38 protein-coding genes and 4 pseudogenes (1 of these 42 running past the window's edge) are annotated in these 57671 nt (G+C 67.9%); 20 read left to right on the top strand and 22 right to left on the bottom strand.

Annotation, left to right across the window (positions count from 1 at the left end):
• On the top strand, positions 1 to 145 hold the final stretch of the coding sequence (locus ORI94_RS21790; RefSeq protein ID WP_266078271.1) for a helix-turn-helix domain-containing protein. The gene continues 716 nt to the left of window position 1, outside the view; only the last 145 of its 861 coding nucleotides appear in the window; its start codon lies off the left edge, out of view; it ends in the stop codon at positions 143 to 145.
• Positions 142 to 357, top strand: a complete 216-nt coding sequence (locus tag ORI94_RS21785) for a DUF397 domain-containing protein (RefSeq protein WP_266078269.1) — start codon at positions 142 to 144, stop codon at positions 355 to 357. The genes ORI94_RS21790 and ORI94_RS21785 overlap by 4 nt, the downstream gene beginning before the upstream one ends.
• A gap of 60 nt (positions 358 to 417) precedes the next feature.
• Here ORI94_RS21785 and pglZ read toward each other — a convergent pair.
• The 7 genes and pseudogenes from pglZ to ORI94_RS21750 all read right to left on the bottom strand — a co-directional run.
• Positions 418 to 1866: pseudogene (gene pglZ / locus ORI94_RS21780) on the bottom strand (BREX-2 system phosphatase PglZ); the annotation flags it as partial.
• A 253-nt stretch (positions 1867 to 2119) separates the two neighbouring features.
• The gene (locus ORI94_RS21775; protein WP_266078267.1) at positions 2120 to 3193 is read right to left on the bottom strand and encodes a hypothetical protein; all 1074 of its coding nucleotides are present in this window, start codon (positions 3191 to 3193) and stop codon (positions 2120 to 2122) included.
• Positions 3194 to 3319: 126 nt separating this feature from the next.
• A pseudogene (locus ORI94_RS21770) lies at positions 3320 to 3684 on the bottom strand (transposase); the annotation flags it as partial.
• 60 nt (positions 3685 to 3744) lie between these two features.
• The gene (locus tag ORI94_RS21765) at positions 3745 to 4107 is read right to left on the bottom strand and encodes a hypothetical protein (protein WP_266078265.1); all 363 of its coding nucleotides are present in this window, start codon (positions 4105 to 4107) and stop codon (positions 3745 to 3747) included.
• A gap of 73 nt (positions 4108 to 4180) precedes the next feature.
• Positions 4181 to 4708: a transposase gene (locus tag ORI94_RS21760; protein ID WP_266078475.1), complete on the bottom strand. Its 528-nt coding sequence runs from the start codon at positions 4706 to 4708 to the stop codon at positions 4181 to 4183.
• On the bottom strand, positions 4705 to 5244 hold the full coding sequence (locus tag ORI94_RS21755) for a winged helix-turn-helix domain-containing protein (protein WP_266078263.1): 540 nt from the start codon (positions 5242 to 5244) through the stop codon (positions 4705 to 4707). The genes ORI94_RS21760 and ORI94_RS21755 overlap by 4 nt, the downstream gene beginning before the upstream one ends.
• 68 nt (positions 5245 to 5312) lie before the next feature.
• Positions 5313 to 5570 (bottom strand): annotated as a pseudogene (locus ORI94_RS21750) (transposase); the annotation flags it as partial.
• Positions 5571 to 6120: 550 nt separating this feature from the next.
• Between ORI94_RS21750 and ORI94_RS21745 the strand changes: the two are divergent.
• Positions 6121 to 6249, top strand: coding sequence for a DUF6408 family protein (locus ORI94_RS21745; protein ID WP_240503108.1), 129 nt, complete (start codon positions 6121 to 6123; stop codon positions 6247 to 6249).
• Between the two features lie 60 nt (positions 6250 to 6309).
• Here the strand turns inward: ORI94_RS21745 and ORI94_RS35355 are convergent, their stop codons facing one another.
• The 4 genes and pseudogenes from ORI94_RS35355 to ORI94_RS21730 form a co-directional block, all read right to left on the bottom strand.
• The gene (locus ORI94_RS35355) at positions 6310 to 7014 is read right to left on the bottom strand and encodes a DNA/RNA helicase domain-containing protein (protein WP_323056076.1); all 705 of its coding nucleotides are present in this window, start codon (positions 7012 to 7014) and stop codon (positions 6310 to 6312) included.
• A 36-nt stretch (positions 7015 to 7050) separates the two neighbouring features.
• A pseudogene (locus ORI94_RS35350) lies at positions 7051 to 7517 on the bottom strand (DNA/RNA helicase domain-containing protein); the annotation flags it as partial.
• Positions 7518 to 8416: 899 nt separating this feature from the next.
• Positions 8417 to 10306 (bottom strand): DUF2075 domain-containing protein, encoded by a 1890-nt coding sequence (locus ORI94_RS21735; protein WP_266078257.1) that lies wholly within the window; start codon positions 10304 to 10306, stop codon positions 8417 to 8419.
• 361 nt (positions 10307 to 10667) lie between these two features.
• A complete protein-coding gene (locus tag ORI94_RS21730; protein WP_266078255.1) occupies positions 10668 to 11741 on the bottom strand; it encodes a Kelch repeat-containing protein in 1074 nt (357 codons plus the stop codon).
• A gap of 555 nt (positions 11742 to 12296) precedes the next feature.
• Here ORI94_RS21730 and ORI94_RS21725 point away from each other — a divergent pair.
• The 4 genes from ORI94_RS21725 (at position 12297) to ORI94_RS21710 (ending at position 17637) form a co-directional block, all read left to right on the top strand.
• The gene (locus ORI94_RS21725) at positions 12297 to 13721 is read left to right on the top strand and encodes an MFS transporter (protein WP_266078253.1); all 1425 of its coding nucleotides are present in this window, start codon (positions 12297 to 12299) and stop codon (positions 13719 to 13721) included.
• Between the two features lie 385 nt (positions 13722 to 14106).
• Positions 14107 to 14883 (top strand): hypothetical protein, encoded by a 777-nt coding sequence (locus tag ORI94_RS21720; protein ID WP_266078251.1) that lies wholly within the window; start codon positions 14107 to 14109, stop codon positions 14881 to 14883.
• A gap of 566 nt (positions 14884 to 15449) precedes the next feature.
• The gene (locus tag ORI94_RS21715; RefSeq protein ID WP_266078249.1) at positions 15450 to 16214 is read left to right on the top strand and encodes a hypothetical protein; all 765 of its coding nucleotides are present in this window, start codon (positions 15450 to 15452) and stop codon (positions 16212 to 16214) included.
• A gap of 844 nt (positions 16215 to 17058) precedes the next feature.
• Complete coding sequence (locus ORI94_RS21710) at positions 17059 to 17637, top strand: hypothetical protein (RefSeq protein WP_266078247.1); 579 nt, start codon at positions 17059 to 17061, stop codon at positions 17635 to 17637.
• Here ORI94_RS21710 and ORI94_RS21705 read toward each other — a convergent pair.
• Complete coding sequence (locus ORI94_RS21705) at positions 17630 to 17983, bottom strand: hypothetical protein (RefSeq protein WP_266078245.1); 354 nt, start codon at positions 17981 to 17983, stop codon at positions 17630 to 17632. The genes ORI94_RS21710 and ORI94_RS21705 overlap by 8 nt on opposite strands.
• 56 nt (positions 17984 to 18039) lie before the next feature.
• Positions 18040 to 18264, bottom strand: coding sequence for a hypothetical protein (locus tag ORI94_RS21700; RefSeq protein WP_266078243.1), 225 nt, complete (start codon positions 18262 to 18264; stop codon positions 18040 to 18042).
• Between the two features lie 61 nt (positions 18265 to 18325).
• Here ORI94_RS21700 and ORI94_RS21695 point away from each other — a divergent pair, with 61 nt between their 5' ends.
• From ORI94_RS21695 to ORI94_RS21680, 4 genes are all read left to right on the top strand, one after another.
• Entirely contained in the window at positions 18326 to 18946 is a 621-nt protein-coding gene (locus tag ORI94_RS21695) for a DUF6461 domain-containing protein (protein WP_266078241.1), read from the top strand.
• A gap of 320 nt (positions 18947 to 19266) precedes the next feature.
• Complete coding sequence (locus ORI94_RS21690) at positions 19267 to 19542, top strand: hypothetical protein (RefSeq protein ID WP_266078239.1); 276 nt, start codon at positions 19267 to 19269, stop codon at positions 19540 to 19542.
• A gap of 428 nt (positions 19543 to 19970) precedes the next feature.
• Positions 19971 to 20825 (top strand): hypothetical protein, encoded by an 855-nt coding sequence (locus ORI94_RS21685; protein WP_266078237.1) that lies wholly within the window; start codon positions 19971 to 19973, stop codon positions 20823 to 20825.
• On the top strand, positions 20759 to 21133 hold the full coding sequence (locus ORI94_RS21680) for a hypothetical protein (RefSeq protein ID WP_266078235.1): 375 nt from the start codon (positions 20759 to 20761) through the stop codon (positions 21131 to 21133). Before ORI94_RS21685 ends, ORI94_RS21680 begins: the two co-directional genes overlap by 67 nt.
• A 19-nt stretch (positions 21134 to 21152) precedes the next feature.
• Here ORI94_RS21680 and ORI94_RS21675 read toward each other — a convergent pair whose 3' ends face one another.
• A complete protein-coding gene (locus ORI94_RS21675; RefSeq protein WP_266078233.1) occupies positions 21153 to 21584 on the bottom strand; it encodes a hypothetical protein in 432 nt (143 codons plus the stop codon).
• 1462 nt (positions 21585 to 23046) lie between these two features.
• On the opposite strand from ORI94_RS21675, the gene ORI94_RS21670 reads away from it, so the two are divergent.
• From ORI94_RS21670 to ORI94_RS21630, 8 genes are all read left to right on the top strand, one after another.
• Positions 23047 to 24930 (top strand): GTPase, encoded by a 1884-nt coding sequence (locus tag ORI94_RS21670; protein ID WP_266078231.1) that lies wholly within the window; start codon positions 23047 to 23049, stop codon positions 24928 to 24930.
• Positions 24927 to 26654 (top strand): GTPase domain-containing protein, encoded by a 1728-nt coding sequence (locus ORI94_RS21665; protein WP_266078229.1) that lies wholly within the window; start codon positions 24927 to 24929, stop codon positions 26652 to 26654. The genes ORI94_RS21670 and ORI94_RS21665 overlap by 4 nt, the downstream gene beginning before the upstream one ends.
• An 827-nt stretch (positions 26655 to 27481) precedes the next feature.
• Positions 27482 to 28609 (top strand): hypothetical protein, encoded by a 1128-nt coding sequence (locus ORI94_RS21655; RefSeq protein ID WP_266078227.1) that lies wholly within the window; start codon positions 27482 to 27484, stop codon positions 28607 to 28609.
• On the top strand, positions 28606 to 29832 hold the full coding sequence (locus ORI94_RS21650; RefSeq protein WP_266078225.1) for a hypothetical protein: 1227 nt from the start codon (positions 28606 to 28608) through the stop codon (positions 29830 to 29832). The genes ORI94_RS21655 and ORI94_RS21650 overlap by 4 nt, the downstream gene beginning before the upstream one ends.
• Positions 29829 to 31604, top strand: coding sequence for an Hsp70 family protein (locus ORI94_RS21645; protein ID WP_266078222.1), 1776 nt, complete (start codon positions 29829 to 29831; stop codon positions 31602 to 31604). The genes ORI94_RS21650 and ORI94_RS21645 overlap by 4 nt, the downstream gene beginning before the upstream one ends.
• Before the next feature lies 1 nt (position 31605).
• Positions 31606 to 32943, top strand: a complete 1338-nt coding sequence (locus ORI94_RS21640; protein WP_266078220.1) for a hypothetical protein — start codon at positions 31606 to 31608, stop codon at positions 32941 to 32943.
• 490 nt (positions 32944 to 33433) lie between these two features.
• Positions 33434 to 34843, top strand: coding sequence for a hypothetical protein (locus tag ORI94_RS21635; RefSeq protein WP_266078218.1), 1410 nt, complete (start codon positions 33434 to 33436; stop codon positions 34841 to 34843).
• Complete coding sequence (locus ORI94_RS21630; protein WP_266078216.1) at positions 34840 to 37497, top strand: hypothetical protein; 2658 nt, start codon at positions 34840 to 34842, stop codon at positions 37495 to 37497. The genes ORI94_RS21635 and ORI94_RS21630 overlap by 4 nt, the downstream gene beginning before the upstream one ends.
• A gap of 16 nt (positions 37498 to 37513) precedes the next feature.
• On the opposite strand, the gene ORI94_RS21625 is transcribed toward ORI94_RS21630, so the two are convergent.
• The 8 genes from ORI94_RS21625 to ORI94_RS21590 all read right to left on the bottom strand — a co-directional run bounded on the left by ORI94_RS21625 (position 37514) and on the right by ORI94_RS21590 (position 56856).
• Entirely contained in the window at positions 37514 to 38404 is an 891-nt protein-coding gene (locus ORI94_RS21625) for a DUF429 domain-containing protein (RefSeq protein WP_266078214.1), read from the bottom strand.
• Between the two features lie 178 nt (positions 38405 to 38582).
• On the bottom strand, positions 38583 to 39152 hold the full coding sequence (locus ORI94_RS21620; protein WP_266078212.1) for a hypothetical protein: 570 nt from the start codon (positions 39150 to 39152) through the stop codon (positions 38583 to 38585).
• 108 nt (positions 39153 to 39260) lie between these two features.
• On the bottom strand, positions 39261 to 44939 hold the full coding sequence (mads8, locus tag ORI94_RS21615) for a methylation-associated defense system ATP-binding protein MAD8 (protein ID WP_266078210.1): 5679 nt from the start codon (positions 44937 to 44939) through the stop codon (positions 39261 to 39263).
• Positions 44936 to 46603 carry a methylation-associated defense system protein MAD7 gene (gene mads7 / locus ORI94_RS21610; RefSeq protein ID WP_266078208.1) on the bottom strand — a complete coding sequence of 556 codons (1668 nt, stop codon included), beginning with the start codon at positions 46601 to 46603 and terminating at the stop codon, positions 44936 to 44938. The genes mads8 and mads7 overlap by 4 nt, the downstream gene beginning before the upstream one ends.
• Positions 46594 to 50913, bottom strand: coding sequence for a methylation-associated defense system protein kinase MAD6 (gene mads6 / locus ORI94_RS21605; protein WP_266078206.1), 4320 nt, complete (start codon positions 50911 to 50913; stop codon positions 46594 to 46596). The genes mads7 and mads6 overlap by 10 nt, the downstream gene beginning before the upstream one ends.
• Positions 50913 to 52337 carry a methylation-associated defense system restriction endonuclease subunit S MAD5 gene (mads5, locus tag ORI94_RS21600; protein WP_266078204.1) on the bottom strand — a complete coding sequence of 475 codons (1425 nt, stop codon included), beginning with the start codon at positions 52335 to 52337 and terminating at the stop codon, positions 50913 to 50915. The genes mads6 and mads5 overlap by 1 nt, the downstream gene beginning before the upstream one ends.
• A complete protein-coding gene (gene mads2 / locus ORI94_RS21595; protein WP_266078202.1) occupies positions 52334 to 54475 on the bottom strand; it encodes a methylation-associated defense system DNA methyltransferase MAD2 in 2142 nt (713 codons plus the stop codon). Before mads2 ends, mads5 begins: the two co-directional genes overlap by 4 nt.
• Before the next feature lie 260 nt (positions 54476 to 54735).
• On the bottom strand, positions 54736 to 56856 hold the full coding sequence (locus ORI94_RS21590) for an AIPR family protein (protein WP_266078200.1): 2121 nt from the start codon (positions 56854 to 56856) through the stop codon (positions 54736 to 54738).
• A gap of 369 nt (positions 56857 to 57225) precedes the next feature.
• Here ORI94_RS21590 and ORI94_RS35575 point away from each other — a divergent pair, with 369 nt between their 5' ends.
• Positions 57226 to 57576 carry an NUDIX hydrolase gene (locus tag ORI94_RS35575; RefSeq protein WP_416237866.1) on the top strand — a complete coding sequence of 117 codons (351 nt, stop codon included), beginning with the start codon at positions 57226 to 57228 and terminating at the stop codon, positions 57574 to 57576.
• Positions 57577 to 57671 lie beyond the last annotated feature (95 nt).

The following is a 57671-nucleotide window of genomic DNA, read 5'->3' as shown; positions in this document are numbered from 1 at the left end:
GTCGCAGGAAGTGGGGTCCGTGGTGACCGATCCCGTCCAAGTCAGCGTCTTCAGCTTGCGGTATGGCAAGCTGCGCTCGCAGGCACTGAGCCCGGGAGAGTCTGCACGTTTGCTTGGGAGACTGGCAGGAGCGGCCGCAGCATGATCGTTGATCTGAACGCCGGCAACGGTGGAGCCGAACTCAGTTGGCGCAGGAGCAGCTACAGCGGATCAGGTGGCGGTGACTGCGTAGAGATCGCCATCGCGCCCGGCACCGTCCATGTCCGGGATTCGAAGGCGCAGGCGGGAGCCATGCTGGCCTTCCCACGGGAGCAATGGGCCGCGTTCACCTCCTACGCGGGTGAGATCACCGCCTGACGACGGACCACGCTCCGGGGGTCTCCGAGACAAGTTCCGGAGGCGCCCCGAGTCGTGTTCTCAGCCCGCTCCGAGAGCGAACTGCTCGCGCAGCAAAGCCTCATGGAGCCACAGCGTGCGGCCGTCCGGCAGGGTCTCCAAGACCTGTACGCCGTCGTAGTTGAGGAGTTGCCGCAGAACGGCGGCAAAGCCGTCGCCCCGGGTGACGGGCATGCCGGCGCGCTGGGCGAGCGCGGTCACGGGCAGGGTGCCGCCCGCGTCCAGCAGGGCGGCGAGCTCCTTGTGGACCTGCTGCGGCTTGCGAGCCAGGCCGTCGAGCTGCGCCTGGTGCGTTTCCGAGTCGAGCAGTGCCGTCACCAGCGTCTCGGTCCGGGAGACGACGGTCGGGATGAGCAGGGCGTCGTCTCCTCCGGCCGTCAGCGCCACGTCGAAGAGCGCCTCGTGCATCCGGGCGACTTCCGCTTGGTCCTTCTTGGCCTTGCCCGTCGGCTTCTTGGGAGCGGGAGGCGTTCCGGTCACCGGCCGAGCCGCGTGCTCGTCCGGCAGCGGTGCCTTCCTGGTGTCCTCCGGAGCACACCAGACCGGGCGCTGGTCGCCCAGCTCCCGCCATCCCTTGGGCGGCTCCGCGCCGAACGGCAGGAAGGCCAGCACCGGGATGGTGACCTCGGCGAGGGGGGCACCTCCGTGGTAGCCGGCATTGAGAGCGGTGTAGCAGGAGTCGGCGTCCCACAGGGCGGCGATGGACGCGCCGGGTTCGAGCCAGAGCACGCGCGGCCCGGACAGGGCGATCTCCCGTTCGGCGAGTGGGCCGCTGCCGGGCAGACGGTGGCGGGCGGGGTCGCCCTCTTCGTGCCGCGCCGGTCGACGACGTGGCCGTGGTCGCTGGTAAGGATGAGTGCCATGCCCTGGGTGGCCGCCACCCGCAGCAGGTCGCGCAGCCCTGGCACGTCGTCGATCCGCCAGGCGCCGTCGCCGAGCTTCTGCTTCTTGGCGAGCCGGTCGTCGATGGCGTTGAGGACGACGGCGACATGGGTCCTGCCATCTACGAACGTCTCCGTGAGCGCAGGGCCGAAGGTGTCGCCCGCGGTCTCGGTGCGCAGGTCGTCCTTGTGGAACAAGGTGGCCCGGGCCCCGCCCCCACAGCTTCAGCACGGGGAAGAGCCGCTTCTCGCCGGCCTGGGTGTCTTTTATCAGCGTGCCCGCGAAGAGCGAGGTGCGGGAGAGGGCCGTCACCGTGGGCAGGGCGGCGGCCATCGCCCGGCGGTGCGGAGTGCTGCCCTCGGGCAGCGGGTCGAACTCGGCCCAGGGATGGCGCAGTTACTCCCTGAGTCCGTTCGCGATGGCTGCGCTCATGTTGTCGAGCACGAGCAGCAGCACCCGGCGTTCCTCCCCGTGTCGCACGGCCGGGCCGACCACACGGTCGGGGATGGTCTCGACGGTGAGCATGGAGCCGGGCTGGGTGCCTGCCTCGGTCCAGGCGCCCAAGGAGCGGGCGAAGGAGGCATCGATCTACTGGGCGAGGAAGTCGGGCAGGCCGCGCGGATCGGGCTGGTCGGTCCAGTCGGTAGGGCTCCGGTCCGCGTATCGTGGCCCCGGGGCCGTGCTCGCGCCGCCGGCCTCGGACGACTTTCGCTTGCACGTGACGCCGAATCGTGACACGGCAGCCCGGAGCCCTCGTAATACCGGATCAAAGCATCGGTCCCGTTCCGTCCGGGCGGGGGTACGGCCGCTCAGCGGCGGCTGGTCCCGTGCCGCCGCCGCGTCAGCCCGCCGTCCATAGTTCCCGCATCCGGCGGCGTGCGTGCTCCGGGGCCGGGGTCCGGCGGAAGGCTCCCGGAGAGGTCCGGTAGATGCAGTCAACGCCGTACCGGTGGAGCAGGGACAGCTCCCGCTCGTCGAGCGGACCGGGGACGAGGACGGCGAGCCGGTCCGCGGGAAGTGGGCTGTGCGGAGCGTAGTCCAGCAGTTGGGAGAGGGCTTCGCGCACGTACGCGTGCCCAGTGCGACTCTTCGCCTCGATCACCTCGACGCCGTCGGGCCCCTCCAGGTAGATGTCACATAGGCCCGCGGGAGAGCGGAAGCGCCCGGTGGGGATGGTGAGCGTGGCGCAGAACTCAATGACCAGTGGCTGCTCCTCACGCCGATAGAGAGTCGTCGCCGTCGCGCGTTCGAAGCTGACGGTCGTGGTGTGCTGCCGTTCCAGCTCGACTCGTTGGGTCACTGCGGCCGGATCAGGGACGGGCGGTTCCTCGACGCCCAACTGTTCCAGAACCGTCCTGGTGGTGATGCCCAGCCTTTTGACGACGGCCTGGGCCCGGCCGCCCTCCAGCACCAGTTGGCCGGGGAAGCCGTAGGTCCTGGAGTACCCGATCAGCTCGGCCAGGACCTCGTACGGCAGATCGGCTGGGACGAAGTCGCGCAGGCTATACACCGTGCGCCAGCTCTTTCCTCCCGGTGCGGGGGGCCAGAGGGCGTCGGCGAATCCGCTGTTGGCGAAGACGGCGCCGACCTCACCGACCGCCAGTAGCTTCTTCTTGCCGGTGAACAACGCCACATCACCCGTGCGGACTTTCGCCATTGCCTTGTCGTGCGTCGCGGTGGCGCCCCAGAAGCGGGCCGCACCTGCGGGGTGGAGGCGGACGAGTTGCTCGAGCTGCCGGGGCTCCAGACGTCCGGTCAACGTCTCCTCGGTGAAGAGGACTTCCTTCTCAAGGGTGTCGTGCCAGTGCCTGCGCGACTCCTTTCTGCCGTACGCCGGACAGACCAGTACGCGCACTTCCGGTTCGGCATTCGGCACGGACTCCACCGCGCCTTGAGCGAGATCAGGTATGCCCACACGATGATCGTAACCTTTGATCGGCTTATATGCTTTAGCTTTTCAGGCGGGCCCACCGACCCGTCCACCGTTCCTCGTCCAGGAGATCGACCTCGCGCTCTGTAGGACCTCCTCCTTCGAGTGTCCGGCGGTGGCGACGTCGATGCGGAGGATCTCACGGTGGCCGTCGACGTTGAGGCCGACTGCGATCAGCGCGTGCACGTTGATGATGCGGCCGTCTTCGCAGACCTTCTGCGTAGGGCGTCGACCCGGACGAACGAGTACGGGCCGGCGTCCAGGGGCCGGTTGCGGAAGGCTGTGACCTGCTCGTCCAGGTGTTTGGCCATCGCGCTGCCCTGGGACTTCGACAGCTGGGTGAGACCGAGGGACTCGGCGAGCTTCTCCACTCTGCGGGTGGAGCCCTCGAGGAGGTAGGCGGTGGCGACCACCGAGATCAGGGCCTGTTCGGCCTGGCGGCGTCGTTCGAGGAGCCAGTGCGGGAAGTAGCTACTGACCTTGAACTCGTGATGTCGGTGGTGTCGCAGAGATCGCTGAACTCTGGCCGTTCGAGATCAAGAGAGTGTCTGCAGCCAGCGACGCGCGGCAGCCAGGGTCACCTCGACGTCGTCGCTCCAGGAACAGACTTCCAGCCACGACAGGTAGCCGCCTTGCGTGAAGACCAGGACCTCACCGGGGCACTCGCCAGCCTCGGTGACGAGCTGCGCTTCGGCCGCCACGACAGTGCTGGGGCCGGTGGGTGCGGGCTCCGCCTTGCTGGTGTCGAGTTCGAAATAGGCGGTTCCGCATCCGCATGTGCAGCGCCCTCGCACGCTGAGGTGCGGAACCTGCCTTCGGAGCGCGACATGAACCGGATTTTCCGTGGTCAGGACTGCCGCGAGCACGTCGGCTACGTCGGCAGGCAGGCTCTCGGTCATTCGGTCACCGTATCTGACCAGCAACTTTTGACTTGACCGTGCCGGCCAATCGCCGATCGGCCAGCCATTGCGTTCAGGCGTCCAGGGCCAGGCCGGTGCCGGCGAGGCAGCCGCTGATGACGTCCGGTCGGTACTGCACCATCTTGAGCTTGCGCTTGACGGCCCGGGCGATCTGGCCGAGGTCAGCTGCGGCGAGGTTTCCGATGTCGCGCTTGACCAGCGACCAGATGCCCTCCTGCGGGTTCAAGTCCGGCGTGTATCTCAGAAGTTGGAAGACGGTGAGCCAGTCCGCGTGGTCGGCGATGAACTGGCGCATCGGTTCGACCAGGTGCATGCGCAGGTTGTCCCACACGAGCACGATCGGGCCACCGAGCTGGATGTGTGCTCTGACCAGCAGGTCGCGCAGGTCGCGCCAGCCGATGCCCTTCGGCTCGCCCTTGCGGCCCCGGTACTCGCGGACCGAGCAGAACATCCTCGACCGTTTCCCCGGCTTGTAGCAGGCCAGCTCGGCCATGGACACCCGGCCCGAGCCCCGGCCACGGACCCGGACCACAGGCGTTGCGCCCTTGCTTCCCCAGCTTCTCGCGCGCGGCGGCGTCATCGACTGTCCGGCTTCGTCCTCGAAGAGGATCCAGCCGTCACACGCCGCCGCGGTGCTCTTACCCGCGGCCAGGTCTCCTTCTTCCACACCTCGACCGCCGCGTCGTCGCGCTCGATCGCCCGCCGGGCGGGCTGCTGCCAGGGCCAGCCGTGCCGCTTCAGCAACAGCCACGTCCCCTCCACCGTGTAACTCACGCGGAACAGACGGTCGATCAACGTCTTGATCCGGGCAAGCGTCCACCGCTGGTCGGTCCAGCCGTGGACCAGTGGCCCGCGTTCCAGCTCCCGTTCCAGCCTTGCGATCTGCGCGTCGCTGAGTCTCGGCCGCCCCGGCGATCCCTTCGACAGGACCCCCGCTTCACCGCGCTCGCTCCACTGGCGGCGCCACCGCTCCACAGACCGCTCGCTGACCCGCAGCACGGCAGCGATCTCCCTGTTCTTCTGCCCGCTCTCGAAGCGTTCCACGGCCTGCAGCCGCACCCGCTCCCTCGCGGCCCTCCCGGCGTCGGTCAACCCGCCGCCCTGTACGTATCTCACGGTCCAGGGCTACCGGAGCGGACCGGCCGCCGTCAGGTGAACGGCTCCGACATCACCCAATCAAGTTCAGTACCCCGCCTCAGCTTGGGAACGGCGAGCTCGACGGTCCCGGCGCGGGTGTGCCACTCGCGCGGGCGATAGCCGTTGCGGTGGTCGACTCTCTCGTCGCTGGCCTGCCCGTATTCGGCGTTGCAGAGGGCGTCGGCCTCCGCCGACATGAGCGTGTCGGCGAATGTCTTGATCATCGCGCGCAGCAGATCCGGACTCGCCGATGCGAGATTGTCTTCCGTGAGGGCGTGCAGGGGCAGACTATCGGGTGTGGTCATCGTGCTGATCTCCTTCAAAGACTTGGTCGTCTTGAAAGATCAGCCGGTGGCCGTTCTCATATCCTGACACTCGCCCCGACGCCGGTCCAAATGCCCGGATCAGGTGGCAACCCCTACACCACTTCTCAGGACGCAACCCGGATGCACGCTCATGCACTCACCGCTTCCGCTCCACCCACACCCGGTCCACCTCCGCCCGCACTCCCCCGCCGCGACGGTGAAGCGGCAGCTAGGCACACGCAGGGTCCACGGCGAAGGAAACAGTGCGTCGATGCCGCATCAGAGAGCCGCGAGCAGGCGATACATCAACTACCCCAGGACCGGTGACCGCATGGTCGTCGGCAACCAAAAATGAACAGCCACAACTTGGCACTGTACTAATGTTGTTCACCGCTGCGCACCTTCCCGGAGGGTACGTCTGCGGTGTTCGGATGCCGGTTCCCGGCTGTGACTGACGAGTGGTTTCCGCTGCGTGTCGCACGCGGCGTGACTGCGGATGCCCGGAAGGGCGGTCCCGCCATTCCCAGCTCACGCCAAGGAGTGGACATCCATGAACCCCGTTGAGTACAAGCCCGCACGTCGTCACCGGCTTCGCGAGATCCTGGTCGACGTCGCCGCCGGTGTCGCCACCCAGCTCGTGGTGGCGGCCCTGGCCGCGGCAGCGCGCCTGCTCTTCTGACGCAGGCCTGTGGCGGGCCCGGAGAGCCCGCCACTCCTCATGCGAGCAGTCCGCGCCGCGTCAGAACAGAAACAGGTCGGGCGAGTGCGGGCCCGTGCTCTGGCGCTTCCTGCGGGAGGGCCGCCCTCGGCGCGGCCGGGGCAGGTGCGGCACACGTGCTTCCTCCGGCAGGTTCTCCCAGGTGGGGCGCAGCCCGTGCACCTGGAGCCCGCCGGCCCTGTCCTTCAGGTAGCTCCGGGTCTCCCCGTCCGTGGAGTAGAGCACCGTCGCCCGGCTCGCCCGGGTCATCAGCACGTGGTAGGCGTGGCGGACCAGCCGGGCGAACTCCTGCTCGTCGACGCTGCCCGCCCTCACCTTGGGGTCGAACGAGCCGGGTACGGCGACGCGTTTGACGCCGGACTCCGGGTCCTTGCGCTCCTTGCCCCGGCGGAACACCCACCGGCCGTCCCGGCGCACCATGTCCTCACCCAGGATCACACCGCACCAGTCCCACTCGAGACCCTGAGCCGTGTACACACAACCGATCTGATCAAGCCCTTTCTCGTGCACGGACCAGATCTTGGACGGCGGCGCCCCGTTCTCGCAGACCGCGTCGCTGTCCGCGTTCCACGGTCTGTGCCAGTCGCCGATCCGCACGTCGGCCTCCAGCCGCCTCTCCTTGCCGATCGGCTTCGTCCAGGGCCAGCAGTACCCCGCGACGAGACGGGCGGACGCCCCGGCCAGCGCTTCGGTGCGGAGGTGCCGACCTCGTTCGGCCGCACGCACTGGCCCTCGTCGAGGAAGAACACGGTCAGACGGGACGCGTCGAGCAGCTCGTCGACCTGGGGCTTGGTCCCCTGCTGCTCGGGCTTCCAGAAGCGGTTGGTCGAGCGGTCCCGCAGGCGGTGCGCCTCGTCGCAGATCAGCACGTCCAGCGGCGGATCCGGTGGGGTGACGAAGTTGCTGAAGTAGGTGAAGGTCTCCTTGAACTCCCGGTCCCCGTACCCGACGTGCTCCTGGATCGCGCCGTTGAAGGCTCTGCTGCCGCTGGCGTACTTGACCGTGTGGCCGCCTGCCTCCAGCTCCGCCTTGATCTGGAGGCCGATGGCACTCTTCCCGGTACCGGCGCCGCCGGTGACCAGGAAGACCACGCGCCGCTCGTCCGGCACGAGGGCGGGGCGCCGCGGATCCGGGAGGACTTTGGCCGCGGTGTCCAGGATCTGGTCGGCGACCTTCTTCTGCCGGCCGCGCAGGGTGAAGACCGTGTCCTCTCCGCGGGAGCGGATCATGGCGTCGAGCAGGGGTGTGTTGCGTAAGCCCATGCTCTGCAGCAGTAACTCGGCCGCGGACGCGCCGCCTTCCTCGGCGAAGTGCTTACGGAGGTCGGAGATCAACTGATCGCGCCGGTCGTTCGTGTAGACGCGGGCGTAGGCGCCGGTCGGAGCGTCCACGTCGACCAGGGGCCGGACGGAGGCGTCGGTGGCGTTGTGCAGGTAGGCGAACCCGCCGCATTCGAAGTCCAGTCCGTGCAGCGGTCCCCTGCCGCCCGTGAACGCCTCGTAGTACTCGCGCAACTGCAGGGCGGGGTGCTTCTTCCTGCCCATTCCCGGTACGTGGACCAGTTCCGCGGTGGCCCGTTCCACCCGGGTGACCGTCGACCAGCGCTTCAGCTCGACCAACTGGACGGACAGTCCCCTCTCTTCCGGATGATGGCCCACGAGGACGACGTCGATGAGCCTGGGGTCGCCGGGGCGGTCGGCCTCGTCGAGGGTGGCGGCGCACTCGACGATCATCTCCACGTTCCCGCGCCCGGCGGCGACCAGGTCCCGCGCGAGGTGCACGAGGCTCTCGGCCCACGCGGAACGTTCCGACAGCGAGGCGTCGGCGCCTCGGAAGTGCCGCCATCTGGCGGCCAGGTGCGGCACCATACGGCGCCTTGAGTTCAGGGTCAGCAGATCCTGCGCTGCCAGCCTCAACAGGAGCATGGACACGAGGTGGGTCCCCCAGAGCACGAGTGACTCGTGCGGGTGGGGGCATGTCCTCGCGTGAGGAAGCCCGTCGGGCCGCAATCAGTACTCGGGATCTTAGGGAGACCAGCCGCCCCACGGACGGCGGCGACGCGGTGATCGACGCGAAGCGCGGCCATCATGGCCGGATCGCGTGCTCCGTGGCGAGGACCTGCCCCCCGTCACACCGTGGAAGCCCGCCGCTCCAGCCGGCCGCCCGCCAACTCCCGCAGCTTCTCCCGCGTCTCCGGATCCGTCGAGTACACGACCGTGCCGACCATCCCCCGGGTCAGCAGCACCTTGTAGGTGTTGCGGATCAGGCGGTCGACGTCGTCGTCCGGGGTGGACTTCTTGAACACCGGGTCCTTGGAGGCCGTATGGTCCGTGACCCAGCGGTCGCCGCGCCAGAGCAGGTCGGGGCCGATGATGACGCCGGACCAGTCGTACTCGAAGCCCTGGGCGGTGTAGACACAGCCGACCTGGCCGAACCCTGCCGGGTCGGTGGCCCACAGGGCGGACGGAGGCGCACCGGAGACGGAGCGCTCGCCCCGCAGGTTCCAGGGGCGGGACCAGTCACCGATGACGACGTCGGCCGGAAGCGGGTCACCGGGCTTCGGTTCCGGGGACCAGGGCCAGCAGTAGCCCGCGGACATGCGAGCGCCGTAGCCCTCGCTCCGGCGGGCTTCCAGGAAGGCCTCCATCGCCTGAGGGCTCTCGGCGACGAGCAGTCGCATGCGGTCGTCGGGCTCCCAGACGACCGCGCCGCCGGGCTCCAGACCCAGGAGCCGCACCACCCAGCGCAGATAGGCGTCACTGCCACCGCAGCGGAACTGGCTCTCCAGCGGCACCACACGGCACTCCAGGCCCTTGGCCGCCGCGGCCGCCCTTATCTCCCGCACCGTTCCCCTCTCCCCCGGGCGCACCACCTGATGCTCGTCGAGGAGGAAGACGGGGACGCGGGCGACATCGATGAGTTCCTCCATCTGCCGTCTGCCGGTTCGGTTGGCGGCCGGGGTGTAACGGTTGGCGGACGTCTCGCGGATGCGGTGGGCCTCGTCGCAGATCAGGACGTCCAGGGTGTTCTTCCCGGTCGTCATGAAGCTGTTGAAGTACTTGAAGAGCTCCTGCACCTCGCGCTTGCGGGTGCCCGCGACCTTGCGCATCGTCTTGGTGAAGGACTGGGAGCCGGTGGCGTGCAGGGCGGGAACCCCCTGGCGGTACAGCTCGCCGAGCAGGGAGAGCGCGATGACGCTCTTGCCGGTGCCGGGGCCGCCGGTGACGACCACGACTTCCTTGTGATCGGACTGCTTCGCCCTGCGTACGGCGTTGAGCACCATGCGGTACGCGACCTGTTGCTCGTCCAGGAGGACGAACTGCTCGCGCTCACGGACCTCCTGGGCCGCCACCGACATGAGTTGCTTGGACGGCACCGTCCTGCCCGCCTGAAGCTCGTCGGCGGCCCGGGCGCCCGGGTGCCGGCCGCTGAGCCGGGCACGGAGGTGGTCGATGAACTCGCCGCGCTGCTCGCCCGTGAACAACCGCCCGTGTTCGTCGAGTTCGACCGCTCGCAGTCCGCTCACACCGAACTCGGTCGCGTTGTGCAGGAACGCCACGCCGCTGACGCGATCCGGGTGCTCGGCGACCGCTCCGTTGAAGTTGACGAGGTACTCGCAGTAGCGGCGTACCTGCTCGATCGGGTTGAGGACCGGATGCGCGTAGGCGTCGATCCGGCACAGTGCCGGATCGTCCTCGTCCGGCTCCGCCTGGCTCCACTGCTTCAGCTCGACGACGACGTACGACGGCGCGCCCGTGGCCGGATGAACCCCGGCGAGCACGGCGTCGGCGCGCTTGCTGTTCAGCGGGAGCGCGTACTCCAGCATCATCTCCACGTCGCCCAGACCCGCGTCGTTGAGCGCGGCGGCCAGGACGGGGAGGCTGCGTTCCCAGGAACGGGTCTCCGAGGTGCCGGGCCGGTAACCGTGCATGTGGACGAACTGGTCGGTGAGGTGCAGGAACAGCGAACCGTCGAGCGCCATGACGGCGACCGTTTTCGCGGACGCGCGGAACAGCAAGGACTTCCCCCAGGCAGCACGAAAGACTCGTGCGGGTGGGGGCATGTCCTTCGAGACTCCACCGGGGTGGAGCGGAAGCCCGTCGGGCCGCGTTGACGACGCGTCCGAGATTACCTGGCGTCACTGACAATCGTGCAGGTGGCATGGAGCGGGAAGGGCCCCGGAGATGTCCGCGCCCCGGAGGGGTCCGGGGTCGTGACAGCAGTGACCGTGCAGGAGCGGCCGGGGGGCCGCGGGGGGGGGGGCGGGGGGGGGGGGGGGCCCCCGGGCGGGGGGGGGGGGGGGGGGGGGCAGCCCGTGGTGCTCGACGAGAGTGTCGTCGAGCACCGCGGGCGGCTCTCTCCGGGGTGTCGACGAAGGCTCACCGGTGGGCGGGACGGTAGGCGTCGTTGACGTCCACCGGGGCGGCGCCGCCCCGGACACCGCCACCGGGGATGTGGACGGTGCCGCGTACGGCGACGGCGGCCGTGCCGTGGCGCGGTACCGGCATGGGGGCCAGGCGTTGCCAGCGGTCGCGGACGGTGTCGTACGCCTCGGTCTCGTCGAAGACCGTGTTCGGGTCGGTGCCGTCGTGCCGGCCCTCGCCCCCGAAGGTGTGGATCCTCGTCCCCACGGCCGCGGCGGCGATGCCGCCGCGGGCGGTGGGCATCGGCGCCCGCTCGGTCCAGCGGCGGGTGCACAGGTGCAGTGCGTAGACGGTGTCCCGCACGTTCACCTGCCCCCGGTCCCGGCCCCCGAGCACGTAGAAGGTGCCTCCGACGACGGCGCCGCCCACGTGGTCCCGGGCCTGCGGCAGGCTCGGCAGGGTCTCCCAGCGCCGCGTGACCACGTCGTACGCCGACACGGTGTCCACGGTGTCCTGGAGGCCGCCCGCGCCCGGCACGAGGACGCGCATGCCGCCGGCCAGAAGGACCGTCGTCCCGTGCACCCCGATCGCGGCGCTGCCCCGTGCCACATCCGCGGGCAGGGGCGGAAGCCGCCGCCAGCGGTCGGCACGCGGAGAGTAGACGAAGCAGTCGCGGAGGGCCTGCCATTCGGCCCCGCCGGACAGCCCGCCGAGAACGTAGATCCTGCCTCCGACCGCCGCCACGTTGGGGTGGTTCATCGCGACGGGGAGCGGGGCCGCGTCCGACCAGGTGTCGCGCCGGGTGTCGTAGACCTCCACCCGTCCGGTGGTGGTGACGCCGCCTGACGGGCCGTCCCCGGGGAGGATGCCGCCGATGACGTACACGTCGTCGCCGACGGCGGCGACGCTGTGCTCCTGCCGGGGACCGCCGGCGATCGGTGCGCACCGCCGCCATCCCCCGCGGTAGGGCCCTTGCGGTGCCGTGGGCGCCCCTCCGGGGGATGTCGGGTGGCCGGGATGCGCGTGGGCCCGGGCGGCCGGGGCCACCGCCAGGGCGGCACCGAGGAGCAGAGCCGTCCGCCGCTTCATGAGGAACTCCTTGTGACGTCGCCTGATGTCCACCCGGGGCAGGTGGCTTCGCCGTCGAGTGTTCCTGTCCGCGGAAGGGGCAACCAGGGGATGCGATCCCTGGTGTCGCGAGCACCGGGCTCGGCCGACCGGGCCCTCGAGGCGACCGGTCCAGGCCGGGCACAGGGGCTCGTCGAGGGTCGCCCAGCGGGGCAACGCGGCCGCCGAGGCGTTCGGCGACGACGGAGGCGTACGCGGCGAAGTGCCAGGCGAAGTGCTCGGCGGTGTCACGCTCCGGCCGGCCCCCGACGGGACGGGGGACGGGGAACGGGGAACGGAGAGCGACAGCAGCGGCGCGACGACGCACGGCCGGTCTCCCCTCACTGGTCATGGATGCGCGGCCCGGGGACGGGCGGCGCCTGCCCGGTGAGTGCAGGGAGGGAGGGAGGAGGGGGCGGAGCCACGTATTCTCCACGGGCGCCGACGACCAGGATGTCTCACATCCTGAAACGTCATTCCTGATAAGTGAGATGCCTGAGAGCCTTGGGCAACCGTTCTCCGTGGAAAGACCGTGACATGCCCGCACCAGCCACCAGCACAGCCCAGGCACCCGCCAACTCCCGCTCCCGGGTCCTCGTCGCGAGCCTCATCGGCACGACGATCGAGTTCTACGACTTCTACATCTACGCGACCGCCGCGGTCCTGGTCTTCCCCTCGCTCTTCTTCCCGGACAGCGACCCGACCACGGCGCTGCTGTCGTCGTTCGCGGTGTTCGGTGCCGCGATGGTCGCCCGCCCGATCGGCGCGGTCGTCTTCGGGCACCTCGGCGACCGGCTCGGCCGCAAGGGCACGCTGGTGGCCTCGCTCCTCACCATGGGCATCGCCACCTTCCTCATCGGCATACTGCCCACCTACGAGCAGGCCGGCTGGATCGCCACCGCGCTGCTGGTGGTGATGCGGCTCGCCCAGGGCTTCGCGCTCGGCGGCGAGTGGAGCGGCGCCGCCCTGATCGCCACGGAGAACGCCCCGAGGAACAAGCGCGCCCTCTACGGCACCTTCCCGCAACTGGGCGCCCCGCTCGGCTTCATCATCGGCAACGGCCTCTTCCTGGTCATCGGCGCCCTCCTGCCGTCCAGCGCCGGTGCCGACCCCTCGCAGCCCTCCGAGGCCTTCCTGACCTGGGGCTGGCGCATCCCGTTCCTGTTCTCCGCGGTGATGGTCGCGATCGGCCTGTGGGTACGGATGCGCCTGGTCGAGGCGCCGGTCTTCTCCCGGACCCGTGAGGCGGGGCTGGTGCGGAAGCTGCCGCTGGCCACCGTCTTCCGCAGCCACGGGAAGCAGCTGGTCCTCGGTACCTTCTTCATGCTGGCGACGTACGTGCTCTTCTACCTGATGACCACGTTCTCGCTGAGCTACGGCCGTACCGCCGAGGACGCCGCCGTGCCGGGCCTGGGGTACAGCTACACCACCTTCGTCCTGATGATGATCTTCGGGGTGCTGTTCTTCGCCGCGTTCACCCTGGTCTCCGGTCCGCTCGCCGACAAGTACGGCCGCCGCTCCACCCTGATCTGGGTCACCTCCGCGATCCTGGTCTTCGGGCTGGTGTGGGTGCCGCTGATCGGCATGGGCACGCTCGGCGTGGTGCTGTGGCTGGTGCTCGGGTTCACGCTGATGGGCATGACCTTCGGCCCGATGGGCGCGCTCCTGCCGGAGCTGTTCCCGACGAGCGTGCGCTACACCGGCTCGGGCATCTCGTACAACGTCAGCTCGATCCTCGGCGCGGCCGTCGCCCCGTTCATAGCGGTGGCCCTGTGGGAGGCCGGCGACGGCTCGCCGTGGCTGGTCGGCGTCTACCTCTCCGCGATGGCGCTGCTGACCCTGGTCGCGCTGATCGTCGGCAAGGAGACGAAGGACGTCGCCCTCGACGAGGGCGAGACCCCCGCCGGCGCCGGGACCACCGCCGACCGGGACGGGTCCCCCGCCTCCACCGTGGCCCCCTGAGCCGTACGCGTCCCGCCGTGTCCCCCTCCCCCGCGCGGGGAGGGGGACACGGTGCTGTTCTTCACGGCTGCTCCGTGACCACGGCGAAAGCGCCGCCGGAGGGGTCGGCTCCTGCTTCGCGCCGCGGGAGCGGGCGGCCTCGAGCAAGGGACGTCCGGGGCTCCACATCCTCCAGGTACGGGAGAACGGGGCGCAGCCAAACGGGGATGCAGGCGCCGCGGTACGAGGGCGTGCGGGAGGTGGCTGATCATCGGCCCGGCCGTCGGGACGTGCCCGTCGGGCCCTTGACCGGGTGCCGCTTCGACGGAGGATGGGGGAAGAGAGCGGGTCTGCGTGGTGAAGTGTGGGCCTCTGACAACTCCGACAGCAGGGAGCGTTTCCTCCGATGCCCGCCCAGCCCGCACGCCCTGAGCGCAGCGGTCCTGAGACCGCCTCGGTCATGGATGTCCCGCCGTTCAAGCCTTCTCTCGTCAGAGCGGTGTTCAGGGACGTGACCCCGATGCACGTCTCCCGGTCGGCCGCGTGGGCCGCCGCGTCGGTGACGCGGACAGTGCTGACGGAGATCATCGACGGCGCGAGGAGAGCGGCGGCGGAGGCCCGGAGGAAGCTGACTCCCGGGGACCTTCTCTCGGCGATCGACCGGAACGTCGAGCTCGAGGTGGGGAGCAGGTGGTACGACCACAGCCCGACGTTTCGAGGCCTGACCGGTGTCCTGTACGACGCCGAGGGGGGCATCGTGCCTTCTCGTCAGCGCAGCGGGTCGCGCAGACCGAGTGCTGTGGTCGGCGCCCACAGGTTCGAGGCCGGGGTCAGGAAGCTGCTGCGGAGCCAGGGGGTGACGGCCGTCCCGGCGATGGTCCGCGACCTGGACGGAATCGCGAGCGTGTTCCTGACGGACCTCGCCCGGGACGCGGCCATGGTCGTCCGCGAGGGCGGAGTCAAACGTTTCGGTACGGTCACCCTGGCGATGCCGGGCGAACCGGCCCCACCCCCGCTCCTCAAGGATCCCCTCCTGGCCCTGTCCACCCGCAGGGGGGACGGGCGGACCATCGGCGGGGACGACGTCCTGGCCGCCACCACGATGCAGTTGTTCGGCGGCACCCTCAGGCAGCGAGCCCTCGCCGAAGCACGCGCGGCGGCACAGAACACCTCGGCCGGCTGAGCGGGTGGAGCGACAACGGCCTCGAGCTTTCCCCGGCTGCCACGACCGAAGCCGCTCGAAGAGCATTCACCGGACAGCCCTGGGGCAGCAGGACCGGCATCGCGGGGCGCCGACTGCGATCACACGGGGTACGAGCAAGCGGCCTGGGGCCGCACCCCGCGCTGGGGGTGCGGCCCCCGGTGCGTGTGGTGGGGAGAGTGCTTCGGCAGCCCCTGCTTCCGGGCGGGCCGGCCGCCCGCCGTGGCCCTCCTCAGTCGGCCTCCCGCACGCGGGCGGCGGTCCGCCCGGCGAGCTCTCAAACGCCCTTGGCGGCGTTGCCCGAGAGCTCGCCGAGTACAGGCTGCTCCATTCGAGGATCCTGCCCAGGGGGTCGATGCTTCGCCCGCCGCCCCGCCGCACCGCCGCCCCGCCGCACCGCCGCACCGACCTCTCCGCCTCGCGGAAGGCGGGGTTCGCCTGATGCCCCATCGTGATCCGCGGGTGTACAACCCCGTGTGGATGCCGGCTGTCTGTAAGGCGCTGGAGGGATGAGCCTCCGGTGCCTTTCCGTACAGATTGGGGACCAGGTGGGGAAGCAGGTCTGGAGAGTCGTCGTGGCCGGTGGTGCGGCGGCGGCGTTCACGGCCGTGGCCGCGGTGCCGGCCGGGGCGGCCGAGGGTGGGGTCTCGTTCAGCCGTGTCCAGGTGAACGGTGGCAAGCCGATCGTGATCGGGGTGTCGGGGGAGGTCGCGGCGCCCGCCTCCTTCCGGATGGCGACCACTCACAAGTGGAAGTGGCCGGCGGTGTTCCTGTACCGCAAGGGCTCGGGTGACCGGCTGTGGCACGCCATCGAGACGAGCGACTGCGTCAAGGTGCGCTCGGGCGTCTGCGACTTCAACGAGACGATGTACTTCGACCCGGGCGTGTGGGACATGCACAACAGCGAGGCCGGGGCCTGGAAGGTCGGGGCCGAGGTGTACTTCAAGGCCGGCGGTGGTGACGTCGACGCCAAGGGTCTGACGGTCCACGTCAAGCGCGACTCCCGCCTGACCGTCAACGCCTCGCCCGAACCGGTGTCCAAGGGCAAGACCATCACCGTGACCGGAAAGGTCACCCGGGCCAACTGGGAGACCAGGAAGTACGCCTCCTACGGAGGCCGCCGGGTGACCCTGCAGTTCAAGCCTGCCGGCACCACCTCCTACACCACGGTGAAGAAGGTGTACGCGAACGGCTCGGGCAACCTCAGGACGACCGTGAAGGCGTCCAGGACGGGGACGTGGCGGTGGGTGTACTACGGCAACACCACCACCGGATCGTCGAAGTCGTCCGGGGACCACGTCGTGGTGAAGTGATGTCCGCGGTGCCGGCGGGCCGGTGGGGGCCGCGTCGGCCGTAACGGCTGCGACGGTCAAGGCGTCGGGTCCGCCGCGGTCGGGCGGACCCGACGCCTTGCGTCCTGGCCGACCGCGGGCGTCCGTGCACGGGCCTCAGTGCGACGTGAGCCGGCGCGCCGTGCGGACCGTGAGGCCGGATCACCGCTCCGGCGGGCGGGGCCGGACCTCGATGAGGCGGACGAGGACCATGGTCCTCAAGGCCGTCCCCGCCGTACGGGGTCGGACGTGTTCGGCCCCGTGGGTGTACCGGCGGAGCCGGGCTGGTGAGCCCGGACGACCGTGGAATCGACCGTCCGGAGCGTCATGACCTCCCTGCGGTTCGATGTCCGATCAGGCGACGCGGGGCCGGCGCCGACGCGCCACGCCCGACGGCAGCGGCGCCGTGGTCGGCTGACGAAGTCCACGATGCCCCCGGCAGTTCCCGCACCATCGAGCGCCTCGGCGACGGCGGGACCGAGCACGCACGCGTGCCTGCCCTCACGTTTGCGACGCCCACCTGCACCCGCGCCCCCGTCTCCCCACCCGGCGCCGATCGCGTGACGAGGCGTTAAAGTTGCGCCTCAACGGGAGGGCGTTAAATGGCCGTTGTGCCGCTCGCCGAAACAACGCGCGGAGAAACGGCAGCCGGGGCCCGGGCCCCGCAGTTCGGCGACCGCGGAACAGCCTGGCCCGACCGTCAGCCCTCCGCTCCGGGCCTCCCCCGCCGCACGACGGTCCGTCCCGTCGGCGGGCTGCCGCCGTGCCGTGGCAGGATCCGGCCGTGACGTGCGACGTGTGTGGACACGAGATGCGGCAGGTGCCGGTGACGGAGCCGCGAGCGGCACGGGACCTGCCGGTGAAGGAGCGGTGGTTCTGCCCCTGGTGCTACGCGTGGACCGAGCTGGGACACGATCCCCGTGAGGTCTCACGACCCCAGTACCAGCCCGTGCACGAGCGTTGGGAGCGGGCGGCCTCGCCCGAGCTGCCCGAGGACGTGGCCCACGCCTACGACACGGCCTACGCCCACACGGACTCCGGCGCGACCCTGTGCGGCATGGTGCACGACGGCCTCTCCCCCTCCCCGTACTTCTGGACGCCCGACCGGGACCACGCCTGCGCCGCCCGCAAGGAGACCGCCGTCGCCATCGACCGGCGCCGGCCGCCGGAGATGCGCGACGGGAACCGCGTCAGCCCTCCACCTCCCCCGGCTCCTCCTGGCCCCCTTCCAGAAGTCGTCGTCACACGTCACGGCCACATCAGCAGGAAGGCGAGGGTGACGGTTGCCTGGTGGGACTCGGTCGTCCCGGGGCAACGGGTGGTGAGCACCCCTCGGCACCGTGTGCGTCGCGAACGGCCGGCCCGGCCCGGACGGGCCGGCCGAGCGCCGTCAGCGGTTACCTGACGTGGAAACCGTAGACGTGGTGGGTGTCGGCGCCGGTGAAGGGGGCCAACGTGTGGGGCGGGAGCACTGCGACGTCCCATCCGAAGTTCGTCCTCCAGAAGACGACCACCTCGTGGGCGCCCGAGGAGAAGGACGTGACATCGCCCTGTTCGAGCCGGACGTCGCCGGGTCCGGTCCAGCACCGGGCGTGTTCCGCGCCGTTCTCCAGGTACGTCACCCGCACGGCATCCGTGCCGGCGGCGCAGTCGATCTCCTCGGTGGCGAAAGCAGGGGCCGCCGGGAGCGCGAGGCTCACCGCGACGGCCGCCACGGCACCCAGCGCCAGTCTCTTGGATCGGCTCTTCATCGTGTCGTGGTTCCTTCCGGTCGGATCTCCGATGTGACGGTGCTTCAGGTGAAGCATCAACCATCAACCAGCCTCATTTCAACGGTGTGGTGACATGTCCTCACGAGCCGTCCGGCGATGGTGTACGCGGTCACGTCAATCTTGATCAGAACAAGCCGGCCGGCACCGCGTACAGCAATCCCATACAGAACATGCGCCTGATCGAGAAGGATCCTTTCCACCTCACCGTGCCGGACTACTTCGACGCAGTCGAGTAGCAGCCCCAGCGCGCTCTCGTTCATTCGGGGAGATCCATCCGTGAATGAACGAGAGCGGATGTGACGACACTTCCCAGGAGACCGAATGTCCAACCCTTGGCGGTGGGAGAATGCGGAGCAATTCTGCTTGAGTATTTCCCTTGACAGAACCCCGGAAGAAATAATCGACATCTACGGAGCTGACGTCGAAAAGGCTCGCCAGCTACCTCTGAATACAGCTCCCAGCGCGCCCGCCCGGGGCGTTGCACTGCGGGCGGGATCACTGGGGAGGTGGGCTTTCTGTATAGAGTTCGACAACCCGATCGGCTGCACGGAAAGAATCATGCGCGACCTGTCGGAGCACACCGAGTCGATCACCCTTCTCCGGACAGCGAAAGCACTGAAGACGTTCCACTATGCCGCGAACGGGAAAGTTCACGAATGGTTCGAGCCAGGATATCCACCCAGCGTTCGAGGCCGGAGTCGATACAACTTCGCACGCAAGGTCCATGCCCTCACCTCGGCAGGTGCGGATACGATCTCGGCGTGCTCGCAGGTCATCTCTCTGCACATCGGACAGGAAATCACCACGGAAACCCTTGAAGGCCCCCTGCTGTCCGCGGTTGTCGCCGAGATCGACCGGGCCGGCCTGGATCACCCGGATCCTCCCCTGCGATATCCGTCATCTTCCCTGAGGAGTTCCGGTCACCTGGGGCGACGGTTGTAGCAGGTGGGCGGTGCTCCCCGGGCTTCGACCTCATGACGCCTCTTCGTCACCCGGCGGGGCGACCGGCCTCCGGGATTCGACCAGGTGGGTGTCGTCGTCCGAGGTGGGCGTTACTTTGGATGCTGATCGTCACATGCCTTCGCCTCCTGTCACGGCGCGGCGCACCCGGCGGTCGCGTCGACCGCCCTGCCCGAAAGGCCCTCGTGTAGCCCACCCCGGCCGCCGCGCAGCTCCGTGGCAGTCTGACGCAGTACCTCACGACGACGTACGCGCTGGCCGACGGGGACACGCGGCTCGCACTGGAGGCGCTGTCTCGGCTCGTGGCGCTGCTGTCGTCCGCGCGCGACCCGGAGTCCGACGCGCGCCGGCCGCGTCCGCTGCTGCACATCGAGGCGCACCTGCGGGTCCGTCCGGTGGGGCGGGTGCTGAGCGGGGTGGGCGCCCGGCCGGAGTTCCGCTGGTACGAGGACGAGCGGACGCTCGCGCGGCGCTCCGCGCTCACCGCCACGTCCGCGTCCGAGGACCCGTCCGAGAGCGGTGAGTGGACGGCGGCGGACTCGCGGCGGAGGAGATCACCTTGTTCGTCTGGCCGGTGACGAAGGCGAGGTTGGCGAGGCTGTTCCACTCCTCCTTCGCACACGTCCCCCGAACCCGGGAGCGGGGGGACGCTTCTGGCCTTGCGGGAGGGTGACGGCCCCTGGGAGTCGGCCGCCCGGGCGTACCTGTCGGTCAGGGCGGCAGGGTCGGCGGGCGAGGAACGGTGTTGTCTGCGACGCCCGTTGACGTCCCTCTCTCCCACCCCACGCGTACAGCACCGCAAACCCGGATTCATGCTTCCTTTTCACAGGTCAGCCACAGGAAACCGGTTTGCGGGCGGTCACGCCGACGGGCCATACTCCGACTCCCCCCACCTGTGCCGGTCCCGTGTCTCCCTCTCCCCGTGAAGGACTCTGCCCTGATGGGTGTGCTCGTGCGTGTGCAAGGCTCCCTGGCCGTCGCGGTGCCGCAGGGCGGGATGTGACCGGTGGAGATCACTCGTATCGTCGTCATCGGACTCGTCCTCGCGGCCTCCGCCCTCTTCTACCGCCGGGTGACGGGGGAGCCCTCTCCTTCCCGGAGCTCGTCCCGCAGGGCCGAAGCGCTGGGCTTTCTTCCGCAGTCCGCACAGAACACCCTGCTGACAGCGGCCGACGCCGAGTTGGAGCGGGCCGGGGCGGAAGCCGCCCGTGGCCGCTGGGAGAAGGCGGCGCGGTTGATGGCCCGGACGCGGGAGCAGCGTGACTGGGCGCGCCGTTCGTACTACGCCGACGTGCTCGGCACGCACCGGGCCGCGCAGCCGGACGGCTGGCTGGACGCGTGGGAGGCGGCGGCCGGGCCGGACGACCCGGACGCGGCGCTGGTGCGGGCGCGGGCGACGGTGTCCCTGGCCTGGCATCTGCGGGGCGGCGCCTGGGCGAAGGACACCAGCGAGCAGCAGTTCGCCGGCTTCCACGACACACTGCGAAGTGCGCCGCGTCTCAACGCCCGCGCGGCGGAGCTGAACCCGGACGACCCGTCGCCGTACGTCGCCGAGATCTGGGCCGCGCTCGGCCTGGGCCACTCGCACGAGAGGATGCGCCGGACCTGGGCGGAGGTCACCGCCCGGGATCCGTACCACTACGGCGCGCACCGTGCGGCGCTGCAGTACTGGTGCGCGAAGTGGCGTGGTTCGGAGGAGCTGGCCGTGGGCGGGGCCCGGGGGGGGGGGGGCCCCCCCCCCCCCCGCCCCCCCCCCCGCCCCCGGGCCCGGGTCCTCAGGGGAGAAAGCTGGCCGTGGCCTTCGCCCGTGAGGCGGAGGCCACGGCGCCGCCCGGCAGCCTGCTCAGCACGCTGCCGCTGATCGTCTGGTACGAACACCGTGACACCCGCGCGGATCCGGACGAACTACTGGAGCCCTACCTGCTCGACATGGTCGACGCGGCCCTGGCCGACGTGGCCGCGGCCCCGCCGGACCACCCGGACGCGGCGTCCGTACGTCACCTGCTGGCGTACTTCCTGACCCGGCAGCGCCGTCACGACGAGGCGTTGCAGCAGTTCCGGCTGGTCGACGGCTACGTGAACGCCGCTCCGTGGCGGTACTACGACGATCCGGCCGCCGTGTACTGCCTGTGGCGGAACCGGGCGGTCAAGGGCGCGAGACGGGGCTGAGCACCGATGCGGTGGCACGTCACCGGGGGCGCCGGCCGGCGATACTGCGACGGCCGCGACGCACGGATCCCGGCCGTACCCGCGTGACCCACATGTACCCGGCCAGACCGATCGATCCGCGCACCGTCGCATCGGCCCATGCCGGCAGAACGCCGCCCCCGGTGTTCCGTCCCAGGCTCCAGAGGAGGAGCCCGCTCAGTGCGCCGGCCATGACGACGGCGCTTCCGTACCGGACGAGTGTCGTGCGGCCTCTGCCCAGCCAGGACGCCAGGAGCCCGGCCGGGATCTGCACCATCACGTGGAGACTCGCGCAGGTCAGCGGCACGGCGAGGAGGAGGACGAAGGGGGCGTCCGCGGTGGGATCGCCCGGCGGGGTCACGTAGGCGGAGTCCAGCATCCACAACGGCGGTACCAGGAACGTGATCAGGAGTACGACTCCACTCACGTGCATGGCGCCGAGGTGTCTCGGCACCGAAGCCTGAGCCCTGACACTGCGCCCCGCTGAGGCCGGACCCCCGGTTCCCTCGTCCACGGTTCCCCTCCAGCCGCCCGGTAAAGGGACACGCCCGAGTACGTACCCAGGAGATCACCCTGAGGCTCACGCCCCCGCGACCAGGGCCCTGCCCGCGGACACGCCACGAGCAGAAAGGGTCCGCATCGGCTGACAGGCAACCGATACCCGAGAAAGGAAGGCGGCGCCGGGGAGAAGGGACCGGAACGCAGAACACCCGCCCCGGCCAGGGGCCGAAACGGGTGCCGATCACCCCTGCCCGAAAAAAGGGGGCCGTAGGGTTCTTGTGTGGGACGTTCACGAAATCCCCTGACCAGGCACAGCGTGCCTAAATGCTCACGAACATCCCGTCGGACGCAAGATCACTCCCCGACAATATGCAGATGCATGGATTAGCGTCGCGGTGATCCCGCGCCCTGCGCCCCCTGACCTGGGAGCTTCGCGACCGCGACGGCAAGTACGGTCGCCCTTCGACGCCGTCTTCGAAGTCGAAAGATCACCGCAGCCCCCTGTTGCGCTTCGTGAGAGATGGTCGCCCGTGGGGGTCTCGTCCATAGGGCGCGAAGTGGGCGGGGTGGTGTCCCGCGTTTTCGGCCCGCGCTCTCAGCGAGCACGCAGCACCTGCAGCAATTCGACCACCCAGTCTGGATTCGAGGTCGACGTGGGCGGCTGGATTGCGCACCAGAAGGCCGGGCCAGGCCGAACCCCGTCGAGCCGGCCTCGTAGGCCACGACCACCGGGCCCGGCAGCCGCTCCAGCCAGCACACCACCGCCGCGGTGTCGGGGACCAGGTGTTCGGCGAAGACCTCGCCGGTGAGGCCGTCCAGGGCCCAGGCCACGGTCGATCGGGCGTGAACGTCCAGCCCGACCGCAGTACCCGCGATTACGGCACTACCGCTCACGGTCCTCCGTGGCGGCAACCCGCGGCAACTTGCGTGCAAGACCCCGGTCTTTCATTCCCGGTCCCCGCGGCCTTCCCGCCGGGCCCGCCCGGCAGCTGCCGATCACTCCCGGTTCAAACGGGCGGTGTCAAGGCTCGCGAAGCGACCGCGCAGCGGCCCGGCCTTGACACCACGCGCGAAACCGTGAACCTACCCGACCGGGCAGGCCCGGCACCGCAAGTACCGCACTCCATACGGCCTAACATGACGCTGGCACGACACCCTGCGAGGGGACAGGTGCGCTTCAAGGAGGGGGATTGGCGAGCAAAAACAGGCACGACTGGAGTCCTGCCACTCGGGACCAGTTGCGCGGTCCCGAACCGCCGTGCGACAACCCCTCGCCCGCGCATGCGAAGGCAGTCGCTGCCTGCCGAGCGACCCTGGCAGAGGTTCACCGGCTGTCTCGGGACGGGGCCTCGACAGAGAAGACAACTAGGCAGTTCGTCGACTTCCTTACGTCAGTGGAGGTCACCGACGCACCGCCAGTCGGCGCGCCGATGAGGATTGTCCTGATGGGGCGGACGATGGCCGGTAAGAGTACCCTCCTTGCGGCGCTCACCGGCGGGTCTGCGGAGCGGATTGGGGACGGCCGGCCGCGGTATTCGCGCGACGTCTTCGCGGCCCCGGCGGTGGACCTGCACGACGTTGAGATCGTCGACACTCCCGGAGTGGGTGCCAGGGACGGTGCGGATGACGTCGCCCAAGCGATGGCTGAGGTTCCCGGTGCCGACCTCGTGCTGTGGGTTGCGAGCAACGATTCCTTCCAGGAGGAGACTGCACAGGAGCTACGTGCGGTGGCATCGCGAGGTAAGCCTGTCGTTGTGGCATTGAACTGCCGCGAACCGCTCGTGGACGATCTGGACCGCGAGGAGTTCCTGGAGGACCCGGATTCAGTCTTCGCCGAGCACGAGGGTCACTTCAAGATGATCCATTCCCATCTATCCGCTGCCGCCGTACGCCCCGTCGCCGAGGTGATGCTCCACGCCGAGGCCGCCCGCCAGGCGCGGGCGGACGGCGACTACGGTGCCGACCTTTGGGAAGCGAGCCGCCTCAGCGCCCTGCTCGCCGTCCTGGAACAGGAAAGCCGCAAGCACCGCACCGCCCGGCGGGTACTGCGCGAGGCCGACGAGGTTCGCTCGCAGGCACAGGCGTTGAGCGGAGCTCTCGCCACTGTGGAGCGGGAGACCCGAGAGATCGTCGATGTCGGCCGGAGGCTACGCGAAGACCAGGAACGACGGACCGTACGCCTGGTCGATGCCTGCATGCAGAGGATGGAGGACGACGTTGTTCGCCTCGTCGGCCGACGGCAGGGGTGGCCCCAGAACGTCACTGACTTCGGCCCGCAGATCGTCGAGCAATGGCACACGGAACAGGCCGCTCTGGTCGCAGAACTCGACGAGACGCTGGAAGCACGGCTCAGCAACCTCGCGCGAGCGATTGAGGAAGCGGCTGCCGCCGTCGAGCGCGAATGGACGACGGCTGTCCGCCCACACCTTAAGGTCACCGGAATGCGTGACTTCAGGGGGCTGTGGAAGCGGAAAGCAGCCGGGGTTGCGGTTGGGGCAGGCGGAGCGCTCGCCTCCATGGCACTTGGCGCGTACGTGGGTTCTTTGGCAGGTCCGGCCGGCACAGTCGCCGGCGCCGTCGTCATGGGCCTCGGTTCGCTCCTCGTCACTCCGGTGCGCAAGAAGGTCCAGTCACTTTTCACGAGCAGAGCGGAAATCATGGAGGCGAACCGCGATCTGCTGCGGACCGAGATCAGCAAGGTCCTCAATGAGCTGGAGGCCCAGGTGCTGGCCGAGGTGTCTGGGACCCTCGCGGGGGTTCTCGAGACACTCACCACTTCCCACGTGCGACGCGCAAAGGCCGAGGCCGCCGCGTTGGTCGTGGCCGACCTTCTGGCTTGTCAGCAGCAGGTGATTGACTCCGCGGTCTCCACCCTCGACCACGAGACGGTCCGCTGCCTGCTGCGCGTAGACGGCTGGCCTCGCCTAGCTGCGTCCGTTGGGAAGGTGACCCGGCTTCCCGGGGTCTGCATCTTGGTCGAGGTGCCTGAAGAGGCCCTAGCAGATACACGGCTGTTCCCGCCGTCCTCGCCCGAATTCCTGGCCTTCGGGCGCACACCGTCACCCGACCTGCCGGGCGCGTCCGCGATGTCATACGTCCTCGGCCTGACCGAAGGGGTACTGGCCTCCATTTGCTGTCGCCCCGACGGCACCATCGTCACCACCACTGCTCCAGCGCCGAACCAGGTACTGGAGGCATGGTCCGCAACCCTGTCCGACCACCTGGGCACCCCGGTGAAGATCGTTCGACCAAGTGCACCGAGGAGCGTGCCAGCATGAATGACCTTCTGTATCACTCCGCCCCAGCTGTGGCGCGCGACCTCTCGGAGCGGCTCGTCGAGCTGATCCGAAACCTTCGACCCGATGAGGCGTCGAGGCTCCAGCAGATGCTGGCAGTGGACGAACACCATCGTCCCCAGATGGTCCTCACCGGGCAGTACAGCAGCGGCAAGTCGACCTTGATCGAGGCACTCACGGACGGCAAGTATCAGGTTCGGAGGGGCTCGGCGGTCACGACGGACAGGGTCGAGGTCTTCAACTGGGACGGCATGGTCGACCTGGTCGACACCCCGGGCGTGCAGGCGGGCCGGCCGGAGCACGACGAACGCGCGGAGGAGGCCCTACGCTCCGCAGATCTTGTGCTGTTCACCGTCACCGTTGACTTGTTCGACGACCGCTTGGTCGAACACCTGCGGCACATCACCGAGGATCTGCGAAAGGCGCCGCAGTTGCTTGTGGTACTCACCAAGTGCCGCAGCCTCCGCGCGGCCGAAGGAGTGCGGGAGGCCGAGGTCCGTGAAGCTCTCGGCAGCTTCGCCGACCAGGTGCCGTGGGTCGAGTGCGACGCCAAGACCTACCTGGATGGGCTAGGGGTGGACCCGCCGCGGGCCGCCCGCCGCATCGCGGCGTCCCGGATGGACGAGGTCAGGGACGCGATCAACCGGATCGCGCGGGCCCGCGGCGACTTGGCCCGCTTCCGTGTGGCGCTCCAGCAGGTCGCCCTCGTCGCAGGCGAGGCACTCGCCGCGCTCACGGACGACCCCGACGAGGAAGCAGTCCTGACTGTCCTCGCACGCCAGCGGAGCGCGCTCACAACGCACCGCGGGCTCTTGGACTCGGCCCTGGAACGGCAGGAAACCGCGTTCCGCACAGCGTGTATCCGGGCAGCCGAGCACCTCGCTGACACGGTGGAGTCGATCCAAGAGTCGCCGAACCGCGACTGGTCCAGGGTCGAAGCCGCCTCCGTGACTCTGAACGACGAGCTGAGCTCGGCGAACCAGAGGTTCGTGGACGGGGTACGCGCCGTCCTGGCCTATCAGTTGGCCGACTTCACCTCCGAGGTGCGGGAAATCGAGGCGTCGCCGTACGCCCGCCAGTTGCTCGCCCTTGACGTCCAAGGGGACATCGAGACGCAGAACATCCCGGTAGACCCAGGCCTGGTACGCCAGCCAGGTCGGAAGCAACCCCGCGTCCCAGCCTGGGGTCCGAAGTTCACCGAGCATCTGAAGGCCTTCCAGAAACTCTGGGGCGCAGGCGACGGCATCAAGAACTCGGCAGGCAGCGCGGGACACAAGATCGTCTACAAGGCTGGAAAGCTCGTCGACATCAAGTTCAAGCCCTACCAGGCCGTGCGCTGGGCGAACAACATCGGAAAGGGTGCCAAGATCGGCGGCGCTGTACTCCCTGTTGCCCTTGAGACGTATGCGGTTGTCAAAGAGGAGCGTCAGGAGGTGCGGGCTGCGAAGGAAAAGATGCGCCGCCGGAACGCCCTGGTCGGCCGCGTTCTTGCGCAGTGCGATGACATCTCGAGGAAGACGCTTATCCAGGTGCGCCTTGAACTCGACGGCGAGTTCGGCAAGGCGCTCCGCGCGATCGACGAGGTGAACCGGTCAGTTCGCGACGCGAGGGCCTCCCGTACCGACCTGGACCGCGAAATCAGCGCGATCCAGGTCGAAGCCCAGTCAATGCTCGATCAACTCGGAGCGCCCACGCTGGAGGCGTGAGAGTCGAAACGGGGCCTGATCACTGTTACCGAACGGACGGCCGAGATCCTCGACCGACGTACACTCCGGACATCGGGTCAGCCGGCTGGTTGCGAGGGGCGTGAGCAGGAAGAACCGGGAGGACAAACCCTACCGGCGTACCGGCCTCGCCCTACGCCCTGCACCGCAGGCCCCCGGCCGTACCCTCAGCGACCGCGCTGTGAGGCAGGTCTTCGACCCCGTGCGCCACAGCGGAGTACTGGAACGCCTTCCCTCCAACGAGCCTCTGCGCTCAATTCGCTGGCTGAGGGACTCTCAGATGTCTCCCCTGATGCGCTCCGTGATCGTGTCAGCCATGCCGTAAGCAAGGCCGTGGGATCGGCGTAACCCGGAAGCAATCCGAGCACTCCCACCCCTGGCGGCCCTACTACAACCACGAACACAGGTATTCGGCGATCGGCCTGCACCCCGGCCAGCGTGCACCACGGCACCGCCGCCCTCCCCCGCCAGCAGCGAGCGCTCATCCTCACCCAGGCATACGCGGCGCATCCCGAACACTTCGGACGCGGCCCCGGCAACTGCCCATGGCCATGTGGATCAACGAACCCCGACCTGGGACAGAACCGCAGAAACAGACCCTATAGCCGCAGATTGCCTCAATTGACTTGACAGCTTCAGGCATGATCGCCGAAGTGGTCCTCGTACCGACATCTGCACTCACACGAACGCGACATGACAGCCCATCACAGGTCGATCTCACTCAACCCGCGACCTCGCAAAGTCCGTGCGCTCAGACTAGCCTTCCGAAGGTGTAGGGGACGCGGATCAGCAAGCGACAGGAGGGGTACGTGGGGTTCTGGCACACCGGCTACATGGAGTTCCATGAGCCGACCGGATTCGAATCGGCCGGACCGCCAGCCCTGCCAAAGCCCCCTCGGTTTCACTGCGCTGAGTGTGGACTCGTCTTCTCGTCCGAGCGCGCCCGCCGAGCACACCGCTTCGACGGTCATGCGACCAAGCGGCCGACCCTCCTCTTCAGGGGACGAGAGTGCGGGCGCACGCGCTTGATGGTCACGAGTTCGAGTGACTCCGCCGATTGGGTGACATCGGATGTCGAATCCATCACCGTCAACGGCCGCGAAACCTCGACATCTGAGGCCGCCAGCTTCCTCGCGTCCGTGAAGGTCGGCGTCCAGACAGTGACTGTTTCCAATGGCCCACTGAAGCGGACGTTCGAGTTCGATTTCTGCCTTGCAGAAGAAGACGACCTCTGCCTCGTCGACCAGGCCTTGGAGAAGCTCATCTCCAGTCGCGAGTTGAGTCGCAACGCAATCGACACCTTCATCATGCGTGCCGGCCGCGGGACGACGGCCCGCCGTTACCGCGAAGGTCTGGCGACATACCTGTACGGCGTGCTTGCGCGTGAGGAGGTCGAGGACCCCGGCCGGGTAGATGCGTCGGGTGCGCCGCTCTACGAGCAGCGGTACAACAGCGCCGTCTCTTTTCTGTCGGCCTTCGACCGGCCCGCAGCGGAGGCGATCTGCGGTTTGGTCGCGTTTCACTACAACCAGTTCGCACTTGCGGTGCGCAAGACCAACAGCCACCGCGTCTCCGACGTCGCGGCGCGGTTCCGATCCATCCTCACAGGCGGCTCATTCGTCACAACAAGCCTGGCCGACCGGTCGCACGGAAGCTTCGATCAGGCCTTGAGCGACTCCGTTACCGAGGACCTCCTGGACGTCGGTGCAGCGGCTTTGGACGGGGCCCAGTCATCAGTGGTTACCCAGCTGCTGCCCTCGCTGGGCGAGCTCCGCCCTCAGGACCAATTCAAGGTCCGTCTCATCGCTGCTGAGGCGCTGCTCGCCGTGGGAGACATCGATAGTGCATCACGACACGGCGAGGCGCTCAGGCACTCTAAGGAGACTGGCGCCTGGTACGCAGGATTTCGGACCCGATTGCAAGAGGTAGGACGTTGAGCAACGAGACCATTCCAGAGCCCGGCGCGGAGTCTGGGCCGAGCGTCCCCGCGTCGGCTACCGCTACCGGCGATGACACCGCCTCGGCCGCGCCTGCTGACAATGCGCCGGCGGCATCCGTTGCGGAGGAGCGGCCGCATCGGGCCAAGTCCAAGACTAAACCAAAGCCGATCATTACCTCGATCGAGGAGTTGCTGACGTTCGCCTACAAGTCGAACGCTCGACTGCTTGAGTTCTCGAAGGAGGACCTCAAGAAGCTGACGATTACCGACGAGGGCATCGCGTCACAGAGCGCGCTGGTCGGGTCTCTCGCGCCGACAGACCCAACATTGTCGACCCCGTTCAAGCTGCTTCAGTATGCAGCGCGCCAGGGGGTCCCCCTCAAGCGTGCCGAGGATGGTGATCTCGCGCGGGCGTTGAACCGGCTCGTTGACCTCGCGGTAGTCGCAATGGGCAACAGCCCGGTGTTCCGGGTCTGGGTGGACCAGCTGGTCGATCCCCGCAAGGATCCGCAGCTCCCGACCGAGCACGTGCGTGTCGAGGCCCGGCGGGTCGACGCCGAGAAGTTTGGACTGGCCCCGAAGCAGTTCAAGGCCGCAGACCGTGAGCGCCTCGTCAAGAACGCGACCGCGTGCTATGGAATCCTCCGCGCGCTCCAACGTGAGTGGACCCTGGATCAGTTCATCGATGCGTCGTACGACTCTGTCTGGAAGCACGAGGCCCCAAAGACAGCAGGGCTAGAGCGAGCCGTCAGTGAGATCGGGGCAAGCAGCGATCTGGACGTGCTCGGGATCGTCGGCGAGAACTACCTCGACCGGATCGCCCGTTTGGAACAGCAGGTCACAAAACTTGAGCATGAGGCTGGTGCTGCGCGGAATCGCGAGACTCGGCTCCGCCATGAGCTTTCGACCGTCGAGGAGCGTGAGCAATCTGCGCTGGCTCGCGCCGACGTGTTCTCTGCCGACGTGGTGCGACTACAGAAGGAGCTCGCGGCTGAGCGCGACAACAGAGTGGTCGACAAGAGCCATATGGCGGACGACTACGAAACGCTGCGAACGCGCATCATCCGGCGCCTCGGGGGTGAGATCGATCTACTCACCGATGGTCTGCACGCACTCCGGAACGGTGCGCCCAACGTCGCGGAGGAGTTCCTCGACCGTTCCCTGCTTGCGCTCACGCGTGAGGTCGAGCAGCTGAAGGACGCGTCTGGAGGCTTCGCGTGATCGTCGGGTTCGACTTCGGAACGACCAACAGCCTGGTTTCGGTGGTAGTGGGTGACCGCGTGATCGACGTGATGGACGTCGAGACCGGCCGGCCACATCCCTCGATTGTCCGGTACGAAGGCGAGCAGGTAGTCGTCGGCCGCGATGCCAAGGACGCGTTGGGTGCCGCGGGCATTGGGGTGCACGGCAACACGGTGAAATCGCCGAAGTTCCTCCTCGGCGAGGAGGCGATCGCCGTCGGAGGCGTTGACCGAAGCCCGGTGGACATCGTTGCGGACGTCGTGCGGCACGTCCGATCGGAGTCCCTGCGCAGTCCGCAGCGGAAGGTGCTCGGCGGCCTGGACAACGCTGTGGTCACGATCCCCGTGACCATGAATGGGCACCGGCGCGCGGCGCTGCGAGAGGCGTTCGCCGGGGCCGGGATGGGTGTAGCGCAGTTCGTCCATGAGCCGCTCGCCGCCCTGTATGGGTTCATCCGGGGAGCAAACGACCCAGAAGAGATGGCGCGGCGGCTTGCACGACGAAACGTCCTGGTTGTCGACTGGGGCGGCGGAACGCTGGACCTGACTCTCTGCCGAGTCGACGAAGACCAGATTCGACAACTTCGTAACGGTGGCTCGACCCAGGTCGGCGGCGACGAGTTCGACAAGGTAATTCGCGACGAGGTCGTGAAGCGCGCTCGGGCTCGCGGAAGTGCCACTGACGACGACCTCGCGATCCCTGAGGCTGAGCTCCGGCTCCTCCAGGACGCGGAGCGCAACAAGATCGAGCTCTCGGCTGACCGCGTTGACGTGACGTTCTACCGGCCAAGTTACTTCCAATCAGGTGCCACGTTGCAGTACCAGCTCACGCGTCAGGAGCTGGAGGAGATCACACGGCCGCTCGTGACGGCAGGTATTGATGAGATCGAGTCGCTGCTCGGCAGCTTGTCGATGGCGCCCGGCCAAGTCTCGCTAGTCGTCGTGGTCGGTGGCATGGCGGCAATGCCCGCGATTCGGAGCCGGTTGCACGAGTTGTTTGGCCCGGACCGAGTTGAGGTGCCGACGAACAGTGCCACGTTGATCTCACAAGGAGCTGCGTGGATTGCGCATGACAGGCAGAGGCTCCGACTGGCAAAGCCCATCGAACTCGAACTCGCCCGTGGGTCGTTGATGCCGCTCCTCGCTGCGGGCACTGAAATGCCTCTGGGTGGCGAGGTCAAGCACGAAACCCTCCACCTGTACTGCGCGGATCCGACGGACGGGAAGGCGAAATTTCCGATCGCTACTCCGACCGCGTTGTCATCACATCCGCAGGCGAGCGAGCGGCGAACGTCGCTGGGAATGATCACACTCGGCGTCGACAAGACCGCGCCGCCATTGCACGAGCGCCTCGAGCTGGAGGTCGTTCTCGACGATGACTTGGTGTTGTCGGTCGAGGCGTCATCAAGCCAGAAGCGCGATCGAGTCACGGCGTCGTACTACGACCTGGAGTTCGGCCTTGGCCTCCCGGCTGCGGCTATGCCCGGAGGCGCTGCCGCGGACCCAAAAGCACCTGAAAAGTCCAAAGTCGTGCCACAAGCGGGACTAGTCGTCCGTGCGAATGTGGCGAGGGACAAGGACCAGGCGACCGTTCCCGGCGACGTGCTGTATCTGCACAATTCAGGGGCCTTCGCCCGGCACGTGCGCGATGGAGCGACAGAAGCCCAGGTACGGGAACACCTCTACTACAAGCCGTGCGCCGTCTGCAAGCGTCAGTGGGGGCACCCGGAGTGTCGATGCGGATCGGCGTGACATGGCGAGCGCCAAGGCACTCGTGCGAGTGCTTGACCGCGAAACGGAAGTCGAGTCTGGAGTCCGCCGTCCGATTCGTCTGACTCCCGATGGATATGCGGGCGTCGCGTATGCGGGCTCCGTCTACCCACTCCGGCGGGGCGATCTCATCGACTTGGGCGGATCGAGCTGGGAACTCGCGGACTGCGATCGTTTCCTGTTCGCCGGAGCAGAGGTTCCGTACGCTCCCATTGCCGGTGAACCGCTGGAGGCGGCCAGCGGTTTCGACGTCGAGTGGCACCTCGAAACCAACCAGTACGGGCATCACGTCGTCTTCAACGCGTCGGAGCGCGTTGCCAGCAACTTAGTGTCAGCGCTTGAGGACGCAGATCTCAACGTCCAGCGCTGGGACGTCAGCCATCGTCCAGCAGATGACGGCAACTTCTACGACTGGTTCGCGCGTCTTCGGTTCAAGGGCAGCCAGGCCGAAGCACTTGCGCTCGTCGGGGCTGTCATCGCACCGCCGTCGTCTCTCGCGCCGGCGGTGCCAGTCACGGATCCGGCCACCGCTCGACTTGCTGATGCCGAGGCTCGGATCGAGGAGCTGCTCAACCAGCTGTACGTAGCGACACGCAAGGGCGAGGCGGCTGAACGTGAGCTCGCGCAGCTCCGTCACGATCTTGCCAACGCCGAAGCGAGCGAGCATCAATATCGAGAATCCGTTGCCCTCGCAGAACGCCATCATTCAGATCTGCAAGAGCAACTCGCTTTGCTCCGAGAAGGCCTGGGAGGCATGGCTGACACGGCGGAACTGGCGAAAAGCCTCGCGGACGCCGAGGAACTGCGAGAACTCGCTCTTACCGAGAACTCCCTGCTGCTGGAGCATGTGCGAGCGGCCGACTCGGAAGCCGCAGAATGCGGAGCGCGCGCTGACGACCTGGCGGCGCAGGTAGACACTCTCCTTGGGAGAGTGGCGGAACTTGAGGCGTTGGAGACTGAGCGACTTCGTGCCGCGACCGCGCAACGGCCCCGGCGAGGGGGTGTCATTGAGTTCCTGCCTCAGGCGTTCAGCCGCCTCGAGTTCGTTCTCGACGCAGTCGATGTGATCGCCAACCTCGATTTGCCGGCGTCCACGATGAAAGCACTTGCTGAGATCGACTCTGGGCGCCCTGTCGGGAAGGACCTTTCGGGAATGCGTGGCTGGTTTGAGGTGACGAAATTGGCGACGGGCATCGCGGGAAGCGAGCGACTTGGCCGCATCTACTACAAGCCGGACGGCCAAAGAGTGCTTGTCAGTGTGCACATCGAACAGGACGAAAAACATCAGAGACATCACATCGAGAGGCTGCGAGCCTTCTGACCCCGGTTACCGACGTCTGAGGGCAGCCTCGATGTCGGGGTGTTTGCGGCGCAGTTCCTTGGCATCGAGCTTGGGAACTTGCAGCCGCCATGCTGTGGAGGGCATGGCGGAGTCCGTTGATGGGCTGTCCGTCATCGCTGCCCCATGGGGTTGGTACCTCGGGCGCCTGCGCCTGCGCCCCACTTAACCGGGGAGTTACCGAAAGCCAGGACGGCCTTGAGGGTGGATCGGGCACGTCCTGGCAACTTTCCAGAATCCAGTCGTCCGTACTGGCCTCTCGTCCGAAATCAACACCTATCCTGAAGCAGGGTCAGGTAGTTTCTGCCGATGCAACGCTCCGGCAGCCGACAAGGGGTGGCAAGTGACAGCGGATGTCCGTGGGCCGGCATGGGCACTCGAGGGATTGGGTGCGCGGTCCGGGCGCTATCCCCTAGCGGTGGAGGGCCCGGTGATGCGGGCGGTGGACCGGCTGGTTCCTGGAGTGTCCACGGTGACCCGCTACATCCGTTACCACTCGCTGTATGCGGCGATCGCGGCGCACGCGGAACGGAACGCTTGGGACATCACCGCGTGTCGCCGGGCGGTCCGCCGCTGCGAGGTCCTGCTGGCGGCGCTCCAGCACCACACGGAGGCAGATCCGGCGTGGCTTTCCCACGGGGTAGATCGGGTGCGGCGTTTCTGCACAGAGGAACTGGAACTCGCACGAGCCGCCGACGAGGAGCATCTGAGCCAGTCGTACTCACCCCGCCGCTGGGGCTTTTGGGAGCAGTACGGCGGACCCGCCACGGTGCTCGGCACCGTGGACGTCCGGGACGGAGTGCTCAGACCCGGCCGGCACCTGTGCCCTCCCGCGGTCAAGGAACTCTTCGCCCCTCTGCTGTCTCTCGTGGCGCGGGACGTCGTGTCCTTCGCCGAACTGGAGACGGCGGGACAGGCGGCTCTTGGTGTCCCGTGTTCGGCCGAGCGGGAATGGCTGACGGACGTGCTGACCGCAACTCGCGATGGAAGAACCCACGCGCAGGGGGACTGGGAGGCGTCCGACCGCACTCGGCGTGCGACCCTACGTATCCTCGGCCGGGCGATCGATCTCCACGGTCATGAGGGCGACGGGTATCAGGAGACGCTGCGCTCCGCGGTGGCCTTCGGTGGCGAGGCGACAACGGATCCCGTTCTGGCGGCGATTCCCGAGACGGCCGGTTGGTGGGGGGTGCTGCTGCGCCACTACTCCGTCGGTGCCTGGCGTCGGCTGTGGGCGGCACTGGTGGCCGGTGTCGGCTCCAAGGACGGCGAGGCCGACCGGTCGGCCGAGGAACTGCGCGACTGGCTGGCGCAACAGGCCCCGGATGCGAATGTGCGGCGGGTCCTGGGCAACCTGCCTCCGCTCAAGAACGCGGCAGGTCAGTTGTTGCCGGTCGAACGGCACCTTCTGACGCAGGGTGCCGATGCCCCGATGACCAATGTGCTGCTCCTGATGGTGGGTGCGCTGCGCTCCCGAGAGGGTCATCTGCCAGACGACGTACGGGCCGTCTTCCTGGGCCGTCAGCGGCGCTGGGCCGAGTTCCTCGACCCGACGTGGGTCGACGGCCTCATCGACGACTACGCCGACCGGCCGGTCCGCGACCTGGCCGCCCGGCTGGTGGACGACATGCTCGCCCAGTCCCGCAGAGTCGCCCTCGCGAAGCTGCGCACCGACCCCGCGACCGGCGGACTGAAGATCTTCTCCCGTCTGCACCTTCGCAACGAGCGTTATTTCAAGACCGGTGACGAAGGAGACTCCGACATCGGCACCCGCATCCCCCAACTGGGCTCCCTGGCAGCACAGCTGGGGCTTTTTGTCGTCCGCGACAACTGCCACACCGTCACCGCGCAGGGACGGCGAATCCTGGAGACAAACCCGTGAGCGCGGCGCAGCACACCCGGTTCGCATCCCCCGTCACACTGCTGAGAGAGTGGAGCGAACGCAGCGATCAGCAGGCGCTGCACGAAGCACTCTTCCTGGGTTTCACAGTTGATCTTCCCTTCCTGGAGAAGGTCGCCATACCCGTCGCCCGTGGCCTTGGTGCCCGTACCGCGGTGATCGGTGATGCAGCCCAAGGGCTGTACGACCCGGTCGATGTGCGCATGGCCGGACGCAGTTATCTGCACGGCCTGGCCTCCTGCCAGCGTGCGTTCCACCCCAAGGTCGTCCTTCTGATCGGAGAACACGCCTGCCGGCTCGCAGTGGGTTCGGGGAACCCGACGCTGTCCGGCTGGGGCGCCAACGAAGAGCTGTGGACGGTGGTGGAAACCGAGGACGACGACTCCCACGCGCTCCTGGCCGACCTCGCCGACTGGCTGGAGGCACTGCCCTCCGCCGTGGAACTGGCCTCTTGGTCGGCGAGTCATCTGGCGGAACTTGCTGCCCTTCTGACCGAGCGGCATGTCAACGCCCCGGCCGGACCGGAAACCGGTGTCCGGCTTCTGCACAACTTCCAGAAGAGTCTGCTGGACCAACTGCCGCTCGGTCCTGTCGACGAACTGCACACGTACGCCCCGTTCGTCGACGAGGCCGGTCATGCCCTCAGCGGGCTGCTCGGCCGTCTGACACCCCGCCGCACCATCCTCGGGCTCCAGCCTCGCTGGTCGAGCTACGACGCCGGAGCGATCAAGAGGGCACTCGGCGGCTTCGACGTGCAGATCCGTTTCCTCGAGGAGACTCGGATGCGGCACGGCAAATTCGTCGAGTGGCAGGCCGGCGGCCGCCGATACGCTCTCACCGGGAGCCCGAATCTCACCCGCGCCGCGCTGTGCACCAGCACCCGGGACGGCGGCAACTGCGAGCTCGCCGTACTCGCCGCCGACACCGCGCCGCTGCTTCCCGAACAGGGGCGCATCACCTCACTCGCGAGCCTGACGGGTCGCACCATCCGGCCCTTCCAGTCACCCGGTCACACGCTCGTCCTGCTGGGCGCGAAGACGGACAGTGAAGGCCTGCACGTCTCTCTGGCGCACCCCCAGCCCCTGCCCGTGGTGATCAGCACGTCTCCGGACGGTTCACCGGGTTCCTGGACGCAGACCGGAACCATTCCGGCGGGGGCGGCGGCCTGCTCCTTCCCGCTGCCCGAGGTTCCTGGTGCGGCGGTTCGCGCCACGTGCGCCCGTCCTGACGGCACCACCGCCGAATCCGCCGTCGTCTTTGTGTACAGCCCCGTGCACTGCGCACGGCGCCACAGCGCCGACAGCGGTCCCCGGCTGAGATACGACTACACGGCGCAGACCCTGTTCGCCGACGAGCGTGCCGCACGCCGTTTCGAAACCGATCTGCTGCGCCTGCGCGAACTCACCGCCGGAACGTCCGCTCCCCGGGTGAGCCCGGCGGGAGACACGACAACGGGCTCGGTGACATCGAGCGGCGTCGACCGCTGGGACGCCTACCTCGCCGACTGCCGCCGGATGATCGGGGCGCCGTTGACGGATCTGGCGTTCGGCACCTCGCCGCTCGACCTGCCGCAGGCACCCTCGTCGCGGTGGATCGTGTCGGCGGTCACCCTTGGCGTGCAGGAGGAGGACGACGAAGATCACGAGGACGAGACGGAGGAGGTGGACCTCCCCACCACGAGCGAGCCGCTCGCCCCGTACGTCGCGCCAGAGCAGCGTGCCCGTTGTCGCGCCTGGGCCCGGCGCTGGGTCGCGGCGCTCACAGACCCTGACGGTTCAGCCGCAGCACCGGTTCCGGTCCGGCTGCTCGTGGCCAACCTGTACGTCCAGCTCCTGGCCGCCGGAGTCTGGGACGAGCAGGACCAGAGCTGGCGCGACGGACTCAGCCGCCTCCTCGAAGCACTCCGTTCCGAAGACCTGACGGACGATGCGGACCACGATGCGCCGCCCGAGACCCGGCGACGGCTGGACGCGGTGGCGGCCGTGGTGATGACACTGCTCGTCCAGGACGCCACCTTCACCGGCGGCGGCGAGCACGACGTACTCGCGGCCCGCGCCTGGCACGGCGGCAAGGCGATGATCGCGCGTGCCGAGCCCGCCGAGGCGGAGGACCTGATGATCCCGCCGGAGCGGGCGCTCGCCCGCGTCGCGCCCTGGAGCGAGGTGGACAGACTCATCGCTCTGGCGCAGGAAGACGACCCCTACGCGGAGGCGATAGAGGGGCTCACCGCGGCCGGCTGGTCGGTCGCGTGCGAGGACGGGCTCTGGGAGATCACGGGCTCCTTCGGCAATCCGCTTCCGGTCGTGGCCAAGGCGGCCGAACGACTCGGGCGGCACCACGCCGACGGCGTGCTCGTGCGAGCCCGCAGCAAGAACCGCTGGGCCTTCATGGCATGGGCGGACCCCTACCTGGTCCTGCTGAATCCCCCGGCACGCGTCTGGTTCACCTACCAGGTACGCCCCCCTGCCACACCGGAATCACGGTTCAGCGGCGGCGACCTTTCCGCGGTACCCGGCCGCGTCGGTTCCCCGACCCCGCTGCAGAAGGGCCCGTCGGAAGCTCTCAGGAAGATTCTCGCCGAAGCAGGTCTCACCTACCCGGAGTTGGTCAGTCGCCTGTTCACACTCGACACGTGACGGGGAAGGAAAGCGATCAGTGCCGTAACACCACCGGCGACGGACCGTCGAGCGGCTGATTTCCCTCGATTGACCTCGTCTCACCGTCACGCCGCTGCTCAAGGCGGGCAGGCGCGATGATGGTGGGAGCCTGTCCGGGAGGCAGGGAACTGTCCGCTCCGAGCACTTGGCAGCGCGCCAGTCCGTGCCGGTACCACAGTGCCGCCGTCCACGCACAGAGCAGCGCGTCGATGAGGTCCTCCCGGTGCTTGTAGTCAGCCGCCTTCTGAGGTGAGGGCTCGGAGAGCAGTTGACGGGAGACCGGGTGGGAGGAGAGCAGGAGGGGCGGATCGGCGGTGGCCAGGCCCGCCATGTGCCCGATCAGCCTGTCGCACTCCGCCGCCCGTACCGCTCGCCACTGTGCTGTCGGAACTCGTGCCGGTCGGCGCTTGTACGTGGGGCGTTCCTGGTCGTAGCCCAGCTCGGCGGCTCCGACCAGGGTCGTGTACGGATAGCACTCGGAGAAGACCGGGCCGCCGGTCGGCGGCCCGCCCCTGCCGTCGTCGTAGGACCAGCCCGACTCCTCCAGCCGTTCCCGTAGCAGCACTCCGGCCTGTCGGGGAGAGCTCTGGTTGGTACTGTTCGCGCTCACCTTCCAACGGCCGTACCGTCGGCCGACCTCCCGCTCGCAGGGCCGCTGGCCAGCCGGGTTGTCGACGACCAGCGGTGCGTCGACGAATGCCAGGGTCGATCCGTCGACGGCTGTCCTGGCCAGCCATGACATCGTCTCCTCGAGTCCACGGGTCCAGCCGCATTCGATCACCACTCCGTGCGCGTCGATGGCGGCCACGCCTGTTTCATTGGGCTGGGTGCGGGCTCCGCTCTGCGCCCAGGCGAGGTCGATGCCTATGAACCGTTCGATCCGCATGCATTCGTAGTACCAGAGAACCGGAACCGGCCACCGGTGAGGCGCGGTACTCCTCAGACAGCGCCCCTATGGTGTGGTGATCGAGGAGATCCCTCACCGGTGCCCGGCATCGTCTCGGGCGGGCCGCCTGCGGACTTATGGACGTCCGGGAGGCGGGAAGGAGGATCGAGCGGTGTCGTCACTTCGCGGGCGCGGGAACCATCTGCACGCTCGTAGCTTCGGAAAGGAGGCTCTGGGTGCTGGGGTGCCGCTGATAAACGGCATCGATTTCCTCCGAGGCTGCCACGTCGTCGGACGGACGGGCGAGCTGCCTGGCGACCGCATCCCTGAGCGAGTCGGCCATCTCCGCGTCCAGCTCGACCACGCGCAGCCCCTCTACGATTCCGGTGCTTGAGTCGACGAGCACCATGTAGGCCATGAAGGGTTTTCCGATCCCTCCAGGCACCCCGACCCTACGGTCGCGCTGCCGATGGGCTTCCCAGGGTGAATCGCCCCAGCCGAGAGAGTCCGATTGGCGGTCTGGTCGATCCGGAGTCTCGAACCGGTAGCACCACATGAGATGCCCGTTCCCAGGGACAACGGCGAACGTAGCCGCGCCAGTACTAAACGCGTGCTTTTCACCAGCCGTGAGCCCATCGAACGCATAGATGATCTCTACGTATGGGTCGTTGAGTACAAGATTGGCCGCGGATTTCGGCCAGTTGACCTGCTTCGGGTAAGGAGCACCTACCACCAGCGAGTACCCCATGATCCATCCCCTCCTCGAACCGGTCCCGGCCCGATCTTTCCAAAACGCGGCTCGGGCTCGCCGGTACCGCGTGGCCCAGATCCTGTAACCGGACCACGTACTGTCGCCCTACTGCCCGCCTGACGCGGTCTTCGTCTCTCCGCCGTGTCGGGTCACCCGAGGCCGGCACCGCACACGCACCGCGCCGTGGGTGAACGCAGGGTCGGTGGACTTGCTCGCCCACACGTACGCCTCGCCGGGCTGGAGCTGCGCCATCTGCTCCGAGCGCAGTCCGGCGAAGGAACTGTTCGCCTTCTGGAGGTGCTTCAGCCAGGCCGGGGAGGTGAACTTGTGCAGGATGACGTGGTCGGAGAGCTCGATCAGCGAGATCGGCACGGAGGGCGGGTCCTGGCTGGCAACCAGGATGCTCATGCCTTTGTGTCGCATCTCGCGGACCGTCTCGACGAGGCCGGCAACTAGGTCGGGGCTGTCGATGTACTTGTGCGCCTCGTCGAAGACAACCAGCTTGTTGAAGTGCCCTTCCTCGTCGCGGGCTTCGGCGAAGAGCTGCATCAGGACGACGAAGAGGCCAAGGGCCTCGTCCTTCTCGATGTATTCGTCCCGGAGGTCCACGATGATCAGTCGGCCTGGGCGGATGAGGCTGGTGAGGCTGGCGTTGTCGTCGATGTACTCCTCGGCGAGGTTGAGACGTTCCTGGGCGAGCTGCTTGACGTGGTCGGGCATGCCCGAGTCGTCCACGCCCTGCCGGATGGCGGCGAGGCTCAGGTTGTCGCGGTTCGCCCGCATGATGCGGGTGAGCTGGCGGATGTACGTGGACTGGTTGCCGACTGCGCCCATGAGGAAGCGCCAGTGGGATGCCTGGAGTTCTCCGGAGGAGAAGGCCAGTGGCTGGACATCGATGCCGGGGAATTCTCGCTTGCGTTCCGCGACTTGGGCCTCGGGCGTGAGGAGCAGGACATCGGTCAGGGCGCGTGGTTCGGCCCCGTAACGCTCTTTGAGGACCTTGAGCTGCGCCTGGTCGTCGTTGGGGCGCACCATGGAGGTGAACTCCGGGGCATAGTCCATGGTCCGGCTGTAGTGGAACACCACGGTCGCGAGCGGGTGGGGCAGTTCGTTGACGGGCGGGGCGGGCAGCGAGGCCATCTCAACGATGCTGCCCAGGGTGTAGCTCTTTCCGCCTCCCTGGACACCGAAGAGGCTGATGGTGTGGGTCTCGTAGAGGTCGACCGCGACCTTTCGTCCGGCAACCTCACCGAGCACGCCGTGCTGCAGGGACGGGCGGGAGACGCCGAGGAAGATCTCGGGGATGCTTCCCACAGAGGACGTATCCAGCGTGACCGGAGTGGGCTGGGCGTCAATGGTCGACGCCTCGGGGAAGCCGCGCCTGTCCAGCTCGGTCTCCGTCCGCGGTGGAACCTGGTTCGCTGCCGACGAAGCATCGGACGGGGTGCCGTGCGGGACGGGCGACTCTGCCTGAGGCCCGGGCAGCGCAGGTGCGCCATCCTCGACCGATTCGTCCATGCTGCCTTCCGAGCGACGAGGCTGCATCTGGTCGCCGGGGAACGCCGGGGCATCGCCCGCTCCGGAGCAGTCTCCGGCCGAGTTCTCTCCGTCGTTCCTGTAGAGCTCCTGCGCCGGAGTGTTCGCCCCATCCGCTTCCTCGCGCCCAGGAGCTCGGAACTCCGCGTCAGCGAGTCGCGGAACGGACAGCTGCAGAAGGGCCAGGGTGGGAGCGGTGACCGCTCCGTCCGCATCCGGGCCGAACTCCGCCGAGTCCTCGGCGACGGCATCGGACGGCTCTGGGACGCCCGGTCGCCTGGTGGGGATCGCATCGATCAGCTCCGTGATCAGGTCGCTGCCGATCCGGTGGTACTCCACCCCGCTCTCCAACTCCCGATCCGTACCGCTCCGGGCCAGGTCGAAGATCAGTCCGCTACGGGTGAATTCGAGCCGGTAACCGTCGTCGAGGGAGTCGAGAAGGGCATGTGCGGACGTTTGGGGTCCACGCCCCATGGTTCCGTGACGGGCTGCCCGCTCCAGGTAAAAGCGGAGCAGGGAGCCGAGGGCGAGGTTCTTGACCGGCCGGTCGACACGGTCCGGTGTGGTGCATTCCGGGTCGAAGGACTCGGCAAGGATGCGCTCGCTCTGCCCCAATTGCTGGGCGACCTTGATCTTGAGCCGCTGGTAGGCGCTGGTGTCGTCGAGCGCCGTGTAGCACTTCACCTCGACGAGTCGGCAGGTGACGGTTCGTGTCCTCGCGTCGACGTGGAACAGAGCGAGGTCACTGCGCTGGAAGGAGAGCACGTCACCGAGCGCGCCGGCGCGGCGGCGCGCCTCGGCGTAGAGCTCGGGGTGTGCGTCCAGGGGGACGACGATCTGGTTGTGAAGTGCGTCCTGGTAGTCCAGGTAGAGGCGGGCCAGGGACAGCCCGAGAACCTCGGTGCGCTGGTTGGGGGCGGTGGAGGCCAGCTTGAAAGCGAGGTTCCCCGAGAGCAGGCGCAGCTGGTCGAAGAAGGAGTTGAGGTGGCGCTCCTCAACTGCAATGCCGTGCTGTCGTGCGGTGGGGCCGAGTAGGTTGCGCAGCTCGTCGACCGAGTTCGAGCTGACCATGATCTGGTGGCCGAGGCCGCTGTCAAGCGCGGGCGCGTAGTCGATGACGTACTCGGGGCGCCCGTGCTCTCCGGCGTGGTCGAAGTACTCCAGGCCGAGTGTGCGGTCGATTGTGACGACCCAGTCGCCGATCTGATGGGCCTGGTAGAGCAGGGCGCGGTCGTCGTTGTCGAGGGAGAGGACGGTGCACGGCACGTTGCGGGGTGCCTGCCCTGCCGTGGCGACGTTGGCGGCTGCGCCGGCCAGCAGGCCGGGCAGCCGACTCAGGAGAGTGGCGAGGTCCTCGGCGCCCTGGGCGGTGGGCAGGGCGGCTCCGTAGCGCGGGACGGTCCGCCAAACAATTTGCTGCTCGGAGTCCTCATACGCGGCGAAGGTAGCCTGGACGAGTCCGTGTACCGGCGCGTGAGCGATGCCGTGCCGCTTGACGGAGCTGTGCTGCTCGCCCCCGAAGGCGTCGATGAGCACGGTCAGATGAGCGTCGAACTCTATGGAGGGGCTGCGGAACTCCTCGATGGAGCGCACCGAGTAGACGAGTTTTGCGTCGCGCCCCCCGCCCGCCGTGTGCAGGAAGGCTTCCGCCTCGGCGGTGGAGATCTGGCTCTGGGCGCTGAGCAGTTCACCGAGCGCCGTTCCGGTCTCCGGGGCCTCGGGGTCGGTCACGCAGAGCCGGATGTCGTAGGTGAGATCACGGGTGGTCGGGCGCCGCTGGAGTTCGAGGAGGGCATCGGCGATGACCTCGGCCCGCCCCGCGTTGACGACGTTCATGACGAGGGTGCGGACGTACGGGTGGAGCCGTACGTAGCGCTCCATGCGGTCGGCGAGTGCCGTACCGGACAGCGCGCTCGCGCCGTTCGCCGCGCGGGTGCCGGAGGTGGAGAGGTTCAGTCCGGCGGAGAGGCGGCCGAGCAGGCCGCGGGGGTCAGCGGTCTCGCTGGGGAGGTAGGCACCCCAGTACGGGGTGAGGTTGTCCGCCGCTGCCATGAGGCGCCCGTCCTGGCGCGGGACCACGAACGGGAATCCGAGCGGCGACAGCGCTCCCTGGAGAGAACCGCGGGCAGCGATGGCACGGCGCTTGTCCTCCCCGACGAGACGGCCGGTCCATTCCTTGCCCATCGCGGACCAGGTGGCCAGCCAGAGGGCGCGCAGGGGGTGGGTGGGCGAGGCGAGCAGCACGGTGTCGCGCCCGCCAAGACCGTCGGTAAGGCTGACGGCCAGGCAGTCGATCTGCTGGATCCGTGCCAGGGCCACGAGCGCCGCGCCCCTGGCGTCGTCTCCTGCCCTTTCCGTCTGGAAGGTCTGGGCCTCCACCAGTTCGGCGTACGCTTCGGCGTACGCGGCGAGTTCCTCGCGTACGGTCTCGAAATCGACGGCCTCGGTAACCAGGAGATCGTCGACCTCGACCGGTTCGTCGCCGTGACCGCTCCCGCCGCGTACGGCTCCGAAGTAGAAGCCCCGCGCGGAGAGGAACGCGTCGTATGCCTCGGCGGCGCGCCCCTTCAGGGTGCCAGCCAGGTTCTCCTCGTCCCCGGAGGGCATCTCGAAGGTGCCGTCGGGGTGGAGGACCAGGCGGCGCAGCGAGGTGTCCTCGGGGCGGGCGAGGAGGTCCTGCTGGACCTGTACGAGCAGGGGGGACAGCCGGATTTCCGCGCTGCCCGCCGGACGGATTTTGGCGTTGAGGGCCCGCTGCGGGCTCCGCGGCGTGCTGGGCTTCCAGCGGATGTCGTTGAGTACGACTCGGGTCGGGTCGTCCCCCGTGGCAAGCGCGTCGAACTGCAGTGACCTTAGTGCCTGGGCGACCCCGGGATAGCGGCCCGCACTGCGCTCGGGCGGTTCCTCGATCTCGGCGTTCGGGACAACGTAGAAGCGCTCGCTCTCGCCGCCCGGCAGCTCGTGAGCGTTGGGGGCGACGTCGAGCGCGTCTCCCACAGCGTCGAGGGGCGTCACCCGGACGTAGTGCCAGCCCTCTTCCCAGTCGATCTTGTTCAGTTTGGCCAGTTTGACCTTGTACTCGGGGACCGCCCGTGTCCCCTTGTCCTTGTACGCGATCCGTCCGATCGGTCCGCCGTTCTCCGAGACGATCTCCACCCGGAAGCGCTGGAGCGCGTCCACCTTGACCGGGGAGGGCTGCACGGTGAATCGGGCGGTGAGTTCGCGTACACCGTTGTCGCCGGTGAGCAGGTAGGGCTGGCCGACGATCGCCCGGAGTGCCTGGTATTTCTTCAGTTCCTCGGCGTTGTCGCCGGCGGTGGGAAGCCCCAGCTCACGTACCTCGATGGCGACCGTGGCACGTCGGCGTTCGTCAATGCGCCAGTTCCCGAAGGACAGTCCCCAGTTCTCACGGTCGGTGACCACACGGCGGGTCCACACCACCGGGTCCTCCAAGCCGCAGCGGGTCGCGAATCCGGCGAGTTTGGCGGCGAAATCGCCGTCGCTCAGTCCCAGGTCCAGGACGCGCTGGCGCTCGGAGCGGTTCGACGCAGTCAACTTGTCGACCAGCCCCCGGTTCCGTTCGACCCGCTCCTTGACCGCGGTGGGGTCGGCGTACAGGTCGAAGTCGGGGACGAGCCCGAAGTGGTAGACGGCCGCCCCGGACACCTGCTCCCGGTAGCCGTTGGTCTGCAGCGTCAGCAGGTACGCGGCGACCGCGCGGTCACTCGTCCGCCGGTCGGCATGGCCGCGTAGTGCGGCGAGCAATTGGTCAACGCCCTGACGCAGCCGGTCCGGAACCTGCTGAAGGAGGTGGTCGGCGAGCTGAGCGTATGCGTCACCGAGCGGCACCTCCTCGAATGTCGCGATGCCGAAGGAGTCCTCGGCGCTCACCCGGGTGCCGGGCGGAACGAACACGAGGAGCGGCCCAGGGAGCGTTCCCTCGCCTTCTGCTCGGTTGCGGAGTTCGACCAGCTTGGTGCTGGTGACGGTCACGTCGTGGAAGGGACGGGTCGGATCCAGGTCGTCGGCCTGGCCGAGGACGCAGACGGTGGCGGTCGGGCCCACCGCCCCGCGCAGCCGTCGTACCAGAGGCGCCGCCAGCTCGGCGTCGACCTCGGTGATCCGCATGCAGTGACCGGCCGCCCGCTCCCCGACGAGTTTCGCCAGCCGTGGCACGAGGACGCCTTCGAGCGCCTCTCGGAGGTCCTTGGCCGTGATCTCCACCAGACCGGTGGTGCTGCTGCTCATCGGGGCGCTGCTCCCGTCGTCGCCTCGGTCCCGATGCTGTACCGGGGGGTGATGGTCTGCGTCAGATAGGCGTCGGACATGTCCTGGTAGTAGCCGATCTCGCGAAGCCGGTCGAGGAAGGCTGCCGCGTTGGCGCGCAGGGCGGCCTGGTCGTCCAGGTGCGCTCCGGAGAAGCCGTCGGTGTCCGGCAGCTGGTCGATGTGCAGCCCGTACCGTTCACGCAGCAAGGTGAGGAACTCGTCGACGCGCATCGGTGAGGTCTGCAGGTTTCCGGTGCCGTCGTCGCCCTCCCTAAGCAGTGACACCTGCAACAGGACCTCCAGGAGTCTGGCGTCCAGGACGAAGCGTCGGGCAACGCTCTTGCCGCCCGTGCGCCCGCCGCGTGGCTGGGCGATCAGTGCGCCTGGCCGGTGCTTGAGGAGCATGGTGTCGAGGCACTCGATGAAGTAGTTCCGGTAGTGGCGCCCCTTGTAGTGCATCAGCATCTCGATGTACTCGTCGAAGGCGGAGAGCCCGAGCTGGGTGATCTGCTTCAGCTCCGGGGGAAGGTCCTTCTCCTCGTCCCGCACGCGAGTGACCCGCTGGAGGAAGAAGGCGTCACGTTCCTTGGTGTACGACTTTCCGAGCCGTTGCAGCACCTCTTCCGGGGTGAAGTAGTTCCGCCCCGGCGGGTAGCTCAGCTTGGTGGTGTGGCGGACCAGGTGAGCGGAGAACTCGTCGAGCTTCTTCACCTGGTAGGTCGCCTGGACGAAGCGGGGGACGCGCCGGTACCAGATCTCCGCGCTGCGTTCGGCCAGCTCGGCGGCCGGAGTTCCGGGCACTCCCTCAACGTCGAGGAAGAGCCGGGGCCGGTGCGGGCAGCGGTCTGTGCCCTGCCCGCCGGAATGTCCCCCACGGCAGGTGGCATTGCCCGCGCCTGCCTCGATCACCGCCGGAAGCAGCTTCATCATCCGCAGGTGGTACAGGGACAGATGGAAGGCGAAGAGGATCTTCAAGTAGTCCACGAGCACGGTCCTGGGCATGTGGTCCTGGTGGTACAGGAGCCGCATGACGTCCTGGCAGAGCTGCCGTGCCGGCTCCGCGCACAGGGGGGTGTAGGGCGTTCGGGGCCGACTGGTGTCTGCCCGGTCCTGCATCTGGTGGCCTGCCCGCTGTACGAGGTGGAGCAGTGCCTGGGTCTCCACATCGGTCCCCGGGCCGGGCGTGATGTCACCGGTGGAGCGGTCCACATCGGAGAAGAAGAACTCCCGCAGTCCCTTCAGCGCTCCCTCGTCCTCGGTGAGCATCTCGTACAGCTGCTCGTCGGCCCCGTACGGGCGGGACTTCCGGCTGTTGCGGAAGCGGTAGGTGAATCCGTGCAGCGGCCGAGGTGCGGCCACGGCCTCCGTCGGCTTACCCCGGTTGACCAGATCGAGGAGATGGGTCGAGGCCCAACGGGTGGTGGTCTCCCGGTCGAATCCGTCAAACACCTCCGGGTTCCCCAGGAACAGCTTCACGAACACGTCGACTTCGAGGTTCCAGGTCCGGCTGATCTTGCTGGGCATACCGCCGTGCCAGAGCCGTGCCAGGAGCGCCGTGAGCACGCGGTCCATGTCCAGCGCCTTGTAGTCGATCCGGCTGACGCCGGGGTGGGTGAACGTGCCCAGGGCTCCGGTCAGCGCCATGTCGTCTCCTCCGCAACGGCGGCGTCCGCGCCCGGCTGCTCACCGTCGTCGGTCCGGGCCGTCAGTTCTTCCAGGTGCAGTACGGAGTCCTCGGTGCGGTGGATCCTCCGCAGGTCGTGTCCGTGCGTGGTGAGAAGGACCTCCTGGTACGGGACGGCGGCCAGCCGGTTCTTGAACACGGCGAGGGCAAGCTGCTGTCCTTGCAGGTCGGTGACCGAGGGCCGGTAGCCGCGCTCGAAGCGCCGGAGCAGTTCGAACAGGTCGAGCCGGATGTCCAGTTCGGCGGTGCCGCCCTGCTGGCCGACGGGGTCCTGGTAGGTGAGCCGCAGCGAGGTCCGCCCGGACTCGATGTAGGGCGAGTTGGGGGCCGCGCCGGGTTCGAGGCGGAACCCGGCGGCAGGGAAGCGCCGGAAGCTCCGGACGGTTCCGCCCGGAACATCCCGGACCTTCAAGGCGAGGGCGTCGCCGATGCGCTCGGGTGCGACGAGTCCCTCACCGCGGTTGAGTGCTCGCAGGATGGTGTCGCGTTCCTCCACGCCGGTGGCGCCGGTGCGGGAGAGCAGTTCCATGAACCGCAGTACGGAGGGATAGGGCAGCATCCGTTCCGCCCGTTCCTCGTCGCGAAGTTCGAAGTACAGCAGGCGGCGGGTCGCGTCCACGTACCGGCGATGGCCGGTGGCCTGGGCGGCCCGGTCGGTCACCGACCGGCCGAGCCGTGCGAACTCCTGGCCGAGCAAGATCCGGTCACGGTCCCCACGTCCGTCGACGGTGACCAGGGCGCCGGCGGAGAGGAGTCCGCCGTAGTCGAGCCGTCGATCGAGCTGTGGCTGCGGGACGGCGGCCACGTCGGCCTCCCGCAGCAGGGAGAGCAGCCGGTCCCGTTCCCGCGGGGTGCCGTCCGGGGCTGGCGGGGTGCCCAGGTGCGCGGAGAAGTAGAAGCCGTCGAGGATCGCCTCGGTGTCGCCGGCCGCGTACAGCTGGTGGATTTCGGAGCAGTCGCGGCCCGAAGCGAGCGTGTAGGCGAGGGCGGAGCGCAGGTCGCGCAGGGTGATGTGGAGCTTGCCGCGGAGCTGTGTCAGTTCGTAGACGCGGCGCAGGCGCCGTTTGGCCTGTGGGCCGGCGGCGGGGTGCTGGAAGGTCTGGGCGTTGTGCCGGGCGTAGCAGACAGTCGCCAGGTCGCAGCTCTCACAGTCGTCCCAGAACCGTTCGTGTGTCATCCGGTCGAGCATCCGCTCGAGGAGTGACTCCCCGTCCTGCGGTTCGCCGTCGGCACTGAGCGGGCGGGCGGCGACATCGCGGGCGTTGAGGTTGACGACGGCGACAGCCTGGCCGGTGGCGCCTCCCGCGAGACCGAGGTTGGTCAGCTTCGCCAGGTGGGGGAAGCGGTCGTGCCGATGGCTCAGGAAGTCCACCAGACGGCCCTCGTTGATGGCGATCAACCTGGTCTCGCTCTGGACCGGCCACGCTGTCTCGTCGGCTCCGGCGAACGGCGCGAAGAACTCCTCCAGGACGTCGTCGCCGCTGGTCTCGCCCTCGTCCTGGCTGCCATCGTGATTGGTGCGAAACCGGTGCCCGGCCAGGGTGAAGTCGGTGCCGTTGGAGCGGGGCGGTCCGAACTCGGCGCCGAGCTCGCGGGCCTGGCGCTCGAATCTCTCCAGGAACGCGGTCTTGCCGTCCCCCGCGTTGCCGGTGACGACGACCAGGACGTGACGGCCTTCACGGAGGGCGGGGACGAGCTCACGGTCCAGGGCGGTCTCGATGTACACGGACATGGCGTGCGGATCGAGGCCACGGGTGCCCCGGTTACTGCGACGGCTCTGGCTGTAGAGCGTTTGCAGATGGGCTACGAACGGGTTGTGGTCGGGCTGCTGCGGGGCCTCGTCTCCATCTGTGACCACCGGTGGGGCGGGTGGCTGCTGGGCGAGGACGGGCGGCGGGACCGGAACGGGGGCGAGACGGGCCGATTCCAGTCCTTCCAGTGCGGCGAGCAGTTCCTCGGCCGTGGTGAACCGTTCGCCCCGGTGGGGCGAGATGGCTCGCAGCATGATCTCGGCGAACCCCGGCGACAGGTCACCGAATCCGCTGTACGCCGTACGCGGATCGACCGGCCGCACCCCGGGCGGCGGCTGTCCGACACCCTCCCACGGGTACTGGCCGCCGGTCAGCGCCTCGTACAGGGTGACACCCAGGCCGAACAGGTCACGGTCGGCGTACCCGGAGCCGTCCGCAGGGACCTGGTCCAGGTCGGGCGGGGTGTAGCGGGGGCTGGTGTAGGTGTGTCCCTCGGAGGAGTCGGCGGTCTTCGCGATCCCAAAGTCGATCAGCTTGACGCCGTCGTCGGTCCACAGCAGGTTGCTCGGTTTGATGTCGCAGTGCCACACCCCGCGCTCGTGGATGTGTCGCAGCCCCCGAGCGGTGTCGATCGCGAGCCGCAGCACGTCCGCCGCGCCCATCCGACCGCCGCGGATCACCTCCGCGACATCCTTGCCGTCGACGAACTCGAAAACCAGGTAGGGGTACTCGTCCGGTGGCAGCAGTCGGTCCGCGTCGATCATCTCGACGACGTTGGGATGCCGTGCGTCCTGCAGCCGCTGCAGGACGTCCGCCTCGCGGCGCAGCCGTTCCAGGATGGAGTCCCGGTCCCGCAGGACCAGCTTCACCGCCCGGTCGACACTCCTTATCGTGTCGTAGACCCGGTAAGCCACCCCGAAGGAACCGGGACGCCCGAGCCGGTTGCGCACCAGGTACTTCGTGCCGAGCTGGAAATCAGCCGGCAAGTCCCGGAAGAACTCCGGGCCGCGCGGGGAATCCGGTGCCGACTGATCGGCGGTACCTGCCCGGGTCCGTGAGACGGAAGACGAACCCCGGCGCCTGGCCGGGGCGTTCTGCGCGCCAACGACCAGGTCGAGCCGCCGCAGCGCCTCGACGGCGGTGGGCCGGTCCGCCGGATCCGTCGAACACAGCTTCTGCAGCCAGTGCGCCAGCTCCACGCGGACCTGGGCCGCCTCAAGGCCGGATGCCGGCAGCATACCTCCGGCTCCCGCCTGTTCGGTGGCCGAGGAGAAAGGCAGCTCGCCGGTGAACAGTTGGTAGCCGATGACGCCGACGGCGTAGATGTCGGCTTTCATGCTCATCGCGGACGGGTCGGCGTGGCACTCGGGCGCGAGATACGCGCGGTCGGCGACCTGGTGCGCCTCCGGTCCCACGGTGTGCGTGCGCCGCTGCGCGGTCTTTGCGTACTCGAAACCGGTCAGCATCGCCCGCCCGTCCTGGGCGATCAGGACGGTTGACGGGTTCAGCTCGCGGTGCGCGATGTGTCGGTGGTGCGCGTGCGCAAGCCCCATCAGGATGTGCCGGACCGTGCGCAGCTTCGCGTCGGCGGTGAGCGGGTCAGCGGCCCCGGATAGGTGCAGGGCCAGCGCGTGACCAGGAACGTCGTCGTAGACGGTGACGAAGACGCCTTCGTCGTCATCGGGGAAGAAGTCGCGGGCGCCGACGATGTTCGGGTGCGAGGGCAGCTTGCCGAGCGCCTCGTAGGCGATGCCGATCCGCTTCTGCTGCAGCAAACGTTCTGCTTCCGGTGCGTACGGGTCGGCCGTACGCACCGACAGCCGGACGGTTCCCGAGCCCTGCGGCGCGTTGGCGTTCTTGGCCCGGTACTCGCGGTGGACACCGTTACCGCTCTCCTCCGGCGCGGTCTCACCGAGCCGCTCCATCACCTCCCAGCTGCCGAACCGCAGCGGCCCGGACGGGGGCCGGGAGGCGCCCTGGATCGTGCTCACGATCAGGTCGTGGTGGGTGGCGATATCCGTGTCGAACCGGTTGGTGGAGGTGGGGACGCGGCTCACGTCCGCGAGCCGCCCGATCAGGTCGGGCAGGGTGATGGTGTCCCGGGCATCCTGCTGGCGGGGCGAGCGGTCGACGAACAGGGCGTCCGGATACGGCAGGACGACGAGTGCGTCGGTGTAGAGCCGGGACAGCGGAGGGTGGGCCGTTTCCAGGATCGACTTCAGATGCCGGGCGTGATGGCGCAGCTTGGGCAACGGGGAACGGAACGGCGCACGGCGGGACGGGTGCCACTTGCGGCCATCCGCCTCGATGCGGCCCCGGGTGCCCTTGACGTCGATGACGTACACGGCGTGCCCGGTGACCACGACGAGGTCGACCTCGAACAGTTCGTGCCGGTTGCGCGGAATCTCGACGGAGTGCAGGACCGTCCAGTCGTCGGGGGCGTGATCACGCAGGTACGCGATCACCCTCCGCTCGGCATCGTTGACGGCCTCCCCAACTGCAACGATCCTGGCACCCATCAGCCAGCGGCCTCCTCGATGGCGGTGGTGAGCAGCGCGAGGGCTTTGTCTTCTAGGACGTCGGCGCGGTCGCGTTTTTTGTAGGCGTTGCGGACGGTTTCGGCGATGCGGTTGCGGTCGACGGAGGGAGCGAGAGGAATATGCAGGCTTTGGAGCCTGCTTGGAAGAAACCCTTGCTGCTTCCCTCCATAGCTCATGGAGCGAAGCAATCGAAAAGCGACCACAGAGCGAAAGAATGCAAACAGGTAAGCACCTGGAATTTCCCGGTCGCCACTGGACACGCGTACGAAATCTTGACTGTAGGCATTCTTCAGCCAAGATCCCGTGACGAAAACGGCACGGCCGTACACTTCGTTCTCTCCTAGAGTTCCACGACCTGCGATCAGGATCGTCTCATCCGGGAGACTCGAATTACTAGGCGCCTCTGTGGCGCTGATCCATCGCCCCTCCGGCCGGAGCCAGAAAACCTGTCGCTGCCCAAGTAGGCGAATGCCATTCCCAGACTCAACGTCGACCCGCTTGAATCGCGATCCAATTTTGAGACTGGATTCTGTACACACAGTCCCGAATGATTCTCCAGGAACTGATTCCAGCTGGCGCGCCAAATCGTGAGCCCTAGGAGAAAAGTTTAGAGCCCGAAGGGACTCGGCACCCAAACCTTCAACTTTGAATCCAAGGTCGCGCTCCTGCTGATGCCACCGAAGGTCGTTAAGCTGCGACAGCCCGTTGCTGTCGAAGAAATCCTTCGTCGCGGCTACCAAGTCCGCTTGATGCTCGGCGCGCAACTGTGAGCATTCCTCCATGAGGTCATGGATTCGCCCCTCCAAGTCCGCACCGAGGCGCGGCACTGGAAGCCCCGCAATGTGGTGCGGCTCGATGTGCTTCACCGCCGACCCGTACACCGAACCACGCACCAGCGACTCCCCGAACCGACTGAGGAGGAAGGCATACAGATACCCGGACTTGATCTTTTCGGGATTGGGTTCGACCTTGAGCGAGTCCTGCGACGACCAGCAGTCACCCATATCCGGCCGGACGTACGCCCTCCGCCCAGCGTTGAACCCCGAGCATGAGATCAGCGTCATTCCCGGCTTGAGCCGCAGGTACGACAATGCCGACGATTCTGCATCCGCCTTCCGTAGCCGGGGCAGCGTGGTGAGGTCGGCCGCCATCATGTCCTTCGTGCCGAGGAACGGCACGCTGTGATCAGGGTCGGTGAGGTAGACCCGCTTGAACATAGGCCCGTTGAAGATCCCACCGTTGTGGCCTGCCGTCAGGGCTGCCAGCGGCTCCGTCGCCGACACCCGCTCCAGCAACTTCTTCGTCTTCAACGACCCCGCGACATACGGCGACGCGTCGAGCCTGTGCCCCTGTTCCGAGAACCAGCTCGACATCACCGGATTGGACAGCTCGGCAATCTTCACGCGCCTGCCCCCGCGACCTTCCGCGGGTCCGCACCCGGCACCGGATGCTTGGCCCGGAATTCCCGGTACCTCTCCGCGATCACAGGCAGGTCGTTGTCGATGACCTTCTTGCTGCGCTTCAGCGGCCGGGTCACCACCTTGTCCCCGATGCGGAGCCGCTCCATGACGACCTCCGTCTCCACCACGAACTCCCCGTTGGGCTCGCGCTTGAAGAGGTCGTTGCCACGCCGGTCGAACCCGACCTTCTCCGCGACCGCCATGAAGACCGGGTACGGCTTCTCGGTTCCCATCCGGTGGTTCTGTACTTCCTGCCCGGTCTTCCTCTTCAGGAACAGGAGGGTGGTGAGGATGTTGACGTTAGCGTCGACGACGAACGTTTCCACCGGCAGCTCGACACTCGCGAGCACCCAGCAGTTCTCCAGGATGTACCGGCGGATCGCCTCGTCGGTCGGCCCCGGGTTCGACAGAATGCCGTTGGGCAGGACGATGCCGATCCGTCCGCCGGGCTTGACCCACTCGATGGCGCGCTGGATGAACAGCTGCTCGGGCGCCATACTGCTCGGCCGCGAGGTCAGACTCTCCTTGGGCTCGCCGGTGACGGGGTCACGTCCCCACGACTTCGCGATGCCGTTCCTGAACGAGCCGAGCACCGACTCATCGCTGACCGGGATGTCCGCCCCGAACGGCGGGTTGGTCAGCAGTACGTCGACCTTCTCGCCGAGCTTGATCTTCTCCTGCGCCTGCTCCACGCCGGGAAGGTGTCCGCGCGGGAAAGCAAGCGAGTCCATGTGGAAGACATTCCCCGTGGTCTGCGCGAGCGTCATGATCGCCATCGTGGTCGCACGTACCAGGAACGGGTCGAAGTCCGCTCCCATCAGGTGCTTCTCCGCGTACTCCTTGAGGCGGTCGGCGTAGCGTACGCGCTCCTCCTCAGTGTCGGGGAAGCCAAAGGTGCCGGCGTCCTTCTTCCAGCTGTCCCGCAGGTGCTTGAGCGTGGCCTGGAGGAAACCGCCGGTGCCGCAGGTCGGGTCGAGTACCGTCTCGTCCTCCTGCGGGTCGAGCATCTCCACCATCAGGTTCACCGCGCCGCGTGGGGTGAAGTACTGCCCTCGGTCGCCGCGCAGGTTGGTACCGACGAGTTCCTGGTACGCGATGCCCTTGGCGTCGACGTCGGTTCCCGTCAGGTCGTACGGGGCGATCTCGCTGACGATGAAGGCGAGCGCCCGGTTGGACAGAGTGATCTCGTCGCTGGCCTTGAAGACGCCCTTGTACTCGGTCTTGACGTCCTCGAAGAGCCCCTTGACGCGGGTGCTGATGGCGGACCGCCCGTCGTCGTCGAACATCTCATTCAGGCCAGTCCGGAACCTGCCGCGCCCAGTGCCACGAGTGACCCGCTCGTCGTACATCTTCGCGAACAGCAGGTAGAGGAACTGCCAGAAGGCGGCGTCCTTGGGCATGCCCTCGTTGCCGTGGATGTAGTTGTGGCAGCGCTGGAATGCGATCTTGAGCATTTCCGGGTCGGCCTGGCGCAGCCGCTGGTGCGAGGCGACGGTCCGGCTGCCGATGGTGCCGTCGGCGACCTCCCAGTCGCTGCGGTCCTCGAAGGTAACGCCGAAATCTCTGACTACCTTCTTGAGGAAGAAGAAGTCGACCCCGTCCGTCCACATCCCGTCGACACACCTGGGGCGGTCCTCGTTGCCCATCAGCTCCTGGAGGTCGGCGAGGTCTTGCTTCGCCTGCTCGGGCTCACGGATCTTGACGACGTTCTTGCCGCGCTTGGGCTCCGGCTTGCAGACGACGACTCGGAGCAGGTTCGCCGTGGTGTGCTTCGCGCCGGACTCGAAGATCGCGATGTCGGCCTTCTTGGTCCGCTTCCGCGAAGCACCTTCCTCACTCACCGTGACCGGGAAGTCGCGGGCCATGTCGTGGGGGTCGATGCCGTGCTCGTGGACCAGGGCCCGAGCGATGCGTTGCCGCACCTTCTCCTTCGGAGTCTCCTTGATCGCCGTACCGCTGATGTAGTCGACAACCTGCCCCTCTTCAAGGGCCGTGACCTGGGGCTGGGCATCCGCCGCCGCAGGCTCCGCACCCTTCTCAGGCTGCTGCGGGTTCTCCGGGTCCAAGGTCAGTTCCTCCATCGGCGTGCTGCTTCTTCCCTGTGCTCGGTTGTACGGGTGGTACTGGCGGCCGGACGGCCAGGGCGTGCTCGATCGCACCCTCGACCTGCGATCCTACGGCTGTGACCGCATGCCGAACGACGCTTCCTTTCAGGCTGCAATCACGCTATGCGGTGGTGCGGCGCGACCCTACTGCGAGGCACTGACAATCCGCCCGGAGGAACTCCGAGAGCCGATCGCCGCGTCGCCATCCGCACCGCCGCGCACACCACCACGGACGGTCAACTACCGTCCGGCTCGTTCCCCACCTCCAGGCCCTCTTCCAGCCTGACCGCCAGCGCCAGCTCGTCGAGCGACCCCTCACCGGGGACGAACCAGCGAAGCGTCCCCTGCACGGTGGTCACCGTCCCCGAAGCGAGTCGGCGCATCTCCTTGGCGAGGCCACTGGGCGAGTACCATCCCTCGTCCGCGTGCCACTGCAGGGGCTTGTTTCCGTTGCCGTTGCTCCACGTGGCCAGCGAACGCCGAGGTTCCTCCGCCAGCCACTCCGCCATCTCGCGCCGCTCGGGCTTGCTGTACGCCCGGAACTCCAGGACCGTACCGTCCGCGATGCGGCTGTTCGTGATCAGGGTGGTGACGGCATTGACCTGTCGGCCCCGTGTCTCGACCTCGGTCACCTGGTAGTCCTCGCCCAGGACCGGAGCGGTTCGGTCGGAGTCCAGCCCGCGCATGGCGGCCCGGACGACTCGCTCGATCCGCTCCGTGTTGCGCACCGCGGCGATGATGTGGCTGGACTTTCCGTACTCCTCGTCGATCGCGGCGAGTGACCAGGCAAGCGCGTCCCTTACCAGGTCAGGAACCTTAACGAGCTCCCGCGGCCAGTGATACGACGGATCCTCGATGAACCGCGTGTCCAGGCGCCGGAAGACGATATGGGTGACCAGGAGGTCTCCGTAGAAGGCCGCGGCGTCAGCCCTCCACAGCAGCCCGTCCCGGAGAACCTGGAGCTGTTTCCGCACCTCGCGGAGGAGCTCCACCGAGCGCCAGACACGGAAGGCGTTCGGGGCCTCCCCGAAGATCTCGCGATAGGTCTGGTCCTCCCACAGGCCGGCCAGGTTCTGATCACGCTTGGCCAGTGCGGCCAGCTGAGCATTCGAGTGCGTGGCGGCCAGCGCCTCAGCAGCCTCCGCCATCGAGCAGCCGTGCTCCGGCGCGGGCAGGGCCTCGCCCCGCTTGATCACATAGCTGAGGTGCAGCATCAGGGCGAAGTCGTCCCGGAGCTGCACCTGAACCTTGTCCAGGGACTTGAAGTCGCGTTCCTCGATCGGGTTCTGCGTATTCGTGTTCGTGGTGACGTGATCGCCGAACTCGGGCGGGCAGTCCTCCAGAGAGATCAGCCGCACCATAACCCTGCCGTACTGGGTGGTGTCCGGGTCTGCGGTGTACGCACGGTGGATGGCGCTCACCGTCTGCGCACCGTTGACCACGCTGGCGCCGGTGAGCTGGAAGTCCCCGACCTTGCCCGGGACCGCCTTGCCGACCGGCTTGATCGTCTCGCAGAGCATGGTGATGCCGTTGCTGAAATACCAGAAGTGCTCCGGCTCTTCGAGGAGCGTGTTCCTGATCTTGATGTTGACATCGGTCAGGTCCAGGTTGTCGCGGATGTTGCGTGCGAAGAGGCCGCGCCGGTGCTCGCCGTACAGATCGGCGAGGTCCGCCGCGGTCATAGTGCCGTACAGAGCCTTGTAGGGGGCCGACTCCTGAACGAAACCGTCCAACCGGACCCGAGCGTCGATCCTCGGGGCAGCCGCATCCCCGAGGATGGCCCGGTGGAAGTCGCGCAGGTCCAGAACCTTGTAGTCGACCATCTCCTCGACCTGGTTCAGCTCCGCGAGTTTCTCCTCGATGAGCTCCTTGGTGCTTTGGTCGAGTGGAGCAGTACGTATCAGCGCGAGAACCAGCGTGATCTTCGGCGTGCCGACCTCGAAGGCCCGCTCGATCTCGGGGACGAACTGCTGGAATCGGCTGTTGAACTTGGAGTACTGAAGGTCGAGCATCCGGTTCAACCCGCGGAACATCCGGTCGACCTCGGTCTCCCCGAAGCCCCCCTTGAAGTTGTCGCTCCACTTGGCCTGCACCAGGCAGATCCGTGGCTGTGCGGACCGCACCTCGACCGCGATGGCGTCCAGGCCCCGGTCGTCGTCGCCGTCGAAGATCCTGGTCGCGGCGATACGGTCACTGCAGGGGTGCTCGATCTGAACAGCTAGTGCGGCCAGGCCGCGACTGAGGAACGCCTGGACGTAGTCCTTCTCCGCGACCTTCGCCTTGTCCTTCATGTCGATGAGGTCGGTGAACCGCTCCTCGATCGCCTTACGGACGTACCTGACGTGCAGCTTGCTCATGTGCCCCCCTGTTAGTGCACCACATCGCCGACACCCTATCGAGGGGCAATCTTTGATGCGCCTCGAAGGCGGCATCATCGGGGGCAGCCTCGCGCCAACGTACCCCCTCGGTCCGGTTTGGGGTGACGTATCTCCACCCACCGAAGTCCGAGGTGGAACTTCTCTCCAGCCAGGTGCTGCGTGGGGGTGTTAGGTGTTCCTCTGCGAGTTCCGAGCGGACCAGGGCAACGACGAGCTCCGTTCCGTGTTCGCCGCTGTACTGACCGAACGCGAGTGGCCGGTTAAGCGGCCACATGTCAGGATCGGACCGTGCCTGTTTTCCTGGACGCTGCCGAGAGTTTGGGGCGCCCTGCCGTACCGCCTCCCAGGATGCGGCGGGTGGTGTTCGTCGCGGTGCTGAGCTCGGACGGGCGGCTTGCGCTGGTGGCAGAGGACCTGTCTGGAGTTCTTCCCCGATGGGTACTCCCTTCAGGATCCGTCCGAGCCACAGAAACCTACCGTGAGGCGGCAGTGCGCGTACTCCTCGATGCGGTCGGCGCGATGCCGGTGCGCGGGGGCAGTGTTGAAGGATGCCGCTGGGCTCAGGTGCCTGTGCCCGTAGGCCGGAGCCGTCGAGAGGCGCACGTGTTCATCTTTCGTCTCGCTGAAGCTGGTGATCCGCCGGATCATCTGCCCTGGAGGGGAGCGAGGGACCTGTCCCCGAGTGGTGGACACCTCTGAGCCCGGCCCCGGCAGGGGCCGGGTAGGAGGCATCTTTTATGGTGATGAAGGTCTACTCGCCCGAGTTCAAGGCGGACGCTGTCGCGCTGTACCTG

Origin of the sequence: Streptomyces sp. NEAU-W12 (assembly GCF_026242095.1) — a bacterium.
Lineage (GTDB): Bacteria > Actinomycetota > Actinomycetes > Streptomycetales > Streptomycetaceae > Streptomyces.
The sequence above is the reverse complement of the archived record's forward strand: the minus strand, read 5'-3'. Positions and strand labels throughout refer to the sequence as shown.

Excerpts from the sequence above, each read along its gene's own strand:
- ORI94_RS21675 (WP_266078233.1), bottom strand. The coding sequence starts at position 21,584 with ATGCACGTGAGTGGAGTCGTACTCCTGATCACGTTCCTGGTACCGCCG.
- ORI94_RS35575 (WP_416237866.1), top strand. The coding sequence starts at position 57,226 with ATGCGGCGGGTGGTGTTCGTCGCGGTGCTGAGCTCGGACGGGCGGCTT.
- ORI94_RS21765 (WP_266078265.1), bottom strand. The coding sequence starts at position 4,107 with ATGACCGAGAGCCTGCCTGCCGACGTAGCCGACGTGCTCGCGGCAGTC.
- ORI94_RS21705 (WP_266078245.1), bottom strand. The coding sequence starts at position 17,983 with ATGAAGAGCCGATCCAAGAGACTGGCGCTGGGTGCCGTGGCGGCCGTC.
- mads7 (WP_266078208.1), bottom strand. The coding sequence starts at position 46,603 with ATGGCGCTGACCGGAGCCCTGGGCACGTTCACCCACCCCGGCGTCAGC.
- ORI94_RS21760 (WP_266078475.1), bottom strand. The coding sequence starts at position 4,708 with ATGACGCCGCCGCGCGCGAGAAGCTGGGGAAGCAAGGGCGCAACGCCT.
- mads2 (WP_266078202.1), bottom strand. The coding sequence starts at position 54,475 with ATGGAGGAACTGACCTTGGACCCGGAGAACCCGCAGCAGCCTGAGAAG.
- ORI94_RS21625 (WP_266078214.1), bottom strand. The coding sequence starts at position 38,404 with ATGCGGATCGAACGGTTCATAGGCATCGACCTCGCCTGGGCGCAGAGC.
- ORI94_RS21720 (WP_266078251.1), top strand. The coding sequence starts at position 14,107 with ATGCCCGCCCAGCCCGCACGCCCTGAGCGCAGCGGTCCTGAGACCGCC.
- ORI94_RS21640 (WP_266078220.1), top strand. The coding sequence starts at position 31,606 with ATGGCGAGCGCCAAGGCACTCGTGCGAGTGCTTGACCGCGAAACGGAA.
- mads6 (WP_266078206.1), bottom strand. The coding sequence starts at position 50,913 with ATGGGTGCCAGGATCGTTGCAGTTGGGGAGGCCGTCAACGATGCCGAG.
- ORI94_RS21785 (WP_266078269.1), top strand. The coding sequence starts at position 142 with ATGATCGTTGATCTGAACGCCGGCAACGGTGGAGCCGAACTCAGTTGG.
- mads8 (WP_266078210.1), bottom strand. The coding sequence starts at position 44,939 with ATGAGCAGCAGCACCACCGGTCTGGTGGAGATCACGGCCAAGGACCTC.
- ORI94_RS21745 (WP_240503108.1), top strand. The coding sequence starts at position 6,121 with ATGAACCCCGTTGAGTACAAGCCCGCACGTCGTCACCGGCTTCGCGAG.
- ORI94_RS21620 (WP_266078212.1), bottom strand. The coding sequence starts at position 39,152 with ATGGGGTACTCGCTGGTGGTAGGTGCTCCTTACCCGAAGCAGGTCAAC.
- ORI94_RS21730 (WP_266078255.1), bottom strand. The coding sequence starts at position 11,741 with ATGAAGCGGCGGACGGCTCTGCTCCTCGGTGCCGCCCTGGCGGTGGCC.
- ORI94_RS21725 (WP_266078253.1), top strand. The coding sequence starts at position 12,297 with ATGCCCGCACCAGCCACCAGCACAGCCCAGGCACCCGCCAACTCCCGC.
- ORI94_RS21700 (WP_266078243.1), bottom strand. The coding sequence starts at position 18,264 with ATGAACGAGAGCGCGCTGGGGCTGCTACTCGACTGCGTCGAAGTAGTC.
- ORI94_RS21695 (WP_266078241.1), top strand. The coding sequence starts at position 18,326 with ATGTCCAACCCTTGGCGGTGGGAGAATGCGGAGCAATTCTGCTTGAGT.
- ORI94_RS21665 (WP_266078229.1), top strand. The coding sequence starts at position 24,927 with ATGAATGACCTTCTGTATCACTCCGCCCCAGCTGTGGCGCGCGACCTC.
- ORI94_RS21590 (WP_266078200.1), bottom strand. The coding sequence starts at position 56,856 with ATGAGCAAGCTGCACGTCAGGTACGTCCGTAAGGCGATCGAGGAGCGG.